This is a genomic window from Streptomyces sp. NBC_00846 (assembly GCF_045207325.1).
Classification (GTDB): Bacteria; Actinomycetota; Actinomycetes; order Streptomycetales; family Streptomycetaceae; genus Streptomyces.
On the sequence record NZ_CP108846.1, the window covers coordinates 2,238,818 to 2,296,488 of the forward strand.

Genomic DNA, 57,671 nt, shown 5'->3' on the forward strand with positions numbered 1-57,671 from the left:
GCCCCGGCGGGCCACCGACCAGATCCGGAGCCTGCTGCGGACGGGGCCGAGGACCAGGGTGCGGGGCAGGCCGTCGAGGCGGGCGCGCAACCGGGCGTCGAGGACTTCCTGATCGCGGTCGATACCGAGCTCGGCGGCCAGCCACTTCAGCTCGTCGCCGACCGGGTCGGTGACGCCGCGGTCGAGGATCTTCCCGTAGGACCGCAGCGCGCTGCGGAGCCTGCGGGTGGCGACCCGCATCTGATGCACGGAGTCGGGGAGGTCACGGCGTACGGCGGGGTCCAGGGCGGTGATCGCCTCGGTCTGGTGGCGGATGTACGTGAGGACGTGGTCGCCCGCGGTGGGGTGCGCCCCCTTCCGGCCGGGGGTCTTCTTCGGCCTCGGCGCGGTCTCGGCGAGCGCCCTGGCCAGTTTCGACGGTGCCGCGGACGGGCGGATTCCGGCCTTGCGCAGCCTCCGTTCGACGGCGTCGAGGAAGGCGGGGTCGCCGTCGTCGGCGAGTTCGACCTCGATCTCCGTCCAGGCGGCCGTACCGCTGCCGCCGGTCAGCCGTTCGGCCCGCACGGTGTCGGTGCTGACTTCGGCGAGCAGCCCGCCCCCGGCGTCGAGGAGGTGGTGGACGTCGCGGGCGGAGCGCAGCCGGACGACGGGGACGAGCTCCCGGTCCCGGCCCCGGGAGCGGAGCAGCCCGGCGAGAGAGGGCGGCAGGGTGTCGGAGAGCGGCTCGCGCAGCTCGTCCCGGATGCCGGAGGCGACCGGGAATTTGAGGTGCCAGCCGGCGTCGCTCCCGCCGGTGCGGCGGCGCAGGGTGAGGGAGTCCGCCGCGAGCCGGAGGTCCTCGGTGTCGTAGTAGACGGCGTCCAGTTCGGTGACGCCGCAATGGTCGACGGCCGAGACCCCGGCCACCCGGCTCAGGTCGGGGAGCCGGGTTTCCGCCGTGGCTTCGTACTTCCGCTCGATCTCACGCTTCGAGTCCGCCATGAACCGAATCTAGACGTGTTGTACGCGAATGGGCAGTGCTCCCGCACCGGCTCAGGCGCTTATCGGCCGTTGCACTCTGATCGACTGGAGCAGTCCGACGGCCACCCAGACGGCGAACATCGCGGATCCTCCGTACGACACGAACGGCAGCGGCAGCCCGGCCACCGGCATGATGCCGAGCGTCATCCCGATGTTCTCGAAGGACTGGAAGGCGAACCACGCGATGATTCCGGCGGCGACGATCGTGCCGTACAGCTCGGTCGTCTCGCGGGCGATCCGGCAGGCGCGCCACAGGACGATGCCGAGCAGGACGAGGATCAGCCCGGCGCCGAGGAAGCCGAGCTCCTCGCCGGCGACGGTGAAGACGAAGTCGGTCTGCTGCTCGGGGACGAACTGGCCGGTGGTCTGGGTGCCCTGGAAGAGGCCCGTTCCGGTGAGGCCGCCGGAGCCGATCGCGATGCGGGCCTGGTTGGTGTTGTAGCCGACGCCCGCCGGGTCGAGCGCGGGGTTGGCGAAGGCGGCGAAGCGGGCGATCTGGTACTCGTCGAGCAGGCCGAGCTTCCAGATCGCGATCGCACCGGCCACGCCCGCGCCGAGCAGGCCGAAGATCCAGCGGTTCGACGCGCCGGAGGCGAGGAGCACGCCGAGCACGATGACGACCATGACCATTACGGAGCCGAGGTCCGGCATCCCCATGACGACAATCATCGGCACGGACGCCAGGCCCAGCGCCTTGGCGACGGTTCGGTGGTCGGGGTGGAGCTGGTCGCCCGCGTCGACGCGCTCGGCGAGCAGCCTCGCCATGATCAGGATGATGGTGATCTTGGTGAACTCGGACGGCTGGAGCGAGAAGCCGCCGCCGATGATGATCCAGGCGTGGGCGCCGTTGACGGTGGCGCCGAGCGGGGTGAGGACCGCCAGTACGAGGATCACCGAGAGGCCGTAGAGGATCGGGACGGCGCCGCGCAGGGTGCGGTGGCCGAGCCAGATCGTGCCGATCATCAGGGCGAAGCCGATGCCGGTGTTGAGGGCGTGCCGGAAGAGGAAGTAGTACGGGTCGCCGTGGGTGAGCACGTGGCGGCCCCGGGTCGCCGAGTAGACCAGCAGCGAGCCGATGAAGGAGAGCGCGATCGCGGACCCGAGCAGCGGCCAGTCGAGTTTGCGTACGACGGAGTCGCGGGCGATGAGTTTGCCCCAGGCGGAGCGCTCGGGGGCGTAGCGCGAGACGGAGAAGCCGGCCATCAGTCGCGCCTCCCCAGGATCGCGGCGAGGGTCTGTTCCTCCGGGGGCTTCTGCGAGTCGGGGTTGTACGGCTTGATCTCCGGGGCGTCGATCGAGCCGTCCCGCTGGATCTTCGGCAGGGACTTCTGCGGGGTGGGCAGCAGCGCCTTCTTCAGGTCCTGATTGCCGGAGTCGTCGAGACCGTAGAGGGCGTCGTAGATGTTGCGCACAGCGGGCCCGGACGCACCGGAGCCCGTTCCGCCCTGAGAGATCGTCATGACGATCGAGTAGTCCTTGGTGTACGTGGCGAACCAGGAGGTCGTCTGCTTGCCGTAGACCTCGGCCGTACCCGTCTTGGCGTGCATCGGGATCTTGTCCTGCGGCCAGCCGCCGAACCGCCAGGCGGCGGTACCGCGGGTCGCGACGCCCGCCAGCGCCCCCTCCATCTGCTTCAGGGTCTTGGCGCTGACCGGCAGCTTGCCGTGCGAATGGGGCTCGATCACGCGGACGTGCTTGCTGTCGGGGCTGACGATCGCCTTGCCGACGGTCGGGTCGTAGAGCGTGCCGCCGTTGCTGATCGCGGCGTAGATGGTCGCCATCTGGATTGGGGTGACGAGAGTGTCGCCCTGGCCGATGGAGTAGTTGATCGCGTCATAGGCGTGCAGCTTCATGCCCTCGAGGCAGTTCTCGTGGGCGAGCACGGTGACGAAGTCCTTCTTCTTGGGCCAATTCTTGCCCTGCTCGCACCAGGCGTCCTTGTTGGCCTTCCAGAAGTCCTTCTTCCACTGGCGGTCGGGGACACGGCCGGTGACCTCGCCGGGGAGGTCGATACCGGTCTCCTTGCCGAGGCCGAACTGGTGGGCGGTCTTGAAGAACCAGTCCTTGGCGTTCTTCTTGGGCTTCAGCCCGCCGTCCTTCTGCCACTGCTGGTGGCCGAGTGCGTAGAAGACGGTGTCGCAGGAGACCTCGAGCGCCTGGCCCAGGGTGATCGCGCCGTGGCCCTGCGATTCGAAGTTCTTGTAGACCTGGCCGTCGGCGCTGTAGGAGCTGGGGCAGGCGTAGTGGCCGTCGAACGCGTAGCCCGCCTGGACGGAGGCCGCGGTCGAGACGACCTTGAAGATCGAGCCCGGTGCGGCCTGGCCCTGGATGGCGCGGTTGAGCAGCGGATAGTTGGACTTCTTGCTGGTCATCCGGGCGTAGTCCTTGCCCGAGATGCCGCCGACCCAGGCGTTGGGGTCGTAGTTCGGCAGGGAGGCCATCGCGACGACCCGGCCGGTCCTGGCCTCCATGACGACGACGGCGCCGGAGTCGGCCTTGTAGTTCTCGCCGGTGTTCTTGTCGAAGGACTGACGGGCCGTCTTCATGGCCTCGTCGAGCTCGTACTCGGCGACGGCCTGGACCCGGGCGTCGATGGAGGTGACGACGCTGGAGCCGGGCTCCGCCTCGTCGTTCTTCGCCTGGCCGATGACCCGGCCGAGGTTGTCGACCTCGTAGCGGGTGACACCGGCCTTGCCGCGCAGTTCCTTGTCGTAGGTGCGCTCCAGGCCGGAGCGGCCGACCTGGTCGGAGCGGAGGTACGGCGAGTCGGTGTCCTGGGCCTTGGTGATCTCCTCGTCGGTGACGGGCGATAGATAGCCGAGGACCTGGGCGGAGTTGGCCTTGCCGGGTGCGGCGTAGCGGCGTACGGCGGTGGGTTCGGCGGTGATGCCGGGGAAGTCCTCGGCGCGTTCGCGGATCTGGAGGGCCTGCTGGGTGGTGGCCTCGTCGGTGACCGGGATCGGCTGGTACGGCGAGCCGTTCCAGCAGGGCTGCGGGGTCTTCGCGTCGCAGAGGCGGACCTTGTCGAGGACTTCCTTGGGCTGCATGCCGAGGACACCGGCGAGCCGGGTCAGGACACTCTTGCCGTCGTCCGCCATCTTCAACAGCTCGGTGCGGCTGGCGGAGACGACCAGACGGGTCTCGTTGTCGGCGAGGGGCACGCCGCGCGCGTCGAGGATGGAGCCGCGCACGGCGGGCTGGACGACCTGCTGGACGTGGTTGTTCTTCGCCTCGTCGCTGTACTCCTTGCCGTTACGGATCTGGAGGAACCAGAGGCGCCCGCCGAGGGTGAGCAGCAGCGAGAAGACGAGGACCTGGATGATGACGAGACGAATCTGGACCCGCTGGGTCCGGCCGGTCTCGGGGATGTTGCTCACGGGGCGCCCCCGGTGGTGGTCGGGCCGGAGACACGGGGAGTGTCCCCGCTGTGGTGCGGCCTCACAGTCGCTTGACTCCCTTGATCCGCCCGGCGCGTGCCGCGCGGTTACGGGCGGCCTTGACGCGCAGTCCGCCGCGCTGGCCGCCGATCCGCAGCCCGGTACCGGAGGCCAGCCAGCCCGCGGCGACGTCGCCACCGCCGGACGCGTCGGCGACCGGATCGTTCACCGTGCGTCTGGCGATCGCCATGACCAGCGGCACGACGAACGGCGCGAGGAGCAGGTCGTAGGCGGCGGCGGTGAACAGCAGGCTGCCCAGGCCCACATGACGGGCCGCCGTGTCCCCGACGAGCGCGCCGACGAGCGCGTACAGCAGGGTCGAGCCGATCGCCGCGGCGACGACGCCGATCATCGGGACGGCCGCCGACTTGAGCTGCCCGTTCTCCGGCTTGACCAGTCCGGCGAAGTAGCCGATGACGCAGAGGACCAGCGCGTAGCGCCCGGCGGCGTGGTCGGCGGGCGGTGCCAGGTCGGCGAGGAGTCCCGCGCCGAAGCCGATGAGGGCGCCGCTGACATGCCCGTACACGAAGGCGAGAGCGAGGACGACGAGGAGGAGCAGGTCGGGCACGGCGCCGGGGAGTTGGAGCCGGGCGAGGACGGAGACCTGGACGACGAGGGCGACGACGACCAGGAAGACGGAGAGCAGAGTCTGGTTCAAGCGCATGGGAATCAGCTCTACCTCTGCTCGTTTACCGCGTTGCCGGTGTTCGGTGTGGCGTTCGAACTGCTGCTGGGGACCGCGGATCCGCTCGGGTCCGGGCTCTCGTGGATGTTCCCGACGACGTTTCCTTCGGTGTCGACGATGTCGCCGTTGGGCGAGATCGTCACGGTGACGGTCGGGGTGGGCTTGGGCTTGGCGGGCTTGGCGGGCGCCTTGGGCAGGACCATGTCGCGGGGGTCCTCGCGCGGGGCCTGCACGACGATGCCGACGATGTCGAGCTTGGTGAACCCGACGAACGGACGGACGTAGACGGTACGGGTCAGGCCGCCGCCGGACGGGTCGACGCGGACGACCTCCCCCACCGGGACGCCGGGCACGAACGGCTTGTCCTTGCTCGAACCGAAGGTGACCAGGCGGTCGCCCTTGTTCACCTTGGCCTTGCCGTTGAGGAACTGGACGGACAGCGGCCGGGAACCCTGGCCGGTGGCGAAGCCCAGTTCGTCGGTCTTCTCCATACGGGTGCCGACGGTGAAGTCGGGGTCGTTGGCCAGGAGCACCGTGGCGGTGTCCGGGCCGACGGTGGTGACCCGGCCGACGAGCCCGTCGCCGTTGATGACGGTCATGTCGCGCTTGATGCCGTCGTGGGAGCCGGCATCGATGGTGACCGTCCAGGAGAAGCCCTGGGCCGCTCCTATGGCGACGACCTCGGCGGCCTTGATGCCGTACTGCCCGGCGGCCGACTTCTTCAGCATCCGGTCCAGTTCGCGGACCCGGTTGCGGTTCTGGTCGTCGCTGCCGAGCTTCGTCTTCAGCGCGGCGTTCTGCTGCTCCAGTTCGGCGATCCGGTTGTGCCGGGTACCGGAGTCGCGTACCGCTCCTATGGCGTTGCCCACCGGATCGACGGCCGCCGCCACACCGTTCTCGACCGGTCCGAAGACCGTGGCGGCGGCATGCCGGGCACCGTCCACCGGTGACTCCTCGCCGCCCCGGATGTCCACCGTGATCAATGCGAATGCGATGGCGACCAGCAGCACCAGGAGCAGCCGGCTCTCTCGTGTGTCCCTCACGTGCGGCGGCCGTGCCTTCCTCGTCGGAATGTTCGTGCCTGTATATCAACGATCGGCCGTACGGAGCGGCAGCGGTCCGCGCGGCAGACCACTGTGTTGTCCGCCCGCGGACCGGGCCCGCCGTCTACCGGCGGGGCTGGGCGTCCAGCACCTGCTGGAGTGCCTCGAACTCCTCGACGCACTTGCCGGATCCGAGCGCCACCGAGTCCAGCGGGTCCTCGGCGATGTGGATCGGCATGCCGGTCTCGCGGCGCAGCCGCTCGTCCAGCCCGCGCAGCAGCGCGCCGCCACCGGTGAGGACGATGCCGCGGTCCATGACGTCGCCGGAGAGCTCCGGCGGGCACTTGTCGAGCGTGGTCTTCACCGCGTCGACGATCGCGTTGACCGGCTCCTCGATGGCCTTGCGGACCTCGTCGGCCGAGATGACCACGGTCTTGGGCAGCCCGGAAACCAGGTCACGGCCGCGGATCTCGGTGTGCTCGTCCTTGTCCAGGTCGTACGCCGAGCCGATCGTGATCTTGATCTGTTCGGCGGAACGCTCACCGAGAAGGAGCGAGTACTCCTTCTTGATGTGCTGGATGATCGCGTTGTCCAGTTCGTCACCGGCGACCCGGATCGACTGGGCAGTGACGATTCCGCCGAGCGAGATGACCGCGACCTCGGTCGTGCCGCCACCGATGTCGACGACCATGTTGCCGGTGGCCTCGTGGACCGGCAGCCCGGAGCCGATGGCCGCCGCCATGGGCTCCTCGATGATGTGCACCTGGCGCGCGCCGGCCTGCGTCGACGCCTCGATGACGGCGCGTCGCTCGACGCCGGTGATGCCGGAGGGCACGCAGACGACGACGCGCGGACGGGCAAGGTAGCGGCGCTTGTGGATCTTCAGGATGAAGTAGCGGAGCATCCGCTCGGTGATCTCGAAGTCGGCGATCACGCCGTCCTTCAGCGGCCGTACGGCAACGATGTTGCCCGGTGTACGCCCGATCATCTTCTTGGCCTCGGAGCCGACCGCCAGGATGCCGCCGGTGTTGGTGTTGATGGCCACGACGGACGGCTCGTTCAGAACGATGCCGCGCCCCCTGACGTACACCAGCGTGTTGGCAGTCCCGAGGTCGATAGCCATGTCACGGCCGATGAACGACATTGAGTTCCCCTTGTTCCCCATGAGGATGCGTCGGGCCTTCCGAGAAAGCGATGATGGCTTGTTCTGGTCGGCAAGATGAGCGCTGCGGGCGTGGAAGATTCCATCGTAGTGCCGTGTGCACGGACACCGCGCGAGGGTCCTTCGCCTTTGTAGGCGGAACGGGTGGCCGTTCCACTCATGGTGACGTTACGTCGGAGTGATGCGTTCCCGCGATCCGGGACCCTATGCCGAAGGGCGACCGAATTAATTCGGTCGCCCCAGGTCATGAGCGCTGTTCGGCTGATCCGAGGTCAGGAGAGTCCCGGAAAGAAAAGCTTCAGTTCTCGCTCTGCGGACTCCTCGGAGTCCGAGGCGTGGATGAGGTTCTCACGGGTGATCGTGCCGAAGTCACCACGGATGGAGCCGGGCGCGGCGGCGATCGGGTCGGTGGGGCCGGCCAGCGTGCGGATGCCCTCGATGACCCGCTCGCCCTCGGCGACCAGCGCCACGACCGGGCCGGACTGCATGAACTCGACGAGCGGCTCGTAGAAGGGGCGGCCGACGTGCTCGGCGTAGTGCTGCTCCAGCGTGGCGTGGTCGAGGGTGCGCAGCTCCAGCGCGGTGATCCGCCAGTCGGCCTTGCGCTCGATCCGCCCGACGATCTCGCCGACCAGTCCGCGCCGGACCGCGTCGGGCTTGAGCAGGACGAGGGTGCGCTGGGTCATGGTGTGCGGCTCCTTGCAGGCATGCGGGTGCGGTGAGGCGAGGCTACAGGGGCAAGGGAAAGGGCCTGCGGCCGGGTTTGGCCGCGGGGCACGGGGTCAGCCACCGGCCGGGGCCTCGGCGGCCTGCTCCGCGGCCGCCCAGCGGGCCTTCGCCTCGTCGATCTTGCGGCCGTAGTGCACCGAGGCCCACCACAGGGCGCTGAAGACCACGCCGAGAATGAACATCATCGGGACAACGAAACCGCTCAGCACCAGGGCGATCTGCAGCGCCCAGCCGAGCTGTATCCCGCCGGGGCGGGTGATCATCCCGCAGAGCAGTACGGAGAGCAGCATGCCGATGCCGCACACCGCCCAGACCGTGGTGTTCGAGAGGTCGTCGGACTTCATCGCGACGAGTCCGGCGAAGCCGATCACGAAGAATTCGCCGATCAGCGTCGATGCACAGAGCGTACGCACGTCGGTCAGTGCCTTCCCAGGAGCAGTCGGGCCTCGCCGACCGTGATCACGGAACCGGTCACGAGGACGCCGGCGCCCGCGTACTCGTCCTCCTCCTCGGCGAGGGTGATCGCCGCCTCCAGGGCGTCGTCGAGGCGGGGCTCGACCTGGACGCGGTCGCTGCCGAAGACCTCGACCGCGACGGCGGCCAGTTCGTCGGCGTCCATCGCGCGGGCGCTGGAGTTCTGGGTGATGACGACCTCGGCGAAGATCGGCTCGAAGGCTTCGAGGAGCCCCCTGACGTCCTTGTCGCCGCTCGCGCCGACCACACCGATCAGCCGGGAGAAGCCGAACGCCTCGGAGAGCCCGTCGGCGCAGGCGCGGGCGCCCGCCGGGTTGTGGGCCGCGTCCAGGACGACGGTCGGGCTGGAGCGGACGACTTCGAGACGGCCCGGCGAGATCACCGCGGCGAAGGCCCGACGGACCGTGTCGATATCGAGCGCGCCGGGCTGCTCGGCACCGATCCCGAAGAACGCCTCCACGGCACAGAGCGCCACCGCCGCGTTGTGCGCCTGGTGGGCGCCGTACAGCGGGAGGAAGACCTCCGTGTACTCGCCGCCGAGGCCGCGCAGCGTCAGCAACTGGCCGCCGACGGCGATCTCGCGGGAGACGATGCCGAACTCCATGCCTTCGCGGGCGACCGTGGCGTCCACCTCGACGGCCTTCTTCAGCATGACCTGTGCGGCGTCGACGGGCTGCTGCGCCAGGATGACCGTGGCGTCCTGCTTGATGATTCCGGCCTTCTCACCGGCGATCTCGGCGGGCGTGGCACCGAGCCGGTCGGTGTGGTCCAGCGAGATGGGAGTGACGACGGCGACCGAGGCGTCGATGACGTTCGTCGCGTCCCAGCTGCCGCCCATGCCGACCTCCACGACGGCGACGTCGACCGGCGCGTCGGCGAACGCCGCGTACGCCATGCCCGTCAGCACCTCGAAGAAGGAGAGCCGGTACGGCTGCTGGGCGTCGACCATCTCCACGTACGACTTGATGTCCTGGTACGCCTCGATGAACCGCTCGGGGTCCATCGGCGAGCCGTCCAGGCTGATCCGCTCTGTGATCGACTGGACGTGCGGCGAGGTGTAGCGGCCGGTACGCAGGTCGAAGGCGCCGAGCAGGGCCTCGATCATGCGGGCCGTGCTCGTCTTGCCGTTGGTCCCGGTGATGTGGATCGAGGGGTAGGCGCGCTGCGGATCGCTGAGCACGTCCATCAGCGCGGCGATGCGCGTGACGGACGGCTCCAGCTTCGTCTCGCCCCAGCGCCCGGCGAGCTCCTGCTCCACGGCGCGCAGCGCCTTGTCCACCTCGGGATCGGCGGGGCGGGCGGGGACGTCCTGGCCCTGCGGCGGCCCCGAGCGGGTGCGCAGCGTACGGCTCCCGGCCTCGATCACCGCCAGGTCGGGGTCGCGCTGGGTCGCTTCGTCGACGATCTCCGCGAAGGTGTCGTCGGGATCGGAGGCGTCGTGCCGGTCGGAAGGGCGGGGCTCACTCACGAGGCCAGTCTACGGATGGGCACGGACATCGTGCGCAGCGGCCGGTGACGCCCGGAGTCCGGCCCGGCCCGGGACGGGCGAAGCCCCCGTATCTCCCGGCAGCGGGGATACGGGGGCTTCACCGTCGGCGGGTGCTCAGCCCTGCGGCAGGTTCGCCAGCTGGTTGGTGATCCGCTCGATGTCCGCCTCGGCCTTGGCGAGCCGGCCGCGGATCTTGTCGACCACGTTGTCCGGTGCCTTGCCGAGGAACGCCTCGTTGGAGAGCTTGGCGCCCGCCTGGGCCTTCTCCTTCTCGGCGGCGCCCAGGTCCTTCGTCAGGCGCTTGCGTTCGGCCTCGACGTCGATCGTGCCGGACAGGTCGAGGGCGACCGTGGCCCCGGCGACCGGCAGCGACGCGGTGGCGTGGAAGCCGTCGCCGGCCGGCTGCAGGCGCAGCACCTGGCGGATGGCCGCCTCGTGCGGGGCGAGCGCGGTGCCGGTCAGGACGAGCTCGGCCGGGACCTTCTGGCCGGGCTGCAGGCCCTGGTCGGAGCGGAACCGGCGGACCTCGGTGACGACCTGCTGGACGAGCGCGATCTCCTGCTCGGCGGCGTCGTCGCGGAAGCCGCCCGGGGCGTCAGCCCCAGGAACGGACACAGCGGCCGGCCAGTCGGCGATGACGACGGACTCCTTGCCGGTGAGCGTGGTCCAGAGCGTCTCGGTGACGAACGGGACGACCGGGTGCAGCAGACGCAGCATCACATCGAGGACCTCGCCGAGGACCCGGCCGGAGACCTTGGCCTGCTCACCTCCGGCGAAGAACGTGGTCTTGGACAGCTCGACGTACCAGTCGAAGACCTCGTCCCACGCGAAGTGGTAGAGCGCCTCGCTGAGCTTGGCGAACTGGAAGTCGTCGTAGAACGCGTCGACTTCGGCGACCGTCTTGTTGAGCCGCGACAGGATCCACCGGTCGGTCACCGACAGCTGCTCGACGGGCGGCAGTTCACCCTCGACGGTGGCGCCGTTCATCAGCGCGAAGCGCGTCGCGTTCCAGATCTTGTTGGCGAAGTTCCGGGAACCCTGGACCCAGTCCTCGCCGATCGGGACGTCGACACCGGGGTTGGCGCCGCGCGCCAGCGTGAAGCGCAGCGCGTCGGAACCGTACTTGTCCATCCAGTCCAGCGGGTTGACGACGTTACCGAAGGACTTCGACATCTTCTTGCCGTGCTCGTCGCGGACCATGCCGTGCAGGACGATGGTGTGGAACGGCGGGACGCCGTCGTTGACGTACAGGCCGAACATCATCATCCGGGCGACCCAGAAGAAGAGGATGTCGTAGCCGGTGACCAGGACGGAGTTCGGGTAGAACTTCGCGAGGCTGTCGGTCCGCTCCGGCCAGCCGAGCGTGGAGAACGGCCACAGGCCGGAGGAGAACCAGGTGTCCAGGACATCGCTGTCCTGCTTCCAGCCCTCGCCCGTGGGGCCCTCGTCGTCCGGTCCGACGCAGACGACCTCGCCGTTCGGGCCGTACCAGACGGGGATCCGGTGGCCCCACCAGAGCTGGCGCGAGATCGTCCAGTCGTGGAGGTTGTCGACCCAGTCGAAGTAGCGCTTCTCCATCTCATGTGGGTGGATCTTGACCTTGCCGTCGCGGACGGCGTCACCGGCCGCCTTGGCGAGCGGGGCGACCTTGACCCACCACTGGAGCGACAGCCGCGGCTCGACGGTGGTCTTGCAGCGCGAGCAGTGGCCGACGGAGTGGATGTACGGACGCTTCTCGGTGATGATCCGGCCCTCGGCGCGCAGCGCGCCGACGATCGCGGACCGGGCCTCCAGGCGGTCGAGTCCCTCGAACGGGCCGGGGACGGTGATGACCGCGCGCTCGTCCATGACCGTGAGGAACGGCAGGTCGTGGCGCTTGCCGATCTCGAAGTCGTTCGGGTCGTGGGCGGGCGTGACCTTCACGGCGCCGGTGCCGAACTCCGGGTCGACGTGGTGGTCGGCGACGACGGGGATCGTGCGGTCGGTCAGCGGCAGCTTGATCTGCCTGCCGATCAGGTGCTTGTAGCGCTCGTCGTCGGGGTGGACGGCGACCGCGGTGTCACCGAGCATCGTCTCGGCGCGGGTGGTGGCGACAACGATGGTGTCGTCGCCGTCCCCGTACGTCATGGAGACGAGCTCGCCGTCGTCGTCCTGGTACTCGACCTCGATGTCCGAGATCGCGGTCAGGCAGCGCGGGCACCAGTTGATGATGCGTTCGGCGCGGTAGATCAGCCCGTCGTCATACATCTGCTTGAAGACGGTCTGGACGGCGACGGACAGGCCCTCGTCCATGGTGAAGCGCTCACGCGACCAGGCGACGCCCTCGCCGAGCCGGCGCATCTGGCCGGAGATCTGGCCGCCGGACTCGTTCTTCCACTTCCAGACGCGCTCGACGAACGCCTCGCGGCCCAGGTCGTGGCGGGACTTGCCCTCCTTGCCGAGCTCACGCTCGACGACGTTCTGGGTGGCGATGCCGGCGTGGTCCATGCCGGGCTGGTACAGCGCCTCGAAGCCCTGCATGCGCTTGCGGCGGACGAGGGCGTCGATCAGCGTGTGCTCGAAGGCATGCCCCAGGTGCAGGCTGCCCGTGACGTTCGGCGGCGGGATGACGATGGAGTACGGCGGCTTCTCGCTGTGCTCGTCGGCCTCGAAGTAACCACGTTCTACCCAGCGCTCATACAGCTTCCCCTCTACCTCGGCCGGTGCGTACTGGGTCGGCAGTTCGGGGTTGCTGGCTGGCGTCTGCTGAGTGTTCTCGGTCACGGGGGACAGTTTAGGGCCGTCACAGTCGTGTACTGAAACCGGTTTGTCGAGTAACGGTGTGGCTCCCGGTGGTCCACGCGGGTGGACCTTCCGTCAGGATGTTCGGAACGCGTGAGCATTCCGATGAGCACTTCCGAACAGGGGGACACCGCAGATGAGCTACAACCAGCCGGGCCCGTACGGCGAGCAGCCGCCGCAGGGCCAGCCCGGACCGTACGGTGGCCAGCCGCCGCAGGGTCAGCCCGGCCCTTACGGCCAGCAGCCGGGCCCGTACGGCGGTCAGCCGCCGCAGGGCCAGCCCGGTTACGGGTACCCGCAGCAGGCTCCCCAGGGTGTCCCGCCGCAGCAGCCCCAGCCGGGTTACGGCTACCCGCAGGCCCAGCAGCCGGGCCCGTACGGCCAGCAGCCGCCCACGCCCTCGTACGGCGGCCCGCAGTACGGGGGCCAGCCCCCGTTCCCCCCGGCCCAGCCGAAGAAGAAGACGGGCCTGATCATCGGCGGCGCGGTCGTGGCACTGGCGGTCATCGCGGGCGGGGTGTACTTCCTGACGTCGGGCGGAGGTGCCAGCAACAGTGATGTGGCGGACTCCACCAAGGGGTACAAGCTGACACCGGCCGCCTCGGTCGACGACTACAAGGATGAGTCGACGGGGTCGACTCCGTCGGCGCCGTTGACCGGCGAGCGCAAGACGAAGGCCGAAGGGATGGGGATCAAAAATCCTCAGCAGACGGTGGCCCAGTACAGCGTGGGTTCCAAGGGGAACGAGCTCAGCATCAAGGGCCTCACGCTCCAGGGTATTTGGGGCGACGTCACCGACCCCGCGAAAGTCATCGACAATTCGTTCACGAACACCGAGAACGATATGAAGAAGAGCAACACGGACATGGAGTACTCCCTCGTCGGCAGCCCCAAGGCCGTAACCCCGTCCGGGTTCAAGGGAGCACTGATGAAGTGCCAGGACATGAAGGTGATCAACAAGAAGGGCGACGGCACCTCGAAGGGCGGCCCCAAGGAGTTCATCATCCCCACCTGCATCTGGGCTGACTACAGCACCGTCGGTGTGGTGAGCGGCGTCGACGTGGCGCTCTCCATGGCCGGCAAGGGCATGCCCCAGGACGACGTGGCCGCCCTGACCGCCAAGCTCTACAACACGTCCCGCACCAAGATCTGATCGCGTCACGACGTCGGAAGGGGCGCCCCGCCAGTCCACCTGGCCGGGCGCCCCTTCCGTCTGTGTTCACATGCCGCTACGCGGACTTCTCGTGCCGCCCGCCGTCGCCCTTGCCGATCGTCCGCGGCTCGCGCGGGACCAGCGTCGGGTTCACGTTGTTGCGGACGACGTCCGCCGTGATGACGACGCGGGCGACGTCCTTGCGGGACGGCACCTCGTACATCACGGACTGGAGCACCTCTTCCATGATGGCCCGCAGGCCACGCGCGCCGGTGCCGCGCAGGATCGCCTGGTCGGCGATGGCCTCCAGGGCCGGACGGTCGAAGTCCAGCTCGACGCCGTCGAGTTCGAACAGGCGTTGATACTGCTTCACCAGCGCGTTGCGCGGCTCGACGAGGATCTGCAGCAGTGCCTCGCGGTCCAGGTTGTGGACCGAGGTGAGGACGGGCAGCCGGCCGATGAACTCCGGAATCATCCCGAACTTCACCAGGTCCTCCGGCATGACCTCCTGGAACTGGTCGCTCGCCTCGATCTCGCGCTTGGAACGGATCGTCGCGCCGAAGCCGATGCCCTTGGCACCCGCCCGGGACTCGATGATCCGCTCCAGACCGGAGAAGGCACCGCCCACGATGAACAGCACGTTCGTCGTGTCGATCTGGATGAACTCCTGGTGCGGGTGCTTCCGGCCGCCCTGCGGCGGTACGGAGGCGGTGGTGCCCTCCAGGATCTTCAACAGGGCCTGCTGGACGCCCTCGCCGGAGACATCGCGGGTGATCGACGGGTTCTCGCTCTTGCGGGCGACCTTGTCGATCTCGTCGATGTAGATGATCCCGGTCTCGGCCTTCTTGACGTCGTAGTCCGCGGCCTGGATCAGCTTCAGCAGGATGTTCTCGACGTCCTCGCCGACATAGCCGGCCTCCGTCAGCGCCGTCGCGTCGGCGATGGCGAACGGGACGTTGAGCATACGGGCCAGGGTCTGCGCGAGAAGCGTCTTGCCGGAGCCCGTGGGGCCCAGCAACAGGATGTTGGACTTGGCCAGTTCGATGCCGTCGTCCCGGCCCTGGGCGCCGCCGTTCTCGCCCGCCTGGACCCGCTTGTAGTGGTTGTACACAGCGACCGAGAGGGCCTTCTTCGCGGGCTCCTGCCCGACGACGTACCCCTCGAGGAACTCGTAGATCTCGCGCGGCTTGGGGAGTTCCTCCCACCGCACCTCGGAGGTCTCCGCGAGCTCCTCCTCGATGATCTCGTTGCAGAGATCGATGCACTCGTCGCAGATGTACACACCGGGTCCCGCGATGAGCTTCTTCACCTGCTTCTGGCTCTTTCCGCAGAACGAGCACTTGAGCAGGTCGCCGCCATCACCGATGCGTGCCACGAGGTGCTTCCCCTTCGCCTGGGAGCAGCTTGGTTCAGCGGCTCCTGGTGCCTCTATCCGACGGTACCTTGCCTAGCCCCCCGTTCGGGCCCCCCTTGGCACGGTTCACACGGCCGAGACCGGGCGAACCCATCGCGCCAAGGGGTGAAGGCCGATGTCAGGCGGCCGTGGCCGCACTCTTGCGGGTCGACACGATCTGGTCGACGAGACCGTAGGCGAGGGCTTCCTCGGCGGTCAGGATCTTGTCGCGCTCGATGTCGTCGCGGATCTTCTCCAGCGGCGTGGTGGAGTGCTTGGCCAGCATCTCCTCCAGCTGGGTGCGCATCCGCAGGATCTCGTTGGCCGCGATCTCCAGGTCGGAGAGCTGCTCCCGGCCGGTCTGCGAGGACGGCTGGTGGATCAGTACCCGGGCGTTGGGCAGCGCCATCCGCTTGCCGGGCGTACCCGCGGCGAGCAGCACGGCCGCGGCGGAGGCCGCCTGGCCCATGCAGACCGTCTGGATGTCCGGCTTCACGAACTGCATCGTGTCGTAGATCGCGGTGAGCGCGGTGAACGAGCCGCCGGGGCTGTTGATGTAGATCGAGATGTCCCGGTCCGGGTCCATCGACTCCAGGCACAGCAGCTGCGCCATGACGTCGTTGGCGGAGGCGTCGTCGATCTGCACGCCGAGGAAGATCACGCGCTCCTCGAAGAGCTTCGCGTACGGGTCGTACTCACGCACGCCCTGCGAGGTGCGCTCCACGAAGCGCGGCACGATGTATCGGTTGTCCACCTGCGGGCCGGTGTAGAGGCCGCTCGCGGAGGCGCCGGGGAAGTTGTTCATGTGGGTGTTCACCATCCTGGTGGCGTTCTGTGGCTGGGTGTCTCGGCGTACGAGAGGTGCGCGGGGCGGTGGAGCCGGAGCCGGTGGGTGCCCGGATCAGGCGCCGGTGCCGCCGCCGCCCGGAACGCCCGATGCGACCGTGATGATCTCGTCGATGAGGCCGTACTCCTTGGCCTCCTCCGCGGTGTACCAGCGGTCGCGGTCGCCGTCGCGGATGATCGTCTCGACCGTCTGGCCGGAGTGGCGGGCGGTGATCTCGGCCATCCGCTGCTTGGTGCGCAGCAGGTACTGGGCCTGGATCTTGATGTCCGAGGCCGTACCGCCGATGCCGGCCGAGCCCTGATGCATGAGGATGTCGGTGTTCGGGAGCGCGAAGCGCTTGCCCGGGGTGCCGCCGGTGAGCAGGAACTGGCCCATCGAGGCCGCCATGCCCATGCCGATGGTGACCACGTCGTTCGGGATGTACTGCATGGTGTCGTAGACCGCCATGCCGGCCGTCACCGAGCCGCCGGGGCTGTTGATGTAGAGGTAGATGTCCTTGTCGGGATCGGCGGCGAGGAGAAGCATCTGCGCCGTGATCCTGTTGGCGATCTCGTCGTCGACCTGCTGACCCAGGAAGATGATGCGCTCACCGAGCAGTCGGCTGTAGACCTGGTCACCGAGGCCTCCACCGAAGGGGGACGGCTCTCCGGCGGCGTAAGGCATCAGATTCGTCACGTATCCACCTGCTCGTCTCTGACGGCTCCGGCCGTCTCAGCGTCTTCGTACCGGTGGGCGGGGACTCCCCTGCCCTTCCTACTCATGGACCCTAACGCGCAGGTGGGACAACGCCATCCCGCTTCCGCAACTGTTCGCTGGGAGCGCAAGGTCCGCAGTCCGCACAAGGGTTGTGGGGCACCGTACGCCCTACGACGACGGGCTCCGGACGCACAGCGTCCGGAGCCCGTCGTACGGGTTCAGCGCGAGGCTCAGGCCTCGGTCTTCTCCTCGGCGGCCTTGGCGGCCTCCTCGGCTGCGTCGGCAACGGCCTCGGCGGAGCCGTCGGCGGCCTCGACCGTCTCGATGGCCTCCTCGTCGTCCTCCAGCTCGACGGGCTCACCGTTGGTGTCGATGACCTTGGCGGCCTCGACGACCACGGCCAGCGCCTTGCCGCGGGCGACCTCGCCGACGAGCATCGGCACCTGGCCGCCCTCGACGACGGCCTGGGCGAACTGGTCCGGGCTCATGCCGGAGGAAGCGGCACGCCGCATGAGGTGCTCGGTGAGCTCCTCCTGGTTGACGTTCAGCTTCTCCTTGTTGACGATCTCGTCCAGGAGGAACTGGGTCTTGATGCCCTTGACCGCCTGCTCGGAGGTCTCGGCCTCGAACTCCTCGGCCGTCTTGCCCTGGATCTCCAGGTACTTGTCGAGGGTCAGACCCATCTGCCCGAGCTGGTGGTGCTCCAGGTTGTGCTTGCGGGTCTGGACCTCGTCCGCGAGCAGCTTCTCCGGGATCGGGACCTCGGCCAGCTTCAGCAGCTCGTCCAGGACGCGCTCCTGGGCCTGGGTGGCCTGCTCGTACTGCCTGGTGTCCTCGAGGCGCTTACGGCTGTCCGCCTTCAGCTCGTCGAGGGTGTCGAACTCGCTGGCCATCTGGGCGAAGTCGTCGTCCAGCTCGGGGAACTCACGGGCGGCGACGGCGGTGACCTTGACGGTGACCTCGGCCTCCTTGCCCTCGGCCGAGCCGCCCTTCAGCTCGGAGGTGAAGGTGACCTCGCCACCCGCCTCCAGGCCGGTGACCGCGGCGTCGACGCCGTCGAGGAGTTCGCCGGAACCGATGGTGTACGAGACACCCTCGGCCACGCCGTCCTCCAGGACCTCGCCGTCGACCTTGGCCTGCAGGTCGATCGTGACGACGTCGCCCTCGGCGGCGGCGCGCTCGACCGGGTTGGTGGAAGCGAAGCGCTCGCGGAGCTGCTCCACGGCCTTCTCCACGTCCTCGTCGCTGACCTCGAGGGCGTCCACGGTGACCTCGATGCCGGAGTAGTCCGGAATCTCGATCTCGGGGCGTACGTCAACCTCGGCGGTGAAGGCCAGCAGTTCGCCGTCCTTCAGCTCGGTGATGTCGACCTCGGGCTGACCGAGGACGTTGAGCTCACCCTCGTTGACAGCCTCGGTGTAGAACTTCGGGAGCGCGTCGTTGACGGCCTCCTCCAGCACCGCACCGCGGCCGAACCGCTGGTCGATGACCCGGGCGGGGATCTTGCCCTTGCGGAAGCCCTTCACCGTGACCTGCTGGTTGATCTTCTTGTACGCCGCGTCGAGGCTGTCCTTGAGCTCCTCGAAGGGCACCTCGACAGTGAGCCGAACCCGGGTCGGGTTCAGGGTCTCCACGGCGCTCTTCACGGTTCGGTCTCCTTGTGGCTGACTTCTTGGGGTTCTGCTCCGCCGCACGGTTGGCGGCTTCGCGGACCGAGCCCGGCAGATCAGACACACGGGCACGCATTTTGCATAGTAACGGCAAGAAGACGGACTCCCACAATGCGATCTTGCCGGTGGTCTGCGATCTTGCCGATGGTCGGGGTGGCCGGATTCGAACCGACGACCTTCCGCTCCCAAAGCGGACGCGCTACCAAGCTGCGCCACACCCCGTCGGTGCGACACGTAGGGTACATGCAGACAGGCAGTGCATCCGCCGCTTCGCGCGGTCCGCACCGAACGCGACACGGGGTGACCGCAATCGGGTGTGCGGACAGCGCCCGCGACCCGCTACGATGCTTCTCGTGCCGCCGGTCCCCGGACCTGCGGTGCAGTGCTTGCGGGCGTAGCTCAATGGTAGAGCCCTAGTCTTCCAAACTAGCTACGCGGGTTCGATTCCCGTCGCCCGCTCCATGCTTGGGCCCGGTTCGACGAATTGCTCGTCGGACCGGGCCTTTTGCGTGCTGTTCGCGCCTCCTGCCCGCTGCGCGCCGGAGCGCGCGGCAGGCCGGGGAGGGCAGGAACCCGACCGGGACCGGATCAGAAGGTGATCTGGTTGATGCTCTCCGCTATCGAGTGCATGAACTTGCTGATCGACGGCGCCATGCCGGTCGATGCCAGGAAGAAGCCGAAGAGCACCGCGACGATCGCGGGTCCTGCCTTGATGGAGCCGCCTCGGATCAGGACCACCAGGATGATCGCCAACAGAAGCACCACAGACAGTGAAATGGCCACGACTGATCACACCCTTGGTCGGTCCGCCTTGCCGGCCCGGAGATGTGCGGCCGAGCACCTCTCCGTTCCGTCCATCGTGCCACCAACTCAGCCTTGCCGACTGCCAGGTGACGGACCGAAGTGATGGGATCGCGCCATCCTTGCGCCCCGCGTGCGCCTGGGGGCGCACGGTCGCACGGGGGGGGCGTCACCGGTCCCGCTCCCGTTCCGCGCACCTGTGAGTGATCTGTGAATAAAACAATCACAACAACGTGCGACCCTGACGGTTTCCATATCCACACACTTCATTCACATGCAATTCCAAGGCCCCCACGCAATGAAATTCACCTCACCCAGCCGCCCACCGTTATGCCCCATTCAATGGGGATGAACCCGGGCATAGCGGTCAGTTCTTGGCGGTTTCTCTTTTGATTGGACGCGAACACGCAATATCCGGGCGTGGTTTTACGCATGGCAATCGAGGCGTCTAAGGTGCTTTAGATGTTCCACGCTCCGAACGCATTTCAGAGGGCCCCGCTCCCATCGGCGACCCGGGAGTCGGAGCCCAGACGCCAAGGGACGACGACCGCTACGGCGGCGCCCCCCGCACCGGTGGCGAACAAGCCTCCGGCGGGCGCGCCGGCGAAGAAGCGTGACGCCTACTTCGACAACGTTAAATATCTGGCCATCGTGCTCGTCGCGGTGGCGCACGCGTGGGAGCCGGTGATGGACGGCAGCCGGACCGCCCGTGCGCTGTACATGGTGGCGTACACCTTTCACATGCCGGCGTTCATCATCATCTCCGGCTATTTCTCCCGCTCGTTCGATCTGTCCGCCGCCAAGGTGAAACGCCTGGTCACGGGTGTCGCCGTGCCCTATGTGGTGTTCGAGACGGCGTATTCGCTGTTCAAGCGGTACGCGGACGGCTCGCCGAATCAGCCGATCAGCCTGCTCGACCCCTGGTATCTCACCTGGTTCCTGGCCGCGCTGTTCATCTGGCGGCTCACCACACCGCTGTGGCAGGCCCTGCGCCATCCGCTGCCGGTGGCGCTCGTCATCGCCGTACTCGCCTCGTTCTCCCCGTCGATCGGCGACGATCTCGATCTCCAGCGGGTTCTGCAGTTCCTGCCGTTCTTCGTGCTGGGACTCCAGCTGAAACCCGAGCATTTCCAGCTGATCCGTCGGCGTGAGGTGCGGATGCTCGCGCTGCCGCTGTTCGCCGGGGCCCTGGTCTTCGCGTACTGGGCGGCGCCGCGGATGCAGCTGGGCTGGTTCTACCGCAGCAACAGCGCGCAGGAGATGGGCGCTCCGTGGTGGTCCGGTGCCGTGATGACGTCGGCCATGTTCGGCTGCGCGCTGCTGCTCACCATCGGGTTCCTGTCCTGGGTGCCGCGCCGCCCCATGTGGTTCACCGTGCTCGGCGCCGGGACGATCTGCGGCTATCTGCTGCACGGATTCCTGATCAAGGGCGCCGGATACGCCGGGGTGTTCGACAGCTACGACTGGCTCTCGGCACCCGCCGGTCTGGTCCTCGTCTCCCTGGTCGCGGCCGCCGCGGTGACGCTGATGTGTACGCCACCGGTACGCAGAGTGCTGCGCGTGGTGACCGAACCGGAGATGAACTGGGCGTTCCGGCGGGACGCGGCCGGACGCTGATCCGGCTGGTTCAGTCCGTCGCCGTGTTGGCTTGAACCGATTGCTCGGCGGGCGATTCACCTGGGGTGAGCCCGAGCAACCTCCGTACCTGCGCATACTTCTCGGCCAGTCGGGTACGGGTCGCCGGTTCCAGTACGGCGAGGCGGGCCGGATCGGCGTTGTGGGCCAGGTCGGACTCCTTGATCAGCAGGGCGCCCGGGGTGTCGAGGATGCGCCGGGTGTACGAACCGAGGTCCTCGCCGTCACGTTTGGTGACGGCGAAGACCATGTCCTTGACCGGCTGCGGCAGCGCGGCGTCTGCCAGCCACCGTGCCGACAGCGCGTTGTCCTCGATGGCGTCGTGCAGCCAGGCCGCGGCGATCTGTTCGTCGCTGCCGCCCCTGGTCCGTACGCCCTCGGCAACGGCGGCGAGGTGCTCGGTGTACGGGCGTCCCGCCTTGTCCCGCTGGTCGGCGTGGGCCTCGCGGGCGATCGCCGCTACTTCGGCCAGGGTCAGCTGCACGTGTGGAGTGGGCATGGCCCGACTCTACGGACGGGCGGCCGTCCGGCGCAGGGCCGCGCGGGCCGGGACCGTCGCGGCGGCGAGGCCGAGCCCGATGGTGGCGGCGACGAAGGAGCCGTACAACGCGGGTGGGATGTACGGCGATTCGCCCGTCAGCCCCTTCATCATCGGGAAGAGTGTGGCCAGTGCGATGGCGGTGCCGAGCGCGGCCCCGGCCACCGTGACGAGGAGCGCCTCCCAGCGGATCATGTCCATGACCTGGCGGCGGGTGGAGCCGACGAGGCGGAGCATGGTCAGTTCCCGGCGGCGGTCGAGGACGGTCATCACCAGGGTGTTGGCGGCGGCGACGGCGGCGAATCCGCCGAGGACCGCGGCCATGACGGTGTTGGCCCAGGCGTTGATCTCCCGGTCCTGGTCCCGCGCGGCGGCGTAGCCGGAGCGGTCGGTGACGGTGCCGAGCGCGGTGAGTTCCTGTGCGGCGGCGGGGGTGGCCCGTACCAGTACGTCGGAGGCGTACGGGGACGTGACATGGGTCCGCAGGTCGGTGGCGGGCAGGGTGACGAGGCTGGTGCCCAGGCCGCGGCCGTAGACGGCGACGATCTTCGGTGACGCCTCGGTGCCGTCCGGGAGGCGCAGGGTCAGCCGGTCGCCGGTGGCGCGCTTCGTGGAGCCGGCGAGGGTGGTGTCGATGGCGACGGTGCCGGGCCGCAGGCCGGCGAGTGATCCGGTGCGCACGTCGAGGTCCTGGACCTTGGCGAGGTCGGCGCCGGAGCCGATGATCCCCTGGGCGGAGATGTTCTGGAGTATCCGGTCGCCGCCCGATCCGGTGGGCACCAGGACGGAGCCGCGGAGCAGGCCGACGGCGGTGGAGACGCCGGGGGTGGCCGCCGCCCGTGCGGTGGCGTCGGAGGCGAGGCCCGCCGGGGCGGAGACGATGTGGTCGGCGGTGACGGCGTCGCGCAGCTGGTGTGCGATCACCCGGTCCTCGCTGGTGTGCATGAAGACGAGCGTGGAGGAGAAGGCCATGGCGAGCACGATCGGGGTGATCGCGGAGGCCAGCCGGCGGGAGTTCGTACGGGAGTTGGCGGCGGCCAGCGAACCGGACGCGCCTGCCGCGCGCAGCGGGAGGCCGATGACGGCGGCGCAGATCCGGGCGATCAGCGGGCCGAGGAGGCCGACCGCGATCATGAAGAACATGACGACGCCGAGTGCGGCGTTCGCCGCGTCGTCGCCGCTCGTGGAGGCGGCGACGTCCGCGAAGAGTCCGCCGCCGATGAGGGCCGCGATGCCGAGCGGGGTGCGGATCCAGCCGTACGGGGGGCGTTCCACCGCGGACTGGGCGAGCGCCAGCCCCGGCTTGATCTTCGACGGCCTGCGGGCGGCGAAGTAACCGGCGCTCAGCGCGGTGAGCATCGCGGTGGCCGTGGCGATGGTCAGCGGCAGCCAGGACACGTGCAGGTCGACGGGGCCGGGGATGGCTCCCTTGTCCTGGAGCTGCCCGAACCACCAGCGGGCCAGGGCGATTCCGGGCAGAGCGCCGAGCGCTCCGGCGAGCGGGGCGATGAGCAGGGACTCGGTGGCGATGGTGCGGCGCAGCTGGCGCGGGGTGGCGCCGATGGCGCGCAGCAGGGCGAATTCGCGGCTGCGCTGGCCGACGGACAGGGCGACCGTGCCGGCGGCGGTGAAGACGGCGACCATGGCGGCGACGCCGCCGAAGGAACCGCCGAGGCCGATGAGGACTTCCTGGGCGCCCGCGAGGCCCGCGTCCTCGACGCCGCCCCGGCCGTCGCCGGTGTGGACCCGGGTGTGGGCGGTGTGGCCGACGGCCTCGCGCACCTGGTCGGCGAGGGTGTCGGGGGCGGTGCCGGGGGTGGCGAGCACCGCGATGGCGTCGATCCGGCCGGGGTGGCCGGAGAGCTGTACGGCCTGCCGGTCGGCGAACCAGACCGTGGCGTCGGTGGCGGTGGTGCCCGCGACGCGGAACTCCCGCATGCCGACGGGTGTGTCGAGGGTGATGTTCTCGCCGGTGCGGTGCTTGGCGCCCGCGGGGACGACGACTTCACCGGCCCGGGGCGCCTCTCCGGTGAGCAGCCGCGTGCCGGTGAGGGCGGTGGAGCCCCAGCCGTGCGCGGTGAGGGGGGTGCCGTCCTGTCGTACGGGGTAGCCGACGTCCCCGATCGCGGCCGCGGCGCCGGGGGCGGAGGCGGCCTTGGCCACCAGGCTTGCGGGGAGGCGTGCGGTGTCGGGGACGGGGGTGGCGGCGTCGTACGCGCCCTCGCCGCTGCCGACCGTCATGTGGACCTGTTGGTCGGCGGCGACCACCACGGGTGCCTTCGCGTAGCGCTCCGCGGGCACGGAGGCGCGCAGGCCGGTCTCCAGCAGGATGCCGCAGGCGGAGACGATCGCCGCGGCCAGCAGGAGCGCGACGAAGGTCCCGGCGAACGACGCGGGTTTGAAGCGGACCGCCGCGCGGGCGAGGCCGTTCGGGACGTGCGGGGTGAACATCAGGCTGCCGCTCCTGCGTGGGCGGAGGCGTGGGTGGGCGCGTGGGCGCGGGCTGTCAGCGCGGTCATCCTGGCCGCGATCTGTGCGGCCCCGGCGCGCGGCAGGCTGTCCGCGATCGCACCGTCGGCGAGGAAGAGCACCCGGTCCGCGTAGGCGGCGGCCGCCGGGTCGTGGGTGACCATGACGACGGTGGCGCCGAGGGTGTCCACCGCGTGCCGGAGCAGGGTGAGGATCTCGGCGGCGGTGGTGGTGTCGAGGGCGCCGGTCGGTTCGTCGGCGAAGACCACGTCGGGCCGGGTGACCAGGGCGCGGGCGACGGCGACGCGCTGCTGCTGGCCGCCGGAGAGCTGGCCGGGGCGGCGGTCGCCCTTGTCGCCGAGGCCGACCCGGGTGAGCATCTCGGCGGCCTCGCGGCGGCCCCGGGCGGAGCCGGTGCGCTGTCCGGCCAGGCGCATGGGCAGGACGACGTTCTGCTCGACCGTGAGGGACGGGAGCAGGTTGAAGGCCTGGAAGACGAAGCCGAGGCGGGTGCGGCGCAGTTCGGTGAGCCGGTTCTCGCTCATCCCGGTGATCTCGGTGCCGCCGAGGCGTACGGAACCCTCGGTGGGGCGGTCGAGTCCGGCCGCGCACTGCAGGAAGGTCGACTTGCCGGAGCCGGACGGGCCCATGACGGCGGTGAAACTGGCGCGCGGCAGGGCGAGGTCGATGCCTCGCAGGGCGTGGACGGCGGAGCCGCCGCGGCCGTACTGCCGACGGACACCGCGCAGCTCGACGGCGAGGTCCGGGGAGCCGGAGCCCGGTCGGGCGTCCGCCGTGTACCGCCTGTCCTGCGCGCCCTGCCTGCTGCGTCGCAGCCCCATGATGTCCGCCTTCCGTCGCTCGCCGGGCGGTTCTCCGGCCGGCCTCACGAACGTACGGATCACGGACGGGTCCGGACCATGGCGGCTGCTGGCGGATCTCGGGTGGGGCAAACCCCAGGGTGCCGCCGCAGCTGGCCATAGTTGCAACGTCAATCGTTCGGTAAACTAATTACTGACGATTTCTTGACGCTCTCTTGACCCACTGAAGGATCAAGCTCATCGGACACGCAGACACGCTCATCGCCATGGGCGGCGCCTTCCTCGCCGCCGCCGTTCTCGCCCGCGTCGGCAGCCGCATCGGACTGCCGACCATCCCCCTGTTCATCCTGGCCGGAATCCTGCTCGGCCCGCACACGCCCGGCATCGTGCTCGTCGCCGACCCGCACGACCTGGAGATGCTCTCCGCACTCGGCCTGGTGCTGCTGCTCTTCTACCTCGGCCTCGAATTCCATCTCGACGACCTCAAGGCCGGCGGCCGCAAGATGCTCGTCGCGGGCTCCGTGTATCTGGCACTGAACGTCGGCGCCGGGCTCGCCTTCGGCTTCGTGCTCGGCTGGGGCACCTCGGAAGCCCTCGTGCTGGCCGGGGTCATCGGCATCTCGTCGTCGGCCATCGTGACCAAGATCCTGGTCGACACGAAACGCCTGGCCAGCCCCGAAACCAAAACGATCCTCGGCATCATCGTCGTCGACGACGTCTTCCTCGCCCTCTACCTCGCCGCCCTGCAGCCGATCCTGTCGCGCTCGGACAGCCTCGCCGCCGCGGTGCTCGACGGGGGCAAGGCGTTCGGCTTCCTGCTGCTGCTGGCGCTCACCGCCCGGTTCGGCACGAAGCTCATCAGCAAGCTGATCCACACCTCGGACGACGAGCTGCTCGTCATCTCCTTCCTCGGCACCGCCGTGTTCGTGGCGGGGGTCTCCGAGTGGTTCGGGGTCGCGGACGCGATCGGCGCCTTCATGGTGGGCCTGATGCTCGGCAGCACGACGTCGGGCGGGCGCATCCTCAAGCTGGTCCATCCGCTGCGCGACGCCTTCGGGGCGATCTTCTTCTTCGCCTTCGGGCTCTCCATCAACCCCGGCGACCTGCCGGGCGTGATGTGGCCGGTGCTGGCCGCCGTCGCGCTGACCGCGGCGATGAACATCCTCTCCGGCATGGTCTCCGCACGGGTCTACGGCTTCGGCCCGCAGGCCGCGGCGAACATCTCCACCACCCTGACGGCCCGCGGCGAATTCGCGCTGATCCTCGCCACGATGGCCGCCGGCGCGGGACTGGACGAGCGGCTCCCGCCGTTCATCGCCGGCTACGTCCTCGTCCTCGCGGTCCTGTCCCCGCTGGCGGCCGGGCGCTCGCACTGGCTGGCCCGCGTCCTGCCGGGCGGCCGGGGCCAGGGCGGGGACAGTGACAGCGGCAGTGACAGTGGCGCCGGGAAACTCGCGGTGCCGGCCTGAGCCGGCGACCGGTATGTCCGGGGACGGGGTCCGCCGCAGCCGCACCCCGTCCCCGGACATACCGAAGACCTCGTTCCGGTGATGAACCGCTTCCCGTTGACACCCGCCCGGTTCGAACCGGTTTGCGTACGGTTCAGGAGGTGCGCGACAACAGCAGCAGCGCCCGGTCGTCGTTGACGTCCTTGGCGCACGCCTCGATCAGATGCCAGGCCGCGCCCTCGAAACCGGTGGCGACATAGTGGTCGGCCTCACCGGTGAGCCGGTCGATGCCCTCGGCGATATCGCGGTCGGACGCCTCCACCAGACCGTCCGTGAACAGCATCAGTACGTCGCCGGGGGCCAGCGAGCCCTTCACCGCGTCGAACTGTGCCCCGTCGTACACCCCGAGCAGCGGGCCCTCCGCGGCCTTCTCCTCCCACTGGCCGCTGCCCGCATGGAGCTGCAGGGCCGGCGGGTGACCCGCCGAGAAGAGTTCGTAGTCGCCCGAATCGAGGTCCAGGACCAGATGGATCGAGGTGGCGAAGCCCTCGTCCCAGTCCTGACGCAGCAGATAGCCGTTGGCCGCCGTGAGGAAGCCGTGCGGGGGCAGCGAGCCGAGGAGGCCGCCGAAGGCGCCGGAGAGCAGCAGAGCGCGGGAGCCCGCGTCCATGCCCTTGCCGGAGACATCGGTGAGTACGGCCTCCAGGGTCCGTCCGCCGTTGGTACAGGCGGCGACGACGAAGTCACCGGAGAAGGACTGGCCGCCCGCCGGGCGCAGCGCCATCTCCCGGTGCCAGCCCTGCGGCAGCCGAGGCAGGGCGCTCTGCACCCTGATGCGTTCGCGCAGGTCGAAGAGCATGGTGCCGCCGCGCCGCCACGGCACGCCGACCCTGGCCCGGAACTGGGCGAGGATCAGCCCGAAGAAGCCGCAGGCCGCGACCACCAGGACGATGCCGGGCGTCACCCGGGCCGGGCCGTCCTCGTACGGTCCGAGGCCGAGCGACTCCACGATCAGGGCGGCGGCGGCGGTCGCGTACAGCCCCAGCAGGCTCGCGGGCCGCAGCAGCAGACCGCCGGCGACGATCGGCAGGACGAGCGCGGCAGGTGAGAACCACACCGGGTTGAGCAGCGTGGCGCAGGTGATGGCCGGAATGGTGAGCAGCAGTCCGGCCAGCGCGATCCAGTCCGATCCGTCGCCGCGGAAGTAGTCGACACCGGACTTGCGCAGCGCGATGCGTGCCCGGTGCGCCGATTTCCGCAATCGGGCCGGGTACGAGTCTGCTCTTGTGCGTCGGGCCATTGCGGGGACCTTATCCACCCGATGGCCTCCGGTGCAGGGGGACCCCATGACAATGCGTTCGAAATCGGGTCGACCGGCCGTCGAGCCCCTGATAGGGATGACCCATGACTACAGAGCTTCGCGTGTTGCGTCCGTCCGAATGGAACGAATGGTTCGAGTGTCTGGAGCTGGCGTTCGGCGGTGTCGCGGAGGCTCCCGAGCAGCGTGAGCTGGACGAGCAACTGACCGAGCACGAGCGGTCGATGGGGATCTGGGACGGCAGCGATGTCGTCGCCACGGCCGGGGCGTTCAGCTTCCGGGTCGCCGTGCCGGGCGGGGCGCTGGTGCCGGCTGCCGGGGTCACGATGGTGAGCGTCGCGTCCACGCACCGCAGGCGCGGGCTGCTGACCTCGATGATGCGCCGGCAGCTCGACGACGTCCGGGCGCTGGGTGAGCCGATCGCCGTCCTGACGGCGTCGGAGCCGGTGATCTACGGCCGGTTCGGTTACGGGACGGCCTCGCGGCAGATGTCCGTGACGATCGACACGGACCGGGTGCGGCTGACGGTGCCGGAGGGCACGGACGAGGTACGGCTGCGCCACGCGAAGCCGGACGAGGCGACGGCCGCGTGCGAGGGCGTGTACGAGCAACTGGTGGCCGGCCGTCCCGGCACACCGGCCCACGCGCCCGGGTGGGAACGGAAGCCGATGGTCGACCCGGTGAGTGCGCGGCAGGGGGGTTCGGCGCAGCAGTGCGTGCTGGCGGAGCGGGACGGGGAGACCGTCGGCTATGTGACTTATCACATCAAGCCGGAGTGGGAACCGTCCGGGCCCAAGGGCAAGGTGTCGGTGAACGACCTCGCCGCGCTGGACCCGGCGGCGTACGCGGCGTTGTGGCGGTTCGTCTTCGAGATCGATCTGACGTCGACGGTCGAGGCACGGAACCGGCCGGTCGACGACGCCCTGCTGCACCTGGTGTCGGACGTGCGGCGGTGCAACATCCGGATCCGGGACTCGCTCCACCTGCGGCTGGTGGAGCTGGGGGCGGCGCTGGAGGCGCGGACGTACCGGGCCCCGCTGGATGTGGTGTTGGAGGTCGAGGACGCGTTCTGCCCCTGGAACGCGGGGCGTTGGCGGCTCACGGCCGACGCGAAGGGGGTGGCGTCGTGCCGGCGGACCGAAGAGGCGGCCGACCTCGCGCTGTCCGTACGGGAGTTGGGCTCGGCGTACCTGGGCGGCGAGTCCCTGGGCGCGTTGGCCCTGGCCGGTCGGGTACGGGAGCTGCGGCCGGGCGCGCTGGCGGAGGCGACGACGGCGTTCTCGTCGGACGCGGCGCCGTGGCTGCCCCGGGGGTTCTAGGAGCGCCGTGGTCGTCCGGCGGCCGCTTCGTCCTAGACCGCCGGACCGGCCAAAAAGTGCCGCGCTAGGCGCGCTGGCAGCCCGGGCACCAGAAGAGGTTGCGGGCGGCGAGGTCGGCGGTGCGGATCTCGCCGTCGCAGATGTGGCAGGACTGCCGCGCCCTGCGGTACACGTACACCTCGCCGCCGTGGTCGTCGACCCGCGGCGGGCGCCCCATCGCCTCCGGCATGTGCTCGGGGCGGACCGTGTCGATCCGGTTGTTCCGTACGCCCTGGCGCATCAGCGCCACCAGGTCGGCCCAGACCGCGTCCCACTCCGCCCGCGTGAGGTCCTTGCCGGGCCGGTACGGGTCGATACCGTGCCGGAACAGCACCTCCGCGCGGTAGACGTTGCCGACCCCCGCGATGACCTTCTGGTCCATCAGCAGGGCCGCGACGGTGATACGGCTGCGGGAGATCCGCCGCCACGCCCGCTCGCCGTCCTCGTCGGTCCGCAGCGGGTCCGGGCCGAGGCGGTCGTGTATCGCGAGCTTCTCGGGGTCGGTGATCAGCGCGCACGTGGTGGGGCCGCGCAGATCCGCGTGGTGGTCCCCGTTCACCAGGCGCAGCCGGACCGTGTCGGTCGGCGGCGGGGCCGGGGTCGTACCGAAGCCCAGCTTGCCGAAGAGGCCCAGGTGGATGTGGACCCAGCCGACGCCCTCGAAACCGAGGAAGAGGTGCTTGCCGTGGGCGTCGACGCCGGTGAACGTCCGGCCGTCGAGCAGCGCGGCACTGTCGGAGAACTTGCCCTGCGGGCTGCTCACCCGCACCGGCCGCCCGGCGAACCTGTCCCGGTGGTCCGCCGCGAGGCGGTGGATCGTGTGTCCCTCGGGCACGACGGCGGCTCTCCTCGGTGACAGTGACGCGGTGACGCGACGATGTGACGGCGTGGGGAAATGGCTGTGCCGCCGGGAGCACCGGCGGCACGGGGGCGGAAGTCGGTCAGCCCTGCTGCGGGTGGTGGGCCGGGATCGGGGGGAGCTCGCCGGTCGTCTCGTACGCCGTCAGCATCTCGATCCGGCGGGTGTGCCGCTCCTCGCCCGAGTACGGCGTGGCAAGGAAGATCTCGACGAACTTGGTGGACTCGTCCACCGAGTGCATCCGGCCACCGATGGCGACCACGTTGGCGTCGTTGTGCTCGCGGCCCAGCGCGGCGGTCTGCTCGCTCCAGGCGAGCGCGGCACGCACGCCCTTGACCTTGTTGGCGGCGATCTGCTCGCCGTTGCCGGAGCCGCCGATCACGATGCCGAGGCTGTCCGGGTCCGCGGCCGTCTTCTCTGCGGCACGCAGGCAGAACGGCGGGTAGTCGTCCTGGGCGTCGTAGATGTGGGGGCCACAGTCGACGGCTTCGTGGCCCTGGGCCGTGAGCCACTCGACGAGGTGGTTCTTGAGTTCATAGCCGGCATGGTCCGAGCCGAGGTACACGCGCATGTTCCGAGTGTGGCACGTGCGTCGCCGGGTGGCCGTCATCGGGGTCGGGACCCTCCGGCCCGACCCGCCCCGGCCCGGCGGCGACTGCGTGCGGGCTCGATGCGCAGGCCCTGTGTGCCCAACGTCACTGCCACGGATTCGGAATAAGGGGTTCCGCTTCTTCGGTTCGGCGGGCTTCAATGCATCACTCGCTGCCGCACCCCACTGCGGCGGCCGGGCACGCATCGCGTGTTCCGAGAACGTAAGGATTCGATCCATGACGTCGCAGACGACTCTGATCGGGCCGGGCCAACAGCCCGGCAAGCCGGACCGGTCGAACGAACCGGGCACACCGAGCTCCTCCGACGGACTCCAGGCGGGCCTCAAGAACCGCCACCTCTCGATGATCGCCATCGGCGGTGTGATCGGCGCGGGCCTCTTCGTGGGCTCCGGCGCCGGTATCGCGGCCGCGGGACCGGCCATTCTCCTGTCGTACGCCCTGGTCGGCCTGATGGTCGTGTTCGTGATGCGGATGCTCGGCGAGATGGCCGCCGCCCGCCCCAGCTCGGGCTCCTTCTCCGCCTACGCCGACCAGGCGCTGGGCCGCTGGGCCGGTTTCTCGATCGGCTGGCTGTACTGGTTCTTCTGGGTCGTGGTGCTCGCCGTCGAAGCCACGGCGGGTGCCAAGATCCTGGAGGGCTGGGTGCCGGGCGTCCCGCAGTGGGCGTGGGCACTGATCGTGATGCTGGTCCTCACCGCGACGAACCTGGTCTCGGTCGGGTCGTACGGCGAGTTCGAGTTCTGGTTCGCCGGGATCAAGGTCGTGGCCATCGCGGCGTTCGTGGTCGTCGGACTGCTCGCCGTCTTCGGGCTGCTGCCCGGCTCGGACAATCCCGGCACGGGACTCGCGCATCTCACCGACACCGGCGGGTTCTTCCCCAAGGGACCCGGCGCCGTCCTCACCGGCGTACTGATGGTCGTCTTCTCCTTCATGGGCAGCGAGATCGTCACACTGGCGGCCGGCGAGTCCGAGAACCCGCAGCGCGCCGTCCAGAAGGCCACCAACAGCGTGATCTGGCGGATCGCCGTCTTCTACCTGGGTTCGATCTTCGTCGTCCTCACCCTGCTGCCGTGGAACGACAAGTCGCTCGTGCAGGAGGGCGGCAGCTACGTCGCCGCCCTGAACTCCATCGGCATTCCGCACGCCGGTCAGGTGATGAACGTCATCGTCCTCACCGCCGTGCTGTCCTGCCTCAACTCCGGCCTCTACACCGCCTCGCGGATGGCCTTCTCGCTCGGCGGCCGCGGGGACGCGCCGAAGGCGTTCGCCCGGGTGAACAAGCGGGGCGTGCCGCAGGCGGCCATCCTGTCGTCCGTCGTGTTCGGCTTCGTCGCCGTGTTCTTCAACTACCGGTGGCCCGACACCGTCTTCCAGTTCCTGCTGAACTCCTCCGGTGCGGTCGCCCTGTTCGTCTGGCTGGTCATCTGCTTCACGCAGTTGCGGATGCGGGGCATGATCCTGCGCGAACAGCCGGAGAAGCTGGTCGTACGGATGTGGCTCTTCCCGTATCTGACCTGGGCGACCATCGCGATGATCTCGTTCGTCCTCGTCTACATGCTGACCGACGACGGCGGACGTCAGCAGGTGCTGCTCTCGCTGCTCGTCGCGGCGCTGGTGGTGGCGGTCTCGCTGGTGCGTGAGGTGCGGCAGCGGAAGGTCCGCGCCTGATTGAGGCCCATCGGCCGCCACGCGACGCGCGGACGCGGAAGAGGCTCGCCGGTCGGTGTCACGACCCGGCGAGCCTCTTCGGAGGTTGCGGCAGGAGCTACGGCATCAGCCGCGACGGCCGATGAGCTTCCAGGACGCGGGCAGCGCGCCCATCGCCAGCGCCGCCTTCAACGCGTCACCGAGCAGGAACGGCACCAGGCCGGCCGCGATCGCGGCGCTCGCCGACATGCCGGTGGACAGCGCCAGGTACGGGACGCCGACCGCGTAGATGACCGCGGAGCCCAGCACCATCGTGCCCGCGGTACGCAGCACGGAGCGGTCGCCGCCGCGACGGGCGAGGCCGCCGACCACGGTGGCGGCGAGCAGCATGCCGAGGACGTAGCCGAACGAGGCGCCGCCCGCGCCGGAGCTGCCGCCCGCGAACCACGGCATGCCCGCCATGCCGATGAGCGCGTACACGGCGAGGGAGAGGAAGCCGCGACGGGCGCCGAGCGCGGTGCCGACAAGGAGCGCGGCGAACGTCTGGCCGGTGACGGGGACCGGGGAGCCGGGCACCGGGACGGCGATCTGGGCGGCGATGCCGGTGAGCGCGGCGCCACCGAGGACCAGGGCCGTGTCGACGGCGTAACGGTGCCTGGCGGCGGGCAGCAGGTCGGCGAGGACCGCTCCGGTACGGGCAGGGGCGGCGGCAGCAGTGCTCATCGGGACTCCGCGGGGTGAGGGCAGGTGAGGACAGGTGGGACAGACTGAGGCTGACGTTAGCCCAGGAGTTAACGCTCGATCACCATCAGTGGCCCACAAAGCGGCAACCGGCGCATTGGTGGGGTTCACACAAAGAGGCTTGCGTAATCACGTGACGGCGTGATGCTCGTCACTGAGGTGGGGGCGGATCGACTCATATTCTGCCGGGAGGGCCCGCCGGGAGAGACTGTAGGTTTTCACCAAATCCGCCCGGCGACCAGCTGGCGATCACCCCAGCCCCGTCCCGTACTCGGGTGTGCACCTTGCGTGAGTGCCGTGCCCGTATAGCGGACAGCGATTCCGTGAGAACGGGGCCCGCGCCCAGACTGTGCGCACGTACCTCCACGTACCTCCACGTACCTCCATGTACCCCCACGTACCCCCACGTACCACGCCCCCCGTGCCTCATCTACCGAACAGAGCTCGTCCATGTCTCGGATTTCCGCGTCTCCCCCCACCGGTTCCCCGGCCGCCGTCTCCGATGCCGGGGCCGATTCCGCGCTCACCCACGGACTCAAGCAGCGTCATCTGTCGATGATCGCCCTCGGCGGCGTCATCGGCGCCGGGCTCTTCGTCGGCTCGGGTGCGGGTATCGCCGCCGCCGGCCCGTCGATCGTCATCGCGTACGCCGTCTCCGGGCTGCTGGTCATGCTCGTGATGCGGATGCTCGGCGAGATGTCGGCCGCGAACCCGGCCTCCGGTTCCTTCTCCGTCCACGCGGAGCGGGCGATCGGGCCGTGGGCGGGCTTCACCGTGGGCTGGGCGTTCTGGGTGCTGCTCTGTGTCGCCGTCGGCCTGGAGGGCATCGGTGCCGCGAAGATCGTCACCGGCTGGCTGCCCGGTACGCCGGAGTGGGCCTGGGTCGCGCTGTTCATGGTGGTCTTCCTGGGCACGAACCTGGCCTCGGTGAAGAAGTTCGGCGAGTTCGAGTTCTGGTTCGCCGCCCTCAAGGTCGTGGCGATCTCGCTCTTCCTGGTCCTGGGTGTGCTGGCGATCCTCGGCGTGCTGCCCGGCACGGTCTCCCCCGGCGCCGCCAACCTCAAGGGCGAGGGCGGCTTCATGCCGAACGGCGCCGAGGGTCTGGTGATCGGGCTGCTCGCCTCCGTCTTCGCGTACGGCGGTCTGGAGACCGTGACCATCGCGGCGGCCGAGTCCGAGAACCCGGTGCAGGGGGTCGCCAAGGCCGTGCGGACGGCGATGTGGCGGATCGCGCTCTTCTACGTCGGCTCGATGGCCGTCGTCGTCACGCTGGTCCCGTGGGACGACCCGGAGGTCGTGGCGGTCGGCCCGTTCTACGCGGCCCTGAACCACCTCGGCATCAGCGGCGCCGCCGAGATCATGAACGTGGTCATCCTGGTCGCCCTGCTCTCCGCGATGAACGCCAACATCTACGGCGCCTCGCGGATGGCCTGTTCGCTGGTCGCCCGCGGCCAGGGCCCGAAGCGGCTCGGCCGGATCTCCTCGGGCATCCCGCGCACGGCCGTGCTGGTCTCGTCCGTGTTCGGCTTCCTGTGCGTGCTGCTCAGCTACTGGCGCCCCGACGACGTGTTCCCGTGGCTGCTCAACATGATCGGCGCGGTGATCCTGGTCGTCTGGATCTTCATCGCCCTCTCCCAGCTGGTCCTGCGCGACCGGCTGGAGCGCGAGGCCCCGGAGAAGCTCGTCGTACGGATGTGGCTCTTCCCGGTCCTGACGGTGCTGGCGCTCCTGGCAATGGCCGGCATCTTCATCCTGATGCTGCTCCAGCCCGACACCCGTGACCAGTTGGTGGCGACCGGCGTCCTGACCGTCGTCCTGGCGGCCATCGGTGTTGTACGGCAGCGGCGGGCCGTGGCCGTCAAGGGCGCCCAGGGCTGAGGCCGGGTACGCGGGGCCGTCGAGGCGTCCTGCCCGCAGGGCACGTCGAGGTCCGAAAGACTGATCACTTTCGACGCCCTCCTGCTGCTAGCCTGCTTCTGCACATAGGTTGCAATAACAACAGCACGGCATCTGGAGGGTTCGACCACATGGCCACGTACACGCTCCCGGAACTCCCGTACGACTACGCGGCGCTCGAACCGGTCATCAATCCGCAGATCATCGAGCTCCACCACGACAAGCACCACGCCGCCTATGTGAAGGGCGCGAACGAGACCCTTGAGCAGCTGGAGGAAGCGCGCGACAAGGATGCCTGGGGAGCGATCAACGGGCTCCAGAAGAACCTCGCGTTCCACCTCTCCGGCCACATCCTGCACTCGATCTACTGGCACAACATGACCGGCGACGGCGGCGGCGAGCCCCTCGCGGCGGACGGTGTCGGTGACCTCGCGGACGCGATCACGGAGTCGTTCGGCTCGTTCGCGGGGTTCAAGTCCCAGCTGACGAAAGCCGCGGCCACCACGCAGGGCTCCGGCTGGGGCGTCCTCGCGTACGAGCCGGTCAGCGGAAAACTGATCGTCGAGCAGGTCTACGACCACCAGGGCAATGTCGGCCAGGGCTCCGTTCCCATCCTGGTCTTCGACGCCTGGGAGCACGCCTTCTACCTTCAGTACAAGAACCAGAAGGTCGACTTCATCGAGGCCATGTGGCGCGTAGTCAACTGGCAGGACGTGGCGAAGCGTTACGCGGCCGCCAAGGAGCGCGCCGACGTACTGCTGCTCGCCCCCTGAGCGGGCGGCGCATGAACGCCCTGCCTCGTGATCGTCTTCTCAGCCTTCACCGGGCAGGCGGATGAAGGGGGGACCCTCGCCTGGACGTGACAGGTGGGGGTCCTTCTGTCACGTTGCGCGGCAGGGGGTGGGCCAGGAGGCGGGTGCGTGCTTCAGCAGCGTGCGCAGCACCTGCTCGGCATGCGTCCAGAGCACCGCCCCACCGGCGTCCGGCACCAGGTGCCGGACCGCTCCCGGGATGCGCGAGGCCAGGCCGACGCCCCGGTCGGGCGAGTGACTCTCGTCCATCTCCCCGTACCAGAGGTCCACCGGCACGTCGATGTCCGACAGCTCGATCCCCCAACGCCCCATGGCCAGAACGGTGTCCCGGGCATAGCCGTCGGCCCCCTGCGCGAAGGCCTCGTCGAGCGCGCGCCGGTAGGCGGCGGCGAACGCGGGCTGCCGATACACGGCGAGGTCGCACTCCGGACTGTGGGACATGACCATGTCCCACATCGCCTGCGGGGTGAACCCGGCGAAGACCTTCTCCGCGGCGGCCGGGTCGGACACCGCCAGGTCGACGAGGCCCCGCAGTTCACCCGGAAGCGCGTCGGCGAACGACGGTGCGGCGATCTCGTCCGCACCGGAGACCACCGCGAGCGCGCCGACCACTCCGGCGGCGGCACAGGCGAGGGCGAAGGGCGCCCCCTGCGAGTTGCCGACCATCAGTGGCCGGTCCAGGCCCCGACTGGCGGCGAACGTACGGATGTCGTCGGCGAAGTCCCCGAAGGTGCGGCCGGGCCGGGGCGAGGAGGCGCCGAGACCGGGACGGTCGAGCGAGATCAGCCGCACCCCGAGACCGTCCGCCGCCTCGCCGCCGAACCCGAGGTGCCTGCTGGTGGCCGCCCCCGGCGACAACAGCACCGGCACGCCGTCAGCCGGCCCCCACTCGGCCCACCCCAGCCGCCGCCCTCCCGGCAGCTGTTCCGTACCGATACGAACCGGATCATCCACGCGCAAACTCATGCCCTCATCATGGCCGGTCCCGCCACCCGCGTCGAAGGATTTCCGCCCGCCCCGCGGCTACCGTCCGTCGGTGACCAGCGCCATCATCAGCCCGTCGTACCCCTTGCTCCCGACGGTCTGCAGCGCGGTCGCGGTCAACGTCGGCTCGGCCGCGACGAGTTCGGTGAACCGGCGCACCCCCTGCACCTTCGGGTCCTCGCTGGCGCCGTCGACCACCTCTCCGTCGCGTACGACGTTGTCGGCGATGATCAGGCTGCCGGGCCGGGTCAGCTTCAGGGACCAGGCCAGGTAGTCGGGATTGCTCGGCTTGTCGGCGTCGATGAACACGACGTCGAACGGCCCGTACCCCTCCGCCGCGAGCTCCGGCAGCGTGTCGAGGGCCCGGCCGACCCGGATCTCGACGACCTCCGCCAGGCCGGCGCGCTCGATGTTCCCACGCGCCACCTCGGCGCACTCCGGATCGGATTCGAGCGTCACGAGCCTGCCGCCCTCGGGCAGCGCGCGGGCCAGCCAAATGGTGCTGTAGCCACCCAGGGTGCCGATCTCCAGCACGGTGCGCGCCCCCTGGAGCCTGGCCAGCAGATGCAGCAGCTTGCCCTGGTTGGCGGCGACCTGGATCGCCGGGAGTCCAGCCTTGTCACTGGCCTCGACGGCCGCGTCCAGGGCTTCATCCGATCCCACCAGCAGGCCGTTGAAGTAGTCGTCGACCTCGGCCCATCGCGCCATCGTCACGGCATGCCCCTCTCAACACCTAGTAAGTTTTCAAAAGGAACTTACCCCATGCGAGGTGAATGCGATGATGGGCCCCATGAGCCTCGTCCCCGCCGACCCCGCCGTCCTCCACCCGATGCCGGGCCAGCCCCGGGTCGTCCAGCTCAAACCGCTGGTGAAGTCCGAACTGATCGAAATCGGCGACTACTCGTACTACGACGATCCCGACGACGCGACGGCGTTCGAGACCCGCAACGTGCTGTACCACTACGGCCCCGAGAAGCTCGTCATCGGGAAGTTCTGCGCGCTGGGGACCGGGACGCGGTTCATCATGAACGGCGCCAACCACCGGATGGACGGCCCGTCCACCTTCCCGTTCCCCACCATGGGCGGCTCCTGGGCCGAACACTTCGACCTGCTGACCGGGCTGCCCGGCCGGGGTGACACGGTCGTCGGCAACGACGTCTGGTTCGGCTACAACTCCATGGTGATGCCGGGCGTACGGATCGGGCACGGCGCGATCATCGGCGCCGGCGCGGTCGTCGTCGGTGACGTGCCCGACTACGGCATCGTCGGCGGCAATCCGGCCCAGCTGATCCGTACCCGGTACGACGACGAGACCATCGCCCGGCTCCTCGCCGTCGCCTGGTGGGACTGGCCCGCCGAGCATCTCACCCGACACATCCGCACCATCATGTCCGGCAGCGTCGACGCCCTCGAAGCGGCCGCCCCGGAGGGGACATCATGACGATCACCGTTCGAGAACTCGCCTACTACCCCGTCAAGGGCTGCGCCGGGACGACGGTCGATTCCGCCCAGGTCCTCGGCACCGGCCTCGAGCACGACCGGACGTTCATGGTGGTGGACGCGGTGGACGGTGCGTTCCGCAGTCAGCGCAAGCACCCTTCGATGGCTGCGATCCGGGTGGAAGTCCTGGACGGCGGGGCGATGTTGGCCATGTCCGCCGAGGGCATCGAGCCGCTGCGTCTGGACGTCGACCGGGACGGCCCGCGTCGCGAGGTCAGCATGTTCGACCGCCCCCTCGGTGCGGCCGTCGACCAGGGGGACGTGGTCGCGGAATGGTTCTCCGACGCGCTCGGTGCGAAGTCCCGTCTGGTGCGGGTGGCGCCCGATTTCGACCGGGACGGCTGGGGCGACACCCCGGGCAAGGTCAATTTCGCCGACGCGCACGCCGTACTGGTCACCTCGATGGCCTCCCTCGACGGCCTCAACGCCCGTATCGCCGCCTGGGGCGACGCCGAGGCCGTCCCGATGGACCGCTTCCGCCCCAACATCGTCCTGACCGGCAACGACGAGCCTCACTTCGAGGACCGGATTCGCCGGATGACCATCGGCTCCGCGGAACTCGCCTACTCGGTACGGGCGACGCGGTGCAGCGTCCCCCTCGTCGACCAGCGCACCGGCCGCCGCGCGGGCCCGGAACCGGTCCGGACCCTGGCGACGTACCGGCGCGAGCCGGAGTACAAGAACCAGGTGAGCTTCGGCGCGAAGAACGCGGTGGTCTGCGACGGCGTGCTGACCGTCGGCGACGCGGTCGAGGTCGCGGAGTGGCTCAGCCGGTGAAGGCCCCGGCCTTCACCCCTTCGATGAACGCGGACCACTCGTCGGGGGCTGCTCGTCCGGGCGGAGTGCGCCGCCACCCCCACGCAGGCGCTGATCTGGTTGCGGGTCTCCGTACGGACCGTGCTCGCCGGGTTCGACGCGGAGGACCGCGCGCGCACCTACCGCCGGCTCGACCACGGTCAGTGGGAGGCCGTCATACGGCTCAGGGCCGGCGAGCCGTACGCCTACACCGCACGCGCGGGTGCCGCCGCGATCGGCTGGTCCGCGCGCCCGGTGCGGGCGTTGCCCGTGGGCACGGTCACCGGGATTCCCTGTCCTTGTCGAGGGATTCCCGGATGTGGGACATCACGGACCAGATGATCGCCTTCCGGCACGGGCTCAGGTCCTTGGCCTCGATGTAACGGGTGTTGTCGTCGCCGACCCGGTAGTTCTCCCGGCGGCCGTCCGCCCTGAGCTTGACACCTTTCATGCGGCGTCGCAGATATGTCCGCCCCCCGACGGCCAAAACGCCCGCGCCCCCTCAGCCGTGACGCTGGGCCTCCACGAGTACGTCGCCCACGTCCGTACGGAAGTACAGCACCGACCGCCCGGCCCTTCGGCGACCGGCCAGACCGCTGTCCAGCAGGACCTTGAGGTGGCGGCCGACCGACCCCAGCCCCTGGCCGGTCAGGGCCACCAGCTGGGTAGTGCTCTTCGGGCTGGAGAGAAGGACGAGGACCGCCGCCCGTGCGGGGCCGAGCAGGCGGCCCAGGCTGTCGGGCACCCGCCCCCGTCCCGCGTCGGCCAGGGTGCCCGAGCAGGGATAGACGACCGCGTACCGCTGGGCTTCGTCATCCCAGGAGACCCAGCCCGTGCGTTGGGTGACCGGGACGAACAGCAGGCGCACGCCGGACAGTTGCTTCGGCGGATAGTCGTGCGCGTTGATCTGGAGCCGGCTGCCGCCGAGCCACCGCATACCCGGGCGCAGACGGCTCAGGGCGGCCGCCCAGCCGCCCTGGCTCAGCTGTCCGGTGCGCGCGACGATGTCCGCCTCGATGATCCGGCGGCGGCGCGGCCAGTCCGGCAGCACGGTCCGGTCCCAGACCCAGTGCAGGACGTCGGCGGCGCGCTGGGCCAGGTCGTCACGGTCCAGGAGCGCGGGGAGGGGGCCGCCGAGGGACACCTCCAGGTCCGCTCGGGCGCGGGCGGGCGTGGTCGCCCGGACGGGGGCCAGTTCCTCCTCGAAGGACGGTGTGCCCTCGCCCGTCGGTGTGGGCGTGATGAAGTCCGCGTTCCAACTGCTGCCGAGCGCCGCCGGTACGAGGCGGGCGGCGACCCGGTCGGCGGCCTGCCGGGCCCGGTAGGCGGGCAGATGGGCGTCGAGCCAGGCCCGTTCGCCGGGGTGCTCGGCCCGTCCCCTCTCCAGCGCGTTCAGGGCGGAGATCGTCTCGGCGAGCGGCGAGACGACGAACCGGCTCCCGGCGAGCGTGTCCGTGTTGATCTGCCACATGCCCATGACGTTTCGCCTCCGCGCGAAACTTTAACGATCGCCGTGGGCGGCCACCGAAACTCCCCGCATGCGCACCTACCGGGAACTCTTCCGGGCGCCGCAGTTCGGACCGCTCTTCGCGACCAGTGCCGTACAGGTGGCCGGGTCGACGACGAGCGGGCTGGCCCTCGGCACCCTCGTCTATGCCGCGACCGACTCGCCGCTGCTCGCCGCCCTGTCCATGTTCGGCTCCTCCCTCGCCCAGGTGATCGGGGCGACCGTGCTGATGTCGGCGGCGGACCGGTTGCCGCCACGGGCCGCGATGACCGGCATGGCGCTCGCCTTCGGGCTGGCCACGGCCGTCCTCGCCGTTCCGGGGCTTCCGCTGCCGGCCGTCTTCGCGATCGTCCTGGCCGAGGGTGTGGTCGCCGCGGTGGGCGGCGGGGTGCGGTACGGCCTGCTCAACGAGGTGCTGCCCAAGAACGGTTATCTGCTGGGGCGTTCCGTGCTGAACATGTCCGTTGGCCTCACACAGATCGGCGGGTTCGCGCTCGGTGGGCTTCTGGTGACGACGCTGTCCGCGCGCGGCACGCTGCTGGTCGCCGCCGCCCTGTATCTGATGGGTGCGGCCGTCGCCCGGTTCGGGCTGGTACGCCGTCCGCCGCGCGCCGCCGGGCGGCCGTCGGCCGCCGAGACCTGGCGGGCCAATGCCGTGCTGTGGTCCTCGGGCCCGCGTCGCCGGGTCTATCTCTCGCTCTGGGTGCCGAACGGGCTGATCGTCGGCTGCGAGTCGCTGTTCGTCCCGTACGCCCCCGGGCACGCGGGGCTGCTCTTCGCCTTCGCCGCGCTGGGGATGCTCATCGGGGACACGGTGGCGGGCCGGTTCGTCGCGCAGCGTTGGCGGGGGCGGCTGGCCACGCCGATGCTGCTGCTTCTGGCCGCCCCGTATCTGTTCTTCGCCGCGCGTCCGGCGCTGCCGGTGGCGTTCGCTCTGGCCGTGCTCGCCTCGGTCGGGTTTTCGGCGAGTCTGCTGTTCCAGGAGCGGCTGATGGCCCTGACTCCGGACGAGATCACCGGTCAGGCGCTCGGGCTGCACTCGTCCGGCATGCTCACCATGCAGGGCGTCGCGGCCGCGCTCGCGGGTGCCATCGCCCAGCGGACCTCGCCGGGGACGGCGATGACCGTGATGGCGGCGGCCTCCCTCGCGGTCACCCTGGCCCTGGCCGTGGCGGGGCGGCGGGCCGCGGGCCGCAAAAGCGGTGTACGGCGCGCGGCGCGTCTCGGGACTTCTGACGGTGTCGGCACTCGATAGTTTGGAATCGTGCCATGACGGGGCGTCAGCGGTCCCGGTCGGTCCCGGTACACCTCACATGGCCGAAGGAGAACATGGTGAAGACGTACCGCGCAGTGCAGTTCACGGAGTACGGCGGGCCCGAGGTTCTGCGGGTCGTGGAACGCGAGGTGCCGCGCCCTGGTCCGGGAAAGGTGCTGGTCGAGGTCCGGGCCGCCGGGGTGAACCCGCTGGACTGGAAGCTGCGCAGCGGGGCCGTCGCGGCGACGATGCCGGTGGAGTTTCCCGCGGTGCCCGGGGGCGACGTCGCCGGTGTCGTCCGGGACGTCGGCGAGGGCGTGAGCGACTTCGTGGCGGGTGACGAGGTCTTCGGTTCGATCGGTGCGGGCGGCTACGCCGAGTTCGTGGTGGCGCCCGTGGCGCAGCTCGCGCGGAAGCCCGCAAGCATGTCCTGGGAGATCGCGGCCGGGCTGCCGGTGGCGGTCAACACGGCCTGCCAGGCGCTCGACGACCTCGGCGTGAAGGCCGGGGAGACGCTGGTCGTGGACGGTGCCGCCGGCGGTGTCGGGTCCGTGGCCGTGCAGATCGCCAGGCATCTCGGCGCGACCGTGATCGGTACCGCGAGCGCGCGCAACCACGCCTATCTGCGCTCGCTCGGCGCCGAGCCGGTGCCCTACGGGGAGGGGCTCGCCGAGCGGATCCGCGCCATCGCGCCGCACGGCGCGGACGCGGCATTCGACACCGCGGGAAAGGGCTCGCTGCCGGCCCTCGTCGAGGTGACCGGCGGGCCGGAGCGCGTGGTCACCATCGCCGACCACCGGGCGGAGGAACACGGCGTGCGCTTTGTGTTCGCCGGCTCCGGTGCGATCCGTGAGCGTCTTGAGCGTGCGTCCGCGCTGGCCGAGAACGGCGAACTCACCCTGTCGGTGGCTCGCACGTACACGCTGTCCGAGGCGGCCGACGCCCATCGGGAGAGCGAAGGCGGCCACGTACGCGGCAAGCTCGTCATCGTTCCGGGCTGACGCCGGCCGGCCGGGGGCCGGGGCCCGGTACGTACGCCCGTACCGGGCCCCGGCGGGAGGTCAGTGGGGCGTGAACGCGTACTCCAGCAGCGGCAGTTCACGGCCGGGGATCGAGCCCGACGGGGTCGCACCGATCCGTACGGCACCCATGGCGAGGTAGAACGGCTCGGCGTTCGGGTCGGCGTCGATGGTGAGGCGTGCAAAGCCGAGGCGGCGGGCCTGCGTCGTGGTGTGCTCGAACAGGAGCCGGCCGATGCCCCGGCCCAGGGCGTCCGGGGCGACGAACATCATCCCGAGGGCGCCCTCGGGCGGGGCGCCCTCCAGGGTCGTGAAGCCCAGGACGCGGCCGTCCTCCTCGGCGACCGTCGTACGTCGGCGGTCGATGTCGGCCGGGTGCAGGGTGAGTTCGTCACGGCAGGCGGCGAGGAACGCCTCGTCGTAGCCCCAGTGGGCCTTCGATGCCAGGGCCAGCTCGGTCAGCTCCCCCGCCTCGGACCGTCGTGCCGGTCGTACGTCCATGTCCGCCCTGTTCCCTTCGCTCGGCTCCGGCGGCAGTTCGCCGTACCTGTTGTCCGCGTGGACCGCAAGGGTGCGGGGCCGGACGGCGGCCCGGCCCCGCACCCGGTCGCCCGGTTCAGTCGAAGTCGGGCTCGGCAGTCCGGGTCCGCTTGATCTCGTAGAAGCCGGGGACCGACGCCACCAGCAGTGTGCCGTCCCACAGCTTCGCCGCTTCCTCGCCCTTGGGGGCGGGGGTGACGACCGGGCCGAAGAAGGCGATCTGCTCGCCGTCCGGGCCCGGGACGGCGATGACCGGGGTGCCGACGTCCTGGCCGACCTTGTCGATGCCTTCCTTGTGGGAGGCGCGCAGCTCGGCGTCGTACGCGTCGGAGTCCGCGTAGTCCGCCAGCTCGGTGGGCAGGCCGACGTCCTGGAGCGCGGCCACGATCGCCTCGCGGGTCGGGCCCTCGCCCTGGTTGTGGAAGCGGGTGCCGAGCGCCGTGTAAAGGGGGCCGACGACATCGTCGCCGTGCTTCTGCTGGGCGGCGACGACGACGCGGACGGGGGCCCACGCCTTCTCCAGGAGTTCGCGGTACTCCTCGGGCAGCTCGTCGAGCCTGTCCTCGTTGAGTACGGCGAGGCTCATCACGTGCCAGCGGACCTCGACGTCACGGACCTTCTCCACCTCCAGCATCCAGCGGGAGGTCATCCAGGCCCAGGGGCAGAGCGGGTCGAACCAGAAATCGGCAGGGATCTTGCCGGTCGCCGTGCTGTTGTCAGACATGTCTCTCCTCATGAGGGCGTTCGCGCCTGTGCGCGAGAACGCCTCCGGGCGCACCGGCCATTCCCGCATGCCGGGTCGAGTGGCGGCATGGGAGGATCAAACTATTCGAACGTGACACAAAGGAGTGTGCCGTGCCCGGTGAGAACCTGTCCCGCGACGAGGCCTGTGAGCGGGCCGAGCTTCTGAGCGTCGACGGTTACGAGGTCGCTCTCGATCTGCGTTCCGCCGTCGGTGGGCCCGAAGGGGACGGCGACGGGGCCTCCTCCGGTCCGCGGACCTTCCGCTCGGTGACCACGATCCGGTTCCGCACCGCACGGACGGGGGCCTCGACCTTCGCGGATCTGGTGGCGCCGAGCGTGAACGCGGTGACGCTGAACGGGCAGCCGCTCGACCCCGCCGTCGTCTTCGACGGGACGCGGGTGGCGCTGGAGGGGCTGCCGGAGGGCGACAACGTCCTGGTGGTCGACGCGCAGTGCGCGTACAGCCGGACCGGCGAGGGCATGCACCGGTTCGTCGACCCGGAGGACGGCGAGGTCTACCTCTACACGCAGTACGAGCCGGCCGACGCGCGGCGGGTCTTCGCGAACTTCGAGCAGCCCGACCTGAAGGCTCCCTTCCGCTTCGAGGTGACGGCACCCGCGGACTGGACGGTCTGGAGCAACGGGGCGACGGAGTCGCGGGACGGCGAGGTGTGGCGGTTCGCCGGGACGAAGCCGATCTCGACGTACATCACGGCGATCGTGGCCGGTCCGTACCACTACGTCACCGACTCCTACAGCCGTACGTTCGACGACGGTACGAAGCTGGAGATCCCGCTCGGCGCGATGTGCCGCAAGGGGCTGGCCCGGCACTTCGACGCGGACGACGTCTTCCTCGTCACCAAGCAGGGACTGGACTTCTTCCACGACAACTTCGACTACCCGTACCCGTTCGGGAAGTACGACCAGGCGTTCGTGCCGGAGTACAACCTCGGCGCGATGGAGAACCCGGGCTGTGTCACGTTCCGCGAGGAGTACATCTTCCGCGGCAAGGTGACGCAGGCGGCGTACGAGGGCCGGGCCAACGTCATCCTGCACGAGATGGCGCACATGTGGTTCGGCGATCTCGTCACCATGCAGTGGTGGGACGACCTGTGGCTGAAGGAGTCGTTCGCCGACTTCATGGGTGTCTTCGCGATGGTGGAGTCGACCCGCTTCGGGGACGGCTGGATCACCTTCGCCAACAACCGCAAGTCGTGGGCGTACCGGGCCGACCAGCTGCCGTCCACGCACCCGATCACGGCCGACATCCGTGACCTGGAGGACGCCAAGCTCAACTTCGACGGGATCACGTACGCCAAGGGCGCCTCGGTGCTGAAGCAGCTGGTGGCGTACGTGGGGCGGGAGGCGTTCCTGGAGGGCGCCCGGCGCTACTTCAAGAAGCACGCCTACGGCAACACGCAGCTGGGCGATCTGCTGTCGGTCCTGGCCGAGACGTCCGGGCGCGACATGACCGCCTGGTCGCGGTCGTGGCTGCAGACCGCGGGCGTCAACTCGCTGACCCCGGTGGTCACGTACGACTCGGCGGACCGGATCACGGAGCTGGCGGTGCTCCAGGAGGCGGCCGAATCCCACCCGGAGCTGCGGCCGCACCGGGTCGCGGTCGGCCTGTACCGGCGGGCCGCCGACGGCGACCTGGTGCGGTACGCGCGCGCCGAGGTGGACGTGGCGGGGCCGCGCACGGTGGTCGGGGAGCTGGCGGGGGCCGAGCGGCCCGAGCTGATCCTGGTCAACGACGACGACCTCACGTACTGCAAGGTCCGCTTCGACGAGGCGTCCCTGGCCACACTGCGGGCGCACCTCGGTGACATCACCGACCCGCTCGCGCGGGCACTGTGCTGGTCCGCGCTGTGGAACCTGACCCGGGACGGGCTGATGCCGGCCCGTGACTTCGTCTCCCTCGTGCTGGCCTTCTCCGGCCGGGAGTCCGACATCGGCGTGCTCCAGATGCTGCACGTCTGGACGCGGACCGCGCTCACGCACTACGTGACGCCCGGGTGGCGCGAGGAGGGCGGCCGGGCGCTGGCCGAGGGCGCGCTGCGGGAGCTGCGGGTCGCCGAGCCGGGCAGCGAGCACCAGTTGGCGTGGGCGCGGTTCTTCGCGTCGGTCGCCGACTCGGACACGGACTTCCAGCTGCTGTCCGGGCTGCTGGACGGTTCGGCCCGGCTCGACGGACTGGACGTCGACCAGGAACTGCGGTGGGCGTTCCTGTCCCCGCTGGCGGCGCACGGGGTGGCCGACGAGTCGGTGCTCGACGCCGAACTGGCCCGCGACGACACGGCGTCCGGGAAGCGGCACCAGGTGCGGTGCCTGGCCTCGCGGCCGTCGGCGGCGGTGAAGGCGCAGGCGTGGGCGGGGGTCGTGGAGTCGGACGCGCTGTCCAACGCGTTGGTGGAGGCGACGATCACGGGCTTCGAGCAGTCGTCGCAGCGGGAGTTGCTGGCACCGTACGCGGACAAGTACTTCGCCGCGATCGAGCGGGTGTGGGCCGAGCGGTCGATCCAGATCGGCGTGATCGTGGTCAAGGGTCTGTTCCCGGCGCTCCAGGACGATCCGTCGACGCTCGCGGCCACGGATGCGTGGCTGGCCGCGCACGCGGACGCGGCACCGGCGCTGCGGAGGCTGGTACTGGAGGCCCGGGACGATCTGGCCCGGGCGCTGCGGGCACAGGGGTGTGACGCGGGGGCGGCCGCGGGAGCCGGGGTCTGACGGGTGCGCCGGGGCCCGGCGCCCCGGGTTTTGTCCTCGATCTCCGGACGGGCTTGCTTTTCGGGCCCGTCCGGGGTGGGGGCCTCATGCGGTCACCCGGCAGCCCGGCAGCGGTTCCGTCCTCGAACGCCGGACGGGCTGGAAGTGGCGGGGCGGGCCGGGAACAGGCAGGTCGGCACTTTCCGGTTGTCGAACGCGTGTACTTTAGGGCGGCGTTGTCCTGAATTGTCGACGGGTGTGTAACAGGGGTTAGCGCCGCGACCGCGTGCGGGATACCCCGGAGCATGACCCAGAACACCCCGCTCTCCCCCTGTCACCTCCGCATCGCCGGCGAAGTCCGTCAACGGGTGCTGTCCGCAGCGCAGTTGAGGGCGCACGGCGTGTCCGTCGCGGAGGCCGCCGCGCAGTGCCGGACCGGTGGGCCGTGGCAGCAGCCGCTGCCCGGCGTGTACGTCCTGCACCCGGAGCCGCCCACCGGCGAGGAACTGCTGCGTGCCGCCCTGCTGTACGCCGGACGGCCACCGGCCTCCGGTGGCCGCCGGCGGGAGGCGGGCGCGGAGTCCGGGTACGGCGAGGCCATGGTCACCGGCCTCGCCGCGCTCGCCCTGTACGGGTTCACCGGCGCTCCGCCGCCCGCGTCGGCGGCCAGGATCGATGTGCTGGTGCCGCGCACCCGGCGGCTGCGCTCGGAGGGGTACGTGCGTCTGGTGCGGGCAACCGAACCGCCCCGCCCCGAGGAGGTGCACGGTCTGCCCGTGGCCCCGGTGGAGCGGGCGCTCGCCGACGCGGTCGCCGGACTCGGGGACGCCTCGGCGGTACGCAGCCTGCTCACCGAGGCGGTCCGCGGCGGACATTGCGAACCGGCCGCCGTCGTGAGCGAGTTGAACCGGGCCGAACTGCTGGACCGTCCGCATGTGGCGGACGCCGTCGACGCGTTGCTCGCCGAGGGCCGGGCGCTGGCGGAGAACCGGCTGTACGACCTGGTGCGTTCGCACGGCCTGCCGGAGCCGCTGTGGAACGTGGACCTGCGGCTGCCCGGCGGCCCGCACCTGGGCGGGGTGGACGCCTACTGGCCCGAGGAGGCGGTCGCCGTGGTCCTCGACACCAGGGCACCCCTGCACAGCAGGCTCGGCGACGACCGGCGCCAGGAGGAGCACGACGCGCAGTGGGCCGCGTACACCACCGAGCGGGAGCATCTGGAACGGCTCGGCATCACGGTCGTCCATCTCTCGCCGAAAAGGCTCCGCAACGCGACGGAGCAGCAGGCGGTCGTGGTACGGACCGCGCTGATGGCGGCGGCCGATCGCGAACCGGCCGCGTACGTGATGATCCTGCCCCACTGAAAGCCGGGCCGCACAGGTCACTTATTCGCCACTTCATCCCTGATGGCACATCAGTCACAGTGGCGGGATTCTGCCATGTCGCCATCTCATGCACCCCAACTCTCCACAACCCCTGTCATTTACGAAAGGGTGAGCGGTCATCCGGTACCGAATTCCGGACTCTCTCTTTCACTTTCAGGGATGCTGATGACCTCCGAGTCCTCCAGTTCCATACCCGGGGCGAGACGTGCGGCCCGAGTCGCGGCCGCCGCCGGTCTGGTGGCCGCGCTGGCCGCCACCGGCGCCGCCCCGGTGTTCGCCGCCGACGCCCCCGTCCCCTCTCCCGTCAAGTCCGCCGCGAAGGGCGCCACGAGCGACAAGCTCGGCGCGGCCGACGCCGACCTTCTGGCCAGGGCCAAGGCCAAGGGCGAGAAGAACGTCACCATGATGGTCGCCACCACTCCCGGTGCGACCGAGCAGGTCGCCCAGCAGTTGGACGCCGTCAAGGGCTCCGTGATGGGGCGTACGTACGACAAGCTCGGCTACGTACGGGCCACCGTGCCCACCGCGTCGGCCGACGCGGCCATCAAGGCGGCTGCCAAGCTGTCGTCCGTCCAGGGCATCGATCTCAAGCAGGAGATCAAGCTGGACGACCCGACGCCCGCCGCCGACCGGGCAGCCGGTTCCACGGCCGGGATCAAGTCGACGGGCAGCTACCCGGCGCCGGACAGGAAGACCCCGGCGAAGAACCCGTACAACCCGTCCTTCGAGACGGGCGCGGTCGACTTCGTCGCGCAGCACCCGAAGGCCGACGGCCGCGGCGTGACCATCGGCATCCTCGACTCGGGTGTCGACCTCGGCCACCCGGCGCTGCAGAAGACCACCACCGGCGCCCGCAAGATCGTCGACTGGGTGACCGCCACGGACCCGGTCAGCGACGGCGACGGCACCTGGCTGCGGATGGCGGACGCCGTGTCCGGCCCGACGTTCACGTACCAGGGCCGTACGTACAAGGCGCCCGCCGGCGACTACCGGATCAAGATGTTCGCCGAGGCCGCCACCAAGGGCGGCGACATGGCGGGCGACCTGAACCGCGACGGTGACACCACCGACACGTGGGCCGTGCTCTACGACCCGGTCACCGGCACTACGCGCGTCGACCTGAACGACAACGGCGACTTCACCGACGACACCGTTCTGAAGCCGTACAAGGAGGACCACCAGGTCTCCTACTTCGGCACGGACGACCCGCGGACCGACGTCGTCGAGCGCATCCCGTTCGTCGTGGAGACGCGCAAGAACGTCGTCTACAACGCGGCCGGCGACACGTCCGACTACGTGAACATCGGCGTCATCGAGAGCGAGCACGGCACCCACGTCGCGGGCATCACCTCCGCGAACGGCCTGTTCGGCGGCAAGATGAACGGTGCCGCGCCCGGCGCCCAGATCGTCTCCTCGCGCGCCTGCACCTGGTCCGGCGGCTGCACCAACATCGCGCTCACCGAGGGCATGATCGACCTCGTCGTGAACCGCGGTGTCGATGTCGTCAACATGTCGATCGGTGGCCTGCCGCCGCTCAACGACGGCGAAAACGCCCGCACGCGGCTCTACAAGCGGCTCATCGACATGTACGGCGTCCAGCTGGTCATCTCGGCCGGGAACAACGGCCCGGGTGTCAACACCATCGGTGACCCCGGCCTCGCCGACCACGTGATCTCCGTCGGCGCGTCCATCTCCAAGGAGACGTGGGCCGCCAACTACGGCTCGAACGTCACCAAGAAGTACGACATGATGCCGTTCTCCTCGCGCGGCCCGCGTGAGGACGGCGGCTTCACGCCGACCCTGACGGCCCCGGGTGCCGCGATCAACAGCACCCAGACCTGGCTGCCCGGCGGCCCGGTCAAGGAGGCGGGCTACAGCCTGCCGGCCGGTTACTCCATGCTGCAGGGCACCTCGATGGCCTCGCCGCAGGCCGCCGGTGCGACCGCGCTGCTGCTGTCGGCCGCGAAGCAGCAGCACATCGAGCTGCCGCCCGCCGATCTGCGCGCCGCGCTGACCAGCAGCGCCACCCACATCAAGGATGTGCCCGCGCACGCCCAGGGCTCCGGTCTGATCGACATCGTCGGCGCCTGGAAGCTCATCGAGAAGCAGGGTGCCCCGGCGCACGAGTACACGGTGAAGGCCCCGGTCGACACGGCCCTCTCCGACTACCTCAAGACCCCTGGCTTCGGCACCGGCCTCTACGACCGCGAGGGCGGCCTGAAGGTCGGCCAGACGAAGTCGTACGACGTCACGATCACCCGCACCACGGGTCCGGACAAGAACGTCAAGCACCGGCTGTCGTGGAAGAACAACGACGGCACGTTCAAGCTGACCGGTCCCGGCGCGGTCTCCCTGCCGCTCGGCAAGCCCGTCACCGTCAAGGTCCAGGCGAAGCCGGGCAGCGCGGGCGTGCACAGCGCGATCCTGCTGGTGAACGACAACAAGACCGTCGGTGTGGACCAGCAGATCCTCACCACGGTGATCGTCTCCGACAAGCTCGTGAAGCCCGACTACGCGTTCAAGGCGTCCGGCTCGGTGCAGCGCAACGGCACCACGTCGTACTTCGTGACCGTGCCGGAGGGTGCCAAGACCCTCGAGGTCTCGCTGGGCGCGCTGCGCTCGGGCAGCCAGACCCGCTTCATCTCCCTCCACCCGTACGGGGTGCAGATGGAGAACAGCTCCACGACCTTCTGCTACCCGAACTACGAGAACCCGGCCAACCCCTGCCGCCCCGACGTGCGCTCCTACAAGGACCCGCAGGCAGGCGTCTGGGAGATCGAGGTCGAGGCACGGCGTACGTCGCCGCTGCTGGACAACCCGTACAAGCTGGACGTCTCGCTGCTCGGTGCGACCTTCGACCCGGCGGTGCAGACCATCGCCGAGGCGAAGATCGGCACGCCCGCCGCGGTGAGCTGGAAGGTCACCAACAACGCGGGCGAGCTGGAGGGCACCCTCAAGGGCGGCTCGCTGGGCTCGGCCAAGGTCGCCAAGCCGTCGATCAAGACGGGCGACGAGCAGGAGTTCGAGGTCACCATCGGTGAGGGCGTCGAGAAGCTGGACATCTCCATCGGCGGTACGTCGGACGCCAACGCGGACCTCGACCTGTACGTCTTCCGGGGCGCCACCCAGGTCGGCGCGTCCACCACGGCCGGGTCCGAGGAGTCGGTCAGCCTGGTGAAGCCGGCCGCCGGTACGTACACCGTCGTGATCGACGGCTATTCCGTTCCGGCCGGGACGACCACGTACAACTACCGCGATGTGTACTACGCGCCGTCGCTCGGCACGATCAAGGTCGACGAGTCGAAGGCCGTGCACCTGGCCAACGGCGCCTCGGCCCAGGTCGGCGCCGAGGTCACGGCCGCCGGGGCGGCCCCCGAGGGCCGGCAGTTCTTCGGCGAGGTCCACCTGGTGAACAGCCACGGGACCGCGGCGGGCACCGGCAGCGTCGTGATCGAGAAGGTCACGCCGTAGCGGGTGGTATCGCAGCGGTGACCGCGGTCGCCGCCTGATTCGTACGGCTGTGTGATTCGCACGACAGTGGGGCGGGTGCTCGGTGGAGCTCCCGCCCCACTGCCGTGCCCGCCACCGGCCGGCGGGCGGGCGCTGTCCGTACCGCGGACAATGGATTGGACAAGGAAGCCGTCGACATACGCATCATGGAGCGGCAACCGTGCCAGTTCGTACGTTCGAAGGAGTCCCTGTGAAGGTCGGAATCGTCGGCGCCACCGGTCAGGTCGGCACAGTCATGCGCAGGATCCTGGCCGAGCGGAAGTTCCCGGCCGACGAGCTGCGGCTGTTCGCCTCCGCGCGCTCCGCGGGCTCCACGATCGAGTGGCAGGGCCGGGAGATCACGGTCGAGGACGCTTCGACGGCCGACTACTCCGGGCTGGACATCGTGCTGTTCTCGGCCGGTGGCGCGACGTCGAAGGCGCTCGCCGAGAAGGTCGCCGCGCAGGGCGCCGTCGTGATCGACAACTCCTCCGCCTGGCGCAAGGACCCCGAGGTCCCGCTGGTCGTCTCCGAGGTCAACGCGCACGCGATCGCGAACCGGCCCAAGGGCATCATCGCCAACCCGAACTGCACCACGATGGCCGCCATGCCCGTGCTGCGCCCGCTGCACGACGAGGCCGGTCTCCAGACGCTGACCGTCGTCACCTACCAGGCGGTGTCCGGCTCCGGGATGGCCGGTGTCGCCGAGCTGCACGGCCAGGCGTCCAAGGTCGTCGCCGAGGCCGACAAGCTCACGCACGACGGCGAGGCCGTCGACTTCCCCGAGCCCGGCGTCTACAAGCGTCCGATCGCCTTCAACGTGCTCCCGCTGGCCGGCTCGATCGTCGACGACGGCTCCTTCGAGACCGACGAGGAGCAGAAGCTCCGCAACGAGTCCCGCAAGATCCTGGAGATCCCGGAGCTGAAGGTGTCCGGCACCTGTGTCCGGGTGCCGGTCTTCTCCGGCCACTCGTTGCAGGTCAACGCGCGTTTCGCCCGTCCGATCAGCGTCGAGCGCGCCTACGAGCTGCTGAAGGACGCCCCGGGCGTCGAGATCTCCGAGATCCCCACCCCGCTCCAGGCCGCGGGCAAGGATGCCTCGTTCGTCGGCCGGATCCGGGTCGACGAGACCGTGGAGAACGGCCTCGCGCTCTTCGTCTCCAACGACAACCTGCGCAAGGGCGCGGCGCTGAACGCGGTCCAGATCGCGGAGCTGGTGGCGGCGGAGCTGAAGGGCTGACGCCGCACGCGTGAAAGGGCGGCCGCCCAGGGTCTTTCGTTGGGATCAGGCCGGATCCGGCACCGGGGCACACGAGCCCCGCCTGATCCGAACGAGAGACCCTGGCACCGGTGGCCGCCCTTTCGTATCCGTCAAAAGGCCACCCGAGTCCACTCCGCTCAGGCACAGGGCATAGGGCATAGGGCATGGGGCATGCGACGTGGAAGGATGACCGAAAACGTCGCATACCAAGGAGATGACCGCGTGCCTGGCACCAATCTGACCCGCGAAGAGGCACAGGAGCGGGCGCGCCTGCTGACCGTGGACGCGTACGAGATCGATCTCGACCTCTCCGGAGCGCAGGAGGGCGGGACCTACCGGTCCGTCACCACCGTGCGCTTCGACTCCGCCGAGGCCGGTGCGGAGACCTTCATCGACCTGGTCGCCCCGGCCGTGCACGAGGTCGAGCTGAACGGCCGCGCGCTGGACGTCGCGGCCGTGTTCCGCGATTCTCGCATCGCGCTCCCGCACCTGGTCGCGGGCTCCAACGAGCTGAAGGTCGTCGCCGACTGCTCGTACACCAACACGGGCGAGGGCCTGCACCGCTTCGTCGACCCGGTCGACCAGCAGGCGTACCTCTACACCCAGTTCGAGGTGCCGGACGCGCGCCGCGTCTTCGCCAGCTTCGAGCAGCCCGACCTGAAGGCCACGTTCCGGTTCACCGTGAAGGCCCCGTCAGGCTGGACCGTGATCTCCAACTCGCCGACGCCCGAGCCGCAGGACGATGTCTGGTCCTTCGAGCCGACACCGCGCATCTCGACGTACATCACGGCCCTGATCGTCGGCCCGTACCACGCGGTGCACAGCAGCTACGAGAAGGACGGCCAGTCCGTTCCGCTCGGCATCTACTGCCGTCCGTCGCTGGCCGAGTTCCTCGACGCGGACGCGATCTTCGACGTGACGCGGCAGGGCTTCGACTGGTTCCAGGAGAAGTTCGACTACGCCTACCCGTTCGCCAAGTACGACCAGCTGTTCGTCCCGGAGTTCAACGCGGGCGCGATGGAGAACGCGGGCGCGGTCACCATCCGCGACCAGTACGTGTTCCGCTCGAAGGTGACGGACGCGGCGTACGAGACGCGGGCCGAGACGATCCTGCACGAGCTGGCCCACATGTGGTTCGGCGACCTCGTCACCATGGAGTGGTGGAACGACCTGTGGCTGAACGAGTCGTTCGCCACGTACACCTCGATCGCCTGCCAGGCGTACGCGGAGGGCTCGAAGTGGCCGCACTCCTGGACCACGTTCGCCAACTCCATGAAGACGTGGGCGTACCGCCAGGACCAGCTGCCGTCCACGCACCCGATCATGGCGGACATCCGTGACCTGGACGATGTCCTGGTCAACTTCGACGGGATCACGTACGCCAAGGGCGCCTCGGTCCTGAAGCAGCTGGTGGCGTACGTCGGCATGGACGCGTTCTTCACGGGCGTCCAGGCGTACTTCAAGGCGCACGCGTTCGGCAACACCCGGCTGTCCGACCTGCTGGGCGCGCTGGAGGAGACCTCCGGCCGCGACCTGAAGACCTGGTCGAAGGCGTGGCTGGAGACGGCGGGCATCAACATCCTGCGTCCGGAGATCGTCACGGACGAGAACGGTCACATCACATCGTTCACCGTCCTCCAGGAGGCTCCGGCCCTGCCCGCAGGCGCGAAGGGCGAGCCGACGCTGCGCCCGCACCGCATCGCGATCGGCTGCTACGACCTCGACGACGCCGGCAAGCTGGTCGTCACGAATCGGATCGAGCTGGACGTCGACGGCGCGCGCACGACCGTGCCGTTCCCGGCCGGCACCGCCCGCCCCGCCGTGATCCTGCTCAACGACGACGACCTGTCGTACGCGAAGGTCCGGCTCGACGAGGAGTCGCTGCGCGTCGTCACCGCACACCTCGGCGACTTCGTCGAGTCCCTGCCGCGCGCCCTGTGCTGGGCCTCCGCGTGGGACATGACCCGTGACGGCGAGCTGGCGACCCGGGACTACCTCTCCCTGGTGCTCTCGGGCATCGGCAAGGAGTCGGACATCGGCGTCGTCCAGTCGCTGCACCGTCAGGTGAAGCTGTCGCTGGACCTGTACGCGGCGCCGCAGTGGCGCGAGGCCGGGCTGACGCAGTGGACCGAGGCCACGCTTGCGCACCTGCGTGCGGCGGAGCCGGGCAGCGACCACCAGCTGGCCTGGGCCCGCGCCTTCGCGGCCACGGCCCGCACCCCGCAGCAGCTGGACCTGCTGCAGTCGCTGCTCGACGGCAAGGAGACGGTCGAGGGCCTGGCCGTCGACACGGAGCTGCGCTGGGCGTTCGTCGAGCGGCTCGCCGCGACCGGTGTGTTCGAAGAGGACGAGATCGCCGGCGAGTACGAGCGCGACAGGACGGCGGCGGGCGAGCGCCACGCGGCGACCGCCCGCGCGGCCCGCCCCACCGAGGAGGCGAAGGCGGAGGCGTGGGCCTCGGTCGTCGAGTCCGACAAGCTGCCGAACGCCGTCCAGGAGGCGGTCATCGCCGGCTTCGTCCAGACCGACCAGCGCGAGCTGCTCGCCCCGTACACGGAGAAGTTCTTCGCGGCGGTCAAGGGCGTCTGGGAGTCACGCAGCCACGAGATGGCGCAGCAGATCGCGGTCGGCCTCTACCCGGCCATCCAGGTCTCGCAGGCCACCCTGGACGCCACGGACGCCTGGCTGTCCTCGGCTGAGCCGTCCGCGGCCCTGCGCCGCCTGATGTCCGAGTCGCGTTCAGGCGTGGAGCGCGCCCTGAAGGCCCAGGCGGCGGACGCGGCGTAACAGCGGAAAGCGGAAAGCGGAAAGCGGGGGCGTCCCGGACGGGGCGCTCCCGCTTTCCGCTGCCATGGGCGAAAGCGCGGCGCGCCGGATGCCCATCGGTCAGGTACTCGGGTGCCACCCGTGGTCGAGCCGCGGATCCTCGGCTCGGGCTCAGCCCGACAGCCTCTGAGTGAGCGGGCCGTCTTCGCACCGCCGCCCGGCCGAGCCGACGCAACGCGAGGCCGGGAGGGTACGGCGGGAAGACCCGGTCCCATGCGAAGAAGGGGTGAGCCCCGGCGTACAGGACGCCGGGGCTCACCCGGGGAACGGAATCCGGCCGTCAGCCGAAGGACTTGATCGCTTTCCAGTCCACGCTCAGGACGATCTTCGCGGCCGGGTTCGTGTTCGTCCGGGACGGATAGTAGATCCGCGTCTGGCCGTCGGTGGCGAAGATGGCCCAGATGTCGGGGATCTTGTCGTTGTTGACGTCCGGGATGCCGAGCGCGATACGGATGTTGGTCTCCTGCCAGCTGGTGCCGTAGGAGACGTCGCCGTTGAGGGAGTTGGCAGCGACCTTGAGCGAGTCGAGGTCGACGCTGCCGCTGCCGGAACCGGGCTTGCCGTGGCGGACGTACATGTTGCCGTTGTCGAGGTTGCGCCACAGCAGGTCGGGGGTGCCGTCGCCGTTGATGTCGGCGACGTTGACGATGTCGCGGCGGGCCCAGGCATCGGCGTTCATCCGCGTGGCCGTCTGGAAGGTCGCACCGGTGTAGCCGGACAGCGCCCAGAACTCGGGCCCGGCCCGCAGCACGACCCGATCGCGCTCGGCGTGCCCGACGGCACCGACCCGGCCTCGATCGCCGGTGAGTGGAAGGTCGACCTGGCCGCGCCGGCCGCGTCCCAGGACGCCGGCGTCTCCGGCCTGATCATGCAGGTCACCCCGCCGGCCACCGCCGAACCGGCCGCGCAGGTCGCGCTCACCGTCGACACCACCGGCTTCGCCGACCTCTACGGCCCCCAGGCCGCCGACCGCTTCGGCCTCGTGCTGCTGCCCGAATGTGTTCTGACCTCCCCCGACAGCGGCGACTGCGCCGCCGACGGCGGCGTGCAGACCATGTCGGGCGGGGCGGACCACGACAGGGCCGAGCGACTGCGCAGCACGGTGGAGGTGGTGCCGGCGAACAAGGCACCCACCAAGTCCACCGCCGCGAAGAACGCACCCACCCGCAAGATCCTCTCCGGCTCGGTCCCGGTCGCCGGCCTGCTCGGCGGCGAGGCGGCCTCGAAGGCGACCGGCGCCTCCGTCCGTACCGCGGCCCTGCAGGCGGTGGACGCCTCCGGCCCGCAGGTCGTCGGCGCCATGGACACCGGCGCATCGGCCTCCGGTGACTTCACCGCGTCGCCGCTGCTGTCCTCGGGCTCGTGGTCGGCCGGCGCCTCCTCCGGCGCCTTCACCTACGCGTACCAGGCACAGGTACCGGAGACGGCCGGCGGGCTGATCCCCAAGGTGGCGCTGAGCTACTCCTCGCAGTCGGTCGACGGACGCACCTCCGCCACCAACAACCAGGCCTCGTGGATCGGTGACGGCTGGGACTACAACCCGGGCTCCATCACCCGCACGTACGCCAACTGTCGCGAGGATTCGAAGAAGCCCGGGTCGAACAACGCCACACACCGCACGGCCGATCTGTGCTGGGGCTCGGACAACGCCACCCTCTCGCTCGGCGGCATGACCACCGAGCTGGTGTGGGACAAGACCAAGAAAACGTGGTTCACCGCCAACGGCGACGGCTCCAAGATCGAGCAGATCAAGAACAACACCAGCGGCAACGGCGCCAAGGACGGCGAGTACTGGGTCGTCACCACCCGTGACGGCACCCGCTACCACTTCGGCCGGCACAAGCTGCCGGGCTGGAGTACCGGACAGCCGGTCACCGACTCCGTCCTGACCGTGCCGGTGTACGGCAACCACCCGGATGAGGACTGCTACAAGGCCGGTGACTGGGCCGGTTCCTGGTGCACCCAGGCCTGGCGCTGGGGACTCGACTACGTCGAGGACATCCACGGCAACGCCATGTCCCTGTGGTGGAAGCGCGACAAGAACTACTACGCCCGCAACTTCAACTTCAAGGCGCCGGTCGTCTACGACCGCGACGGCTACCTGGACCACATCGACTACGGGCAGCG

At 69.8% G+C, this 57,671-nt stretch carries 46 protein-coding genes and 2 tRNA genes (2 of these 48 running past the window's edge); 18 read left to right on the forward strand and 30 right to left on the reverse strand.

The window, feature by feature from the left end; translation table 11 throughout:
- From OG936_RS10355 to OG936_RS10400, 10 genes are all read right to left on the reverse strand, one after another.
- A protein-coding gene (locus OG936_RS10355) for a CHAD domain-containing protein (RefSeq protein ID WP_406494073.1) crosses the window boundary here: on the reverse strand, nt 1-981 show its 5' portion. It extends 540 nt beyond the left edge of the window; only the first 981 of its 1,521 coding nucleotides appear in the window; it begins with the start codon at nt 979-981; the stop codon falls past the left edge of the window.
- A gap of 51 nt (nt 982-1,032) precedes the next feature.
- Nucleotides 1,033-2,223 (reverse strand): rod shape-determining protein RodA, encoded by a 1,191-nt coding sequence (gene rodA, locus OG936_RS10360; protein ID WP_406494075.1) that lies wholly within the window; start codon nt 2,221-2,223, stop codon nt 1,033-1,035.
- The gene (mrdA, locus tag OG936_RS10365; protein ID WP_406494077.1) at nt 2,223-4,397 is read right to left on the reverse strand and encodes a penicillin-binding protein 2; all 2,175 of its coding nucleotides are present in this window, start codon (nt 4,395-4,397) and stop codon (nt 2,223-2,225) included. Before mrdA ends, rodA begins: the two co-directional genes overlap by 1 nt.
- Nucleotides 4,398-4,458: 61 nt before the next feature.
- Nucleotides 4,459-5,121: a rod shape-determining protein MreD gene (mreD, locus tag OG936_RS10370; RefSeq protein WP_383756205.1), complete on the reverse strand. Its 663-nt coding sequence runs from the start codon at nt 5,119-5,121 to the stop codon at nt 4,459-4,461.
- An 11-nt stretch (nt 5,122-5,132) separates the two neighbouring features.
- Nucleotides 5,133-6,185, reverse strand: a complete 1,053-nt coding sequence (gene mreC, locus OG936_RS10375) for a rod shape-determining protein MreC (RefSeq protein WP_406494079.1) — start codon at nt 6,183-6,185, stop codon at nt 5,133-5,135.
- Nucleotides 6,186-6,309: 124 nt separating this feature from the next.
- On the reverse strand, nt 6,310-7,329 hold the full coding sequence (locus OG936_RS10380) for a rod shape-determining protein (protein ID WP_383756200.1): 1,020 nt from the start codon (nt 7,327-7,329) through the stop codon (nt 6,310-6,312).
- Nucleotides 7,330-7,619: 290 nt separating this feature from the next.
- Nucleotides 7,620-8,033, reverse strand: a complete 414-nt coding sequence (ndk, locus tag OG936_RS10385) for a nucleoside-diphosphate kinase (protein ID WP_266746180.1) — start codon at nt 8,031-8,033, stop codon at nt 7,620-7,622.
- Between the two features lie 96 nt (nt 8,034-8,129).
- Nucleotides 8,130-8,489 carry a DUF4233 domain-containing protein gene (locus OG936_RS10390; RefSeq protein ID WP_406494081.1) on the reverse strand — a complete coding sequence of 120 codons (360 nt, stop codon included), beginning with the start codon at nt 8,487-8,489 and terminating at the stop codon, nt 8,130-8,132.
- 5 nt (nt 8,490-8,494) lie between these two features.
- Nucleotides 8,495-10,018 (reverse strand): bifunctional folylpolyglutamate synthase/dihydrofolate synthase, encoded by a 1,524-nt coding sequence (locus OG936_RS10395; RefSeq protein WP_406494082.1) that lies wholly within the window; start codon nt 10,016-10,018, stop codon nt 8,495-8,497.
- Nucleotides 10,019-10,153: 135 nt separating this feature from the next.
- The gene (locus OG936_RS10400) at nt 10,154-12,802 is read right to left on the reverse strand and encodes a valine--tRNA ligase (RefSeq protein WP_406494083.1); all 2,649 of its coding nucleotides are present in this window, start codon (nt 12,800-12,802) and stop codon (nt 10,154-10,156) included.
- A gap of 154 nt (nt 12,803-12,956) precedes the next feature.
- On the opposite strand from OG936_RS10400, the gene OG936_RS10405 reads away from it, so the two are divergent.
- Nucleotides 12,957-13,973, forward strand: coding sequence for a hypothetical protein (locus tag OG936_RS10405; protein WP_406494084.1), 1,017 nt, complete (start codon nt 12,957-12,959; stop codon nt 13,971-13,973).
- Nucleotides 13,974-14,049: 76 nt separating this feature from the next.
- On the opposite strand, the gene clpX is transcribed toward OG936_RS10405, so the two are convergent.
- The 5 genes from clpX to OG936_RS10430 form a co-directional block, all read right to left on the reverse strand.
- Complete coding sequence (clpX, locus tag OG936_RS10410) at nt 14,050-15,348, reverse strand: ATP-dependent Clp protease ATP-binding subunit ClpX (protein ID WP_383756186.1); 1,299 nt, start codon at nt 15,346-15,348, stop codon at nt 14,050-14,052.
- 157 nt (nt 15,349-15,505) lie between these two features.
- A complete protein-coding gene (locus tag OG936_RS10415) occupies nt 15,506-16,186 on the reverse strand; it encodes an ATP-dependent Clp protease proteolytic subunit (protein ID WP_383756184.1) in 681 nt (226 codons plus the stop codon).
- A gap of 81 nt (nt 16,187-16,267) precedes the next feature.
- Nucleotides 16,268-16,876: an ATP-dependent Clp protease proteolytic subunit gene (locus tag OG936_RS10420; RefSeq protein WP_406500390.1), complete on the reverse strand. Its 609-nt coding sequence runs from the start codon at nt 16,874-16,876 to the stop codon at nt 16,268-16,270.
- 263 nt (nt 16,877-17,139) lie between these two features.
- The gene (gene tig / locus OG936_RS10425) at nt 17,140-18,555 is read right to left on the reverse strand and encodes a trigger factor (protein ID WP_406494086.1); all 1,416 of its coding nucleotides are present in this window, start codon (nt 18,553-18,555) and stop codon (nt 17,140-17,142) included.
- Nucleotides 18,556-18,724: 169 nt separating this feature from the next.
- A tRNA-Pro gene (locus OG936_RS10430) sits at nt 18,725-18,801 on the reverse strand.
- A gap of 166 nt (nt 18,802-18,967) precedes the next feature.
- Here OG936_RS10430 and OG936_RS10435 point away from each other — a divergent pair.
- Nucleotides 18,968-19,041, forward strand: a tRNA-Gly gene (locus OG936_RS10435).
- Nucleotides 19,042-19,167: 126 nt separating this feature from the next.
- On the opposite strand, the gene OG936_RS10440 is transcribed toward OG936_RS10435, so the two are convergent.
- Entirely contained in the window at nt 19,168-19,362 is a 195-nt protein-coding gene (locus OG936_RS10440; RefSeq protein ID WP_266746187.1) for a hypothetical protein, read from the reverse strand.
- A gap of 480 nt (nt 19,363-19,842) precedes the next feature.
- Here OG936_RS10440 and OG936_RS10445 point away from each other — a divergent pair, with 480 nt between their 5' ends.
- Nucleotides 19,843-20,997: an acyltransferase family protein gene (locus tag OG936_RS10445; protein ID WP_406494088.1), complete on the forward strand. Its 1,155-nt coding sequence runs from the start codon at nt 19,843-19,845 to the stop codon at nt 20,995-20,997.
- A 10-nt stretch (nt 20,998-21,007) separates the two neighbouring features.
- Here the strand turns inward: OG936_RS10445 and OG936_RS10450 are convergent, their stop codons facing one another.
- Genes OG936_RS10450 through OG936_RS10460 form a run of 3 tightly spaced genes read right to left on the reverse strand, consistent with a single transcriptional unit; the run spans nt 21,008 to nt 24,864 of the window.
- On the reverse strand, nt 21,008-21,514 hold the full coding sequence (locus OG936_RS10450; RefSeq protein WP_406494089.1) for an HD domain-containing protein: 507 nt from the start codon (nt 21,512-21,514) through the stop codon (nt 21,008-21,010).
- A 9-nt stretch (nt 21,515-21,523) separates the two neighbouring features.
- The gene (locus OG936_RS10455; protein ID WP_406494090.1) at nt 21,524-24,004 is read right to left on the reverse strand and encodes an ABC transporter permease; all 2,481 of its coding nucleotides are present in this window, start codon (nt 24,002-24,004) and stop codon (nt 21,524-21,526) included.
- Entirely contained in the window at nt 24,004-24,864 is an 861-nt protein-coding gene (locus OG936_RS10460; RefSeq protein ID WP_406494092.1) for an ABC transporter ATP-binding protein, read from the reverse strand. Before OG936_RS10460 ends, OG936_RS10455 begins: the two co-directional genes overlap by 1 nt.
- Nucleotides 24,865-25,109: 245 nt before the next feature.
- Here OG936_RS10460 and OG936_RS10465 point away from each other — a divergent pair, with 245 nt between their 5' ends.
- Nucleotides 25,110-26,312 (forward strand): cation:proton antiporter, encoded by a 1,203-nt coding sequence (locus tag OG936_RS10465; RefSeq protein WP_406494093.1) that lies wholly within the window; start codon nt 25,110-25,112, stop codon nt 26,310-26,312.
- Between the two features lie 133 nt (nt 26,313-26,445).
- Here the strand turns inward: OG936_RS10465 and OG936_RS10470 are convergent, their stop codons facing one another.
- Entirely contained in the window at nt 26,446-27,591 is a 1,146-nt protein-coding gene (locus tag OG936_RS10470) for a PP2C family protein-serine/threonine phosphatase (RefSeq protein WP_406494095.1), read from the reverse strand.
- A 104-nt stretch (nt 27,592-27,695) separates the two neighbouring features.
- On the opposite strand from OG936_RS10470, the gene OG936_RS10475 reads away from it, so the two are divergent.
- A complete protein-coding gene (locus OG936_RS10475) occupies nt 27,696-28,928 on the forward strand; it encodes a GNAT family N-acetyltransferase (protein ID WP_406494097.1) in 1,233 nt (410 codons plus the stop codon).
- Between the two features lie 64 nt (nt 28,929-28,992).
- On the opposite strand, the gene OG936_RS10480 is transcribed toward OG936_RS10475, so the two are convergent.
- Both OG936_RS10480 and OG936_RS10485 read right to left on the reverse strand, forming a co-directional pair.
- Complete coding sequence (locus tag OG936_RS10480) at nt 28,993-29,802, reverse strand: Fpg/Nei family DNA glycosylase (protein ID WP_406494099.1); 810 nt, start codon at nt 29,800-29,802, stop codon at nt 28,993-28,995.
- A 106-nt stretch (nt 29,803-29,908) separates the two neighbouring features.
- Nucleotides 29,909-30,397, reverse strand: coding sequence for a ribose-5-phosphate isomerase (locus OG936_RS10485; RefSeq protein WP_266746196.1), 489 nt, complete (start codon nt 30,395-30,397; stop codon nt 29,909-29,911).
- A 256-nt stretch (nt 30,398-30,653) separates the two neighbouring features.
- On the opposite strand from OG936_RS10485, the gene OG936_RS10490 reads away from it, so the two are divergent.
- Complete coding sequence (locus OG936_RS10490; protein ID WP_406494101.1) at nt 30,654-32,105, forward strand: amino acid permease; 1,452 nt, start codon at nt 30,654-30,656, stop codon at nt 32,103-32,105.
- Between the two features lie 105 nt (nt 32,106-32,210).
- Here the strand turns inward: OG936_RS10490 and OG936_RS10495 are convergent, their stop codons facing one another.
- A complete protein-coding gene (locus OG936_RS10495) occupies nt 32,211-32,807 on the reverse strand; it encodes a biotin transporter BioY (RefSeq protein ID WP_266746198.1) in 597 nt (198 codons plus the stop codon).
- 468 nt (nt 32,808-33,275) lie between these two features.
- Between OG936_RS10495 and OG936_RS10500 the strand changes: the two genes are divergently transcribed.
- Both OG936_RS10500 and OG936_RS10505 read left to right on the forward strand, forming a co-directional pair.
- Nucleotides 33,276-34,703: an amino acid permease gene (locus OG936_RS10500; RefSeq protein ID WP_406494103.1), complete on the forward strand. Its 1,428-nt coding sequence runs from the start codon at nt 33,276-33,278 to the stop codon at nt 34,701-34,703.
- 149 nt (nt 34,704-34,852) lie between these two features.
- Nucleotides 34,853-35,494, forward strand: coding sequence for a superoxide dismutase (locus OG936_RS10505; RefSeq protein WP_406494104.1), 642 nt, complete (start codon nt 34,853-34,855; stop codon nt 35,492-35,494).
- Nucleotides 35,495-35,602: 108 nt separating this feature from the next.
- Here OG936_RS10505 and OG936_RS10510 read toward each other — a convergent pair whose 3' ends face one another.
- Both OG936_RS10510 and OG936_RS10515 read right to left on the reverse strand, forming a co-directional pair.
- Nucleotides 35,603-36,499, reverse strand: coding sequence for an alpha/beta fold hydrolase (locus tag OG936_RS10510; RefSeq protein ID WP_406494106.1), 897 nt, complete (start codon nt 36,497-36,499; stop codon nt 35,603-35,605).
- Nucleotides 36,500-36,556: 57 nt separating this feature from the next.
- Nucleotides 36,557-37,225, reverse strand: a complete 669-nt coding sequence (locus OG936_RS10515; RefSeq protein ID WP_406500391.1) for an O-methyltransferase — start codon at nt 37,223-37,225, stop codon at nt 36,557-36,559.
- Nucleotides 37,226-37,307: 82 nt separating this feature from the next.
- Here OG936_RS10515 and OG936_RS10520 point away from each other — a divergent pair, with 82 nt between their 5' ends.
- Nucleotides 37,308-37,958: a CatB-related O-acetyltransferase gene (locus tag OG936_RS10520; RefSeq protein WP_406494108.1), complete on the forward strand. Its 651-nt coding sequence runs from the start codon at nt 37,308-37,310 to the stop codon at nt 37,956-37,958.
- The gene (locus tag OG936_RS10525) at nt 37,955-38,794 is read left to right on the forward strand and encodes an MOSC domain-containing protein (RefSeq protein WP_406494110.1); all 840 of its coding nucleotides are present in this window, start codon (nt 37,955-37,957) and stop codon (nt 38,792-38,794) included. Before OG936_RS10520 ends, OG936_RS10525 begins: the two co-directional genes overlap by 4 nt.
- A gap of 298 nt (nt 38,795-39,092) precedes the next feature.
- On the opposite strand, the gene OG936_RS10530 is transcribed toward OG936_RS10525, so the two are convergent.
- Both OG936_RS10530 and OG936_RS10535 read right to left on the reverse strand, forming a co-directional pair.
- A complete protein-coding gene (locus OG936_RS10530) occupies nt 39,093-39,263 on the reverse strand; it encodes a hypothetical protein (RefSeq protein ID WP_406494111.1) in 171 nt (56 codons plus the stop codon).
- A 51-nt stretch (nt 39,264-39,314) separates the two neighbouring features.
- Nucleotides 39,315-40,289 carry an ArsR/SmtB family transcription factor gene (locus OG936_RS10535; protein ID WP_406494113.1) on the reverse strand — a complete coding sequence of 325 codons (975 nt, stop codon included), beginning with the start codon at nt 40,287-40,289 and terminating at the stop codon, nt 39,315-39,317.
- A 61-nt stretch (nt 40,290-40,350) separates the two neighbouring features.
- Here OG936_RS10535 and OG936_RS10540 point away from each other — a divergent pair, with 61 nt between their 5' ends.
- Entirely contained in the window at nt 40,351-41,574 is a 1,224-nt protein-coding gene (locus OG936_RS10540; protein WP_406494115.1) for an MFS transporter, read from the forward strand.
- A gap of 74 nt (nt 41,575-41,648) precedes the next feature.
- On the forward strand, nt 41,649-42,575 hold the full coding sequence (locus OG936_RS10545) for an NADP-dependent oxidoreductase (RefSeq protein WP_406494117.1): 927 nt from the start codon (nt 41,649-41,651) through the stop codon (nt 42,573-42,575).
- Nucleotides 42,576-42,635: 60 nt separating this feature from the next.
- Here the strand turns inward: OG936_RS10545 and OG936_RS10550 are convergent, their stop codons facing one another.
- Together OG936_RS10550 and OG936_RS10555 are read right to left on the reverse strand one after the other, a co-directional pair.
- The gene (locus OG936_RS10550) at nt 42,636-43,094 is read right to left on the reverse strand and encodes a GNAT family N-acetyltransferase (RefSeq protein WP_406494118.1); all 459 of its coding nucleotides are present in this window, start codon (nt 43,092-43,094) and stop codon (nt 42,636-42,638) included.
- Nucleotides 43,095-43,209: 115 nt separating this feature from the next.
- Complete coding sequence (locus OG936_RS10555; RefSeq protein ID WP_406494119.1) at nt 43,210-43,857, reverse strand: DsbA family protein; 648 nt, start codon at nt 43,855-43,857, stop codon at nt 43,210-43,212.
- Nucleotides 43,858-43,988: 131 nt separating this feature from the next.
- Between OG936_RS10555 and pepN (OG936_RS10560) the strand changes: the two genes are divergently transcribed.
- The 5 genes from pepN (OG936_RS10560) to pepN (OG936_RS10580) all read left to right on the forward strand — a co-directional run bounded on the left by pepN (OG936_RS10560) (nt 43,989) and on the right by pepN (OG936_RS10580) (nt 55,505).
- Entirely contained in the window at nt 43,989-46,604 is a 2,616-nt protein-coding gene (gene pepN, locus OG936_RS10560) for an aminopeptidase N (protein WP_406494121.1), read from the forward strand.
- A gap of 284 nt (nt 46,605-46,888) precedes the next feature.
- Nucleotides 46,889-47,947, forward strand: a complete 1,059-nt coding sequence (locus tag OG936_RS10565; protein ID WP_406494122.1) for a hypothetical protein — start codon at nt 46,889-46,891, stop codon at nt 47,945-47,947.
- Between the two features lie 180 nt (nt 47,948-48,127).
- On the forward strand, nt 48,128-51,439 hold the full coding sequence (locus OG936_RS10570; RefSeq protein WP_406494123.1) for a S8 family serine peptidase: 3,312 nt from the start codon (nt 48,128-48,130) through the stop codon (nt 51,437-51,439).
- 229 nt (nt 51,440-51,668) lie between these two features.
- Nucleotides 51,669-52,697 carry an aspartate-semialdehyde dehydrogenase gene (locus OG936_RS10575; protein ID WP_406494125.1) on the forward strand — a complete coding sequence of 343 codons (1,029 nt, stop codon included), beginning with the start codon at nt 51,669-51,671 and terminating at the stop codon, nt 52,695-52,697.
- A gap of 243 nt (nt 52,698-52,940) precedes the next feature.
- Nucleotides 52,941-55,505, forward strand: coding sequence for an aminopeptidase N (gene pepN / locus OG936_RS10580; RefSeq protein WP_406494127.1), 2,565 nt, complete (start codon nt 52,941-52,943; stop codon nt 55,503-55,505).
- 319 nt (nt 55,506-55,824) lie between these two features.
- On the opposite strand, the gene OG936_RS10585 is transcribed toward pepN (OG936_RS10580), so the two are convergent.
- On the reverse strand, nt 55,825-56,121 hold the full coding sequence (locus tag OG936_RS10585) for a hypothetical protein (RefSeq protein ID WP_406494129.1): 297 nt from the start codon (nt 56,119-56,121) through the stop codon (nt 55,825-55,827).
- On the opposite strand from OG936_RS10585, the gene OG936_RS10590 reads away from it, so the two are divergent.
- Nucleotides 56,107-57,671: the beginning of a DddA-like double-stranded DNA deaminase toxin gene (locus OG936_RS10590; protein ID WP_406494131.1), read on the forward strand. It continues 6,133 nt past the right edge of the window; the window shows 1,565 of its 7,698 coding nt (coding positions 1-1,565); it begins with the start codon at nt 56,107-56,109; its stop codon lies beyond the right edge, outside the window. The two genes, OG936_RS10585 and OG936_RS10590, sit on opposite strands and share 15 nt — an antisense overlap.

Coding starts and splice junctions, on each gene's coding strand:
- OG936_RS10525 (WP_406494110.1), top strand. CDS start 37,955: ATGACGATCACCGTTCGAGAACTCGCCTACTACCCCGTCAAGGGCTGC.
- OG936_RS10500 (WP_406494103.1), top strand. CDS start 33,276: ATGTCTCGGATTTCCGCGTCTCCCCCCACCGGTTCCCCGGCCGCCGTC.
- OG936_RS10455 (WP_406494090.1), bottom strand. CDS start 24,004: ATGTTCACCCCGCACGTCCCGAACGGCCTCGCCCGCGCGGCGGTCCGC.
- OG936_RS10535 (WP_406494113.1), bottom strand. CDS start 40,289: ATGGGCATGTGGCAGATCAACACGGACACGCTCGCCGGGAGCCGGTTC.
- OG936_RS10550 (WP_406494118.1), bottom strand. CDS start 43,094: ATGGACGTACGACCGGCACGACGGTCCGAGGCGGGGGAGCTGACCGAG.
- OG936_RS10380 (WP_383756200.1), bottom strand. CDS start 7,329: ATGTCGTTCATCGGCCGTGACATGGCTATCGACCTCGGGACTGCCAAC.
- OG936_RS10495 (WP_266746198.1), bottom strand. CDS start 32,807: ATGAGCACTGCTGCCGCCGCCCCTGCCCGTACCGGAGCGGTCCTCGCC.
- OG936_RS10450 (WP_406494089.1), bottom strand. CDS start 21,514: ATGCCCACTCCACACGTGCAGCTGACCCTGGCCGAAGTAGCGGCGATC.
- OG936_RS10555 (WP_406494119.1), bottom strand. CDS start 43,857: ATGTCTGACAACAGCACGGCGACCGGCAAGATCCCTGCCGATTTCTGG.
- OG936_RS10405 (WP_406494084.1), top strand. CDS start 12,957: ATGAGCTACAACCAGCCGGGCCCGTACGGCGAGCAGCCGCCGCAGGGC.
- OG936_RS10415 (WP_383756184.1), bottom strand. CDS start 16,186: ATGGTGAACACCCACATGAACAACTTCCCCGGCGCCTCCGCGAGCGGC.
- OG936_RS10445 (WP_406494088.1), top strand. CDS start 19,843: ATGTTCCACGCTCCGAACGCATTTCAGAGGGCCCCGCTCCCATCGGCG.
- OG936_RS10475 (WP_406494097.1), top strand. CDS start 27,696: ATGACTACAGAGCTTCGCGTGTTGCGTCCGTCCGAATGGAACGAATGG.
- OG936_RS10505 (WP_406494104.1), top strand. CDS start 34,853: ATGGCCACGTACACGCTCCCGGAACTCCCGTACGACTACGCGGCGCTC.
- OG936_RS10460 (WP_406494092.1), bottom strand. CDS start 24,864: ATGGGGCTGCGACGCAGCAGGCAGGGCGCGCAGGACAGGCGGTACACG.
- OG936_RS10520 (WP_406494108.1), top strand. CDS start 37,308: ATGAGCCTCGTCCCCGCCGACCCCGCCGTCCTCCACCCGATGCCGGGC.
- OG936_RS10540 (WP_406494115.1), top strand. CDS start 40,351: ATGCGCACCTACCGGGAACTCTTCCGGGCGCCGCAGTTCGGACCGCTC.
- OG936_RS10420 (WP_406500390.1), bottom strand. CDS start 16,876: ATGCCTTACGCCGCCGGAGAGCCGTCCCCCTTCGGTGGAGGCCTCGGT.
- OG936_RS10585 (WP_406494129.1), bottom strand. CDS start 56,121: ATGTACGTCCGCCACGGCAAGCCCGGTTCCGGCAGCGGCAGCGTCGAC.
- OG936_RS10490 (WP_406494101.1), top strand. CDS start 30,654: ATGACGTCGCAGACGACTCTGATCGGGCCGGGCCAACAGCCCGGCAAG.
- rodA (WP_406494075.1), bottom strand. CDS start 2,223: ATGGCCGGCTTCTCCGTCTCGCGCTACGCCCCCGAGCGCTCCGCCTGG.
- ndk (WP_266746180.1), bottom strand. CDS start 8,033: ATGACCCAGCGCACCCTCGTCCTGCTCAAGCCCGACGCGGTCCGGCGC.
- OG936_RS10485 (WP_266746196.1), bottom strand. CDS start 30,397: ATGCGCGTGTACCTCGGCTCGGACCATGCCGGCTATGAACTCAAGAAC.
- mreD (WP_383756205.1), bottom strand. CDS start 5,121: ATGCGCTTGAACCAGACTCTGCTCTCCGTCTTCCTGGTCGTCGTCGCC.
- OG936_RS10470 (WP_406494095.1), bottom strand. CDS start 27,591: ATGGCCCGACGCACAAGAGCAGACTCGTACCCGGCCCGATTGCGGAAA.
- OG936_RS10545 (WP_406494117.1), top strand. CDS start 41,649: ATGGTGAAGACGTACCGCGCAGTGCAGTTCACGGAGTACGGCGGGCCC.
- OG936_RS10565 (WP_406494122.1), top strand. CDS start 46,889: ATGACCCAGAACACCCCGCTCTCCCCCTGTCACCTCCGCATCGCCGGC.
- OG936_RS10510 (WP_406494106.1), bottom strand. CDS start 36,499: ATGAGTTTGCGCGTGGATGATCCGGTTCGTATCGGTACGGAACAGCTG.
- OG936_RS10570 (WP_406494123.1), top strand. CDS start 48,128: ATGCTGATGACCTCCGAGTCCTCCAGTTCCATACCCGGGGCGAGACGT.
- OG936_RS10465 (WP_406494093.1), top strand. CDS start 25,110: ATGGGCGGCGCCTTCCTCGCCGCCGCCGTTCTCGCCCGCGTCGGCAGC.
- OG936_RS10530 (WP_406494111.1), bottom strand. CDS start 39,263: ATGAAAGGTGTCAAGCTCAGGGCGGACGGCCGCCGGGAGAACTACCGG.
- OG936_RS10515 (WP_406500391.1), bottom strand. CDS start 37,225: ATGGCGCGATGGGCCGAGGTCGACGACTACTTCAACGGCCTGCTGGTG.